Here is a 41,519-nt window from a genome sequence, read left to right as displayed (position 1 = left end):
TGCCGATCGTTAAATCCACGGCGCTGACCGATAAACCGGATTCGGCGACCGATAAAATCGCGGCATTGACCGATAAACCGGGCACGCAGACCGATAAACTCCCGGCATTGACCGAAAGCCCGGTGCCGATCGTTAAATCCACGGCGCTGACCGATAAACCGGATTCGGCGACCGATAAAATCGCGGCATTGACCGATAAAACAGGCACGCAGACCGATAAACTCCCGACATTGACCGAAGGCCCGGCCGCCGATCGTTAAATCCACGGCGCTGACCGATAAACCGGATTCGGCGACCGATAAAATCGCGGCATTGACCGATAAATCGGACACGCAGACCGATAAACTCCCGACATTGACCGAAAGCCTGGGCGCCGTCGTTAAACCCACTCCGTCGACCGATAAAATTCCGGCCGCGGGCTGATCCATCCATCAGGCACGCAGGCACAATTTTTCTGTTCTGATGATCTGCACTTATTGATTACGGTCCGTTTACTGTCGATTCTTTGGCCGTTACTGTTGATTTTCCGCACGTTGCTGTCGCTATTCTGCTTTTATACCGCATTTCCCGGCGATTTCCACCACAATTTACCGAAATACGCAGGCAGCCGGCCGAAAAAGATCAGCTGTTTTCGCCATGCAACGTCTGTCCATGCATGATACCGATCTTTTTCAGAGAAACAAAATCGCCATTCGTATGAACATTCAGAGAAACAGACCGGCGTCCGTGCCAAGTGATCGCTTTTCAGAAGAAGAAGAGTTCACGTCACTTTCACGCCGGCTAGGAGCCGGCTGAACCTAAAGGCTACCAATCGGCACGTTTTCTTTACATATGCAGCCGGCTGAACATTCTATTCCGATAATTGCGGAACGTTTGCGATGTGCGGACGGATCTCTTTTCCATCAGCTGATTGAATTTCAGTCTCTTGATCCGCAGCTCGCCGCTGAGGCGCCGCCGTTCCGGTTCGTCACCGCAGCAGCGGATTAGTTCGTTCAACGTAACAATCTCTTTTCTCAACTGCAGTTCCTCAGGCAGATAACCGGCATTTTTCAACATTTTATAGCCGACACGCAAATCTTCCGGAACCGCCGATAAATCTTCGTACTTAAGCGGCCGGCCCTGCCCCTCCAGGTTGTCGAAAGCTCCCGACTTCAGCCCTTCCTGAATCTTCTCTTCCGCCAGAATATCAATAATACTCAAGTGAACAACACCTCTTTTACACCTGTCTCGTGTCGCCGTCGGTCCGCTTCTCCGCGTAAAGCTGCTTCAGGGGCTTCTTCGCCGGACCGTCAATCAGTTCCCCGGTTGCCTTGAAGCGCGATCCGTGGCATGGGCAGTCCCATGTCCGCTCACCTTGGTTCCAGTTTACCTCACACCCCATGTGCGGGCAAGTCGTATCAACGACCGTCAGCCGGCCGTTCTTATCTTTATAGGCACCGGCACGTTTCCCGTTTAAAGAGATGACGGCGCCTTCGTCAGCGTCCAGATCTTCAATCGACGTCGATGCTTTGGCCAGCTTTCCGCTGATCAGGTGGCCGGCTACTTGGCTATTTTCAATGAAAAAGCGCTTGATCATCGGATCGGCGGCAAAGCGCGACGGGCTGAAAACTGCGCCGTATGGATTGGTGCGCTCCAGAAGCTGATCTGCAAGCAGCCTCGCGGCAAGTATTCCCGTCGTCATCCCCCATTTTCTGAAACCTGCCGCTACATAAATATGAGGCTTTCCAGCCGACAGTCTTCCGATATACGGTACCTTGTCAAGAGTCGTGTAGTCCTGAGCCGACCAGCGGCAAACGATTGAGTCCGTCCCGAAAACCTGTTCGGCAAACGCGGCCAGATTCTGAAAGTGAGCGGCCGTGTTCTCACCGCGGCCGGTTCGGTGATTCTCGCCGCCGACGAGCACGAGCGAACGCCCGTCCAGAGTCAGGCTCCTGATCGAACGTTTCGGCTCTTCTGCGCTGAGGTACATGCCTTCAGGTGACTGATCTGTCTCGACAGCCATCAGATAAGAACGCTCAGGATACATTCTCGAAAAGTAGAAGGCCTTATCATAAAAGGGAAAATGGGAACAGATTAATACTTCCCGGCAATGAATCCGCGGCCCTTTTTCGGTATGGACGACACAGGACGGCTCTTCCTCAATATTCACCGCCAGTGTCTGTTCATAGATCGGGACATCCATTTTAACGAGTTCCGAGATCAAAAAATGAAGAAACATCAGCGGATGGAACTGCGCCTGCTCCGGCATGGTCAGGGCTCTTTTAACTTGGAGCGGCAGCCCGATCGAATCGGAAAGGCTTCCCGGAATGCCCAGTTTCCGATAGGCTTCAGCCTCTTTTTCAATCTCTTCAGCTTTCCGGGCGGACGTTGCATAAACGAGGGCCGGCCGTTTTTGAAAGCCGCAGCGAACATCCTGTTCCCGGACGATCCGGCCGATCCAATCGAGCGCCTCCCGGTTAGCCTGATAATAAAGTTTCGCTTTTTCCACGCCAAAATGCCCGATCAGTTCATTGTAAATCAAACCATGCTGAGCCGTCACCTTCGCCGTCGTATATCCGGTTGTTCCGCTGCAGAGCTGCGCTGCTTCGATCAGGGCGACTTTCATCCCCTCTTTCGCCAGTAAATAGGCCGCTGTAATTCCGGAAATTCCGCCGCCGACGATCGCCGTCTCGGTCTGAATGTCCTCTTCCAGAGGCTTGAATGTGGGAAAATGTACCGAGTCCCGCCATACCGAACGAGTTTCTTCAGAAAAAGAAACCTTTTTTTGATCCATGATGTTCAGTCCTTCGCTATGATTGATTTTTTTTCATTTTCTCCAATTCAGCGAAGGGTATGCGGGACTCGCAGGCAGCCGGAAATAACTGCTATGATGAACGGAAATGATCTTCTGCCCGATTTGCTGTTTTTAAAATATCTGCTGATAATGACATTTATTGTTTCAGCGCCTGAATCGTCGAAGAGACAATATACTTTTCAATGCCCGCTCCCGGCATCCATTCTTTAATAAATGATTTAGATTCGTCTTTCGGTTTAATCTCGATCTGCGAAAACCCGCTTTGTTCCAGCATGGACTGCAGATCTTTGATTGAAGAGGCACCGGAAATACATCCTGAATAAGAAACATCCAGATCGTTTTTAATATCCGGCGGTAATTCCGCAGTCAGGACAATGTCGGAGACGGCCAGGCGGCCGCCCTTCTTCAGTACGCGGAAAGCTTCACGGAACACCTGCTGCTTGTCCGGAGACAGGTTAATCACGCAATTGGAAAGAATGACATCAATGGAGCGGTCTGCAACCGACAGATATTCAATTTCCCCGAGCCGGAATTCCACATGGGGAAAATCGCCTGCGGAAACGTTCCGACGTGCCTTGCTGATCATTTCCGGGGTCATATCGACGCCGATCACACGGCCCTTTGCGCCGACCTGACGTGCCGCCAGAAAGCAATCGAACCCGGCACCGCTCCCAAGATCGAGTACATGTTCCCCCGGCTTCAGCGAAGCAATCGCCTGCGGGTTTCCGCAGCCCAATCCTAAATTGGCGCCCGCCGGAACCGAAGACAGTTCAGCAGCCGAATAGCCAGTTTTTCCGACACGCCGTCATGATCGGCCGGAGTGCTGCCGCAGCCGGCGCCCTGTGAACAGCAGCCAGCTGCAGCCGAGATATCCTGGAGAGCGATCTGTCTGTATCGGTTTCGGACGTTTTGTCTGATTTGATCATTTGAAACAGTGTTCATACATGCAAACCCCTTTACCAAAATTTTTAATTTGACTTGCGACAGGCTGATAAACCGCGCAATGCCGAATTTTGAAAAACTGCCTGTGCCCTTTTTCGTATTGCCCTTTTATGGCAACCTGATTTCGATCTTTCCGACAGGTCGCCGTTTTCCGAAATCTGCCGGGGAGGTACCCGAATGATCGCCGTCAAGCAGGCGGGCGGATCCTCCTTCAAGCGAAAGTAGACCCACATTCTCTGGATGACGCCGGTCCAACTCATTTTTTCAGGTGCGGTTAATGGCCGACTGTGATAAATCGAAAAATTCGCAGATACATATCTCTCCCGACTGAACAGGCGAGTATCGTAAGCCGTCTCCTGTCGCCAATAACCTCCAATGGTGAAGAAATTTCTTCAATCCCGGTCTCCTTATTCATATATTCATCATTGTTTATATAACAATATAATTATATTAAGACAATGTTATATATAACGCAAACAAAAATGCCATTTTAATTTGAACCATTGTTTTGAAAAGGGAGCGCCCCTCCATGTATTAAAAAAGGGAACAGGAGGGACCGCTCATTTTCTCCCGTTTCCAATGCAGCCGCCGAGCGTTTTTATTTTTGCCTGATCGGCTGTTTCAGTCTGAAGCAATACAAAAAAGGCATCGTAATTGATGCCTTTTTTGTAATATGAGCATAATTTTTTCTTCAGCCTTTGACACCCCGGCGCTCCATAACTGAATCGGCTCACCGGTCGTTTGGGAAAATGATTCCGTTTTGCTTGCGGACGGTTTCCATCACGCGAAGCACTTCACGGCTCAGGTTTTTCAAATGCAGATAATCCGATGTGCGTCCGTTTTCGATGATATCGGCAAAACGGTTGATTTCATAAAATTTGTCGTTGTCCGACGGATTTGAAGCGACGGTTTCCGTTTCTTTCGTATGCGCATCCTGCCATTCCAGCCGGGAAATGTCGGACGAACTGTTGATGCTGAATGTCCCTTTTTCGCCGTGAATCTGCGAAGGCACACCCGAGTGGGCGATCTTTGAGCAAAGAATCGTGCAGACAAACCCCTCATACCGCAAAACGAGTGTGCCGCTGCCGTCGATGCCGCTTGACAGCTTGACCGGGTAATAAGCCGCGTCTTCCGGAGCGCCAAATAGCGCAACAGCAACATACAGCGGATAAACGCCCAGATCCTCCAGCGCGCCGCCGGCAAATTGAGGAGAGAAAACATTTGTGATTTTTCCCTCGAGAAACTGATCGTATCGGGAAGAATACTGGATCAGCTGCAGGACCGCAGAACGGATTTTGCCCGCTCTCGGCAGCTCCTCCTTCAGCCGGGCAAACACCGGTGTCTGAATGTTGCGGATTGCTTCAAACAGGAAAACATGATTTTTTTCCGCCAATTCAAATGCCTCGGCAAACTCTTTCCCAGTCGCAAAGATCGGTTTTTCACAGATCACGTGCTTGCCTGCGCCGAGCAGCACTTTCACCTGTTCAAAATGCAGACTGTTCGGCGAAGCCACATAAACGACATCGATATCGCTGCTTTCCGCCAGTTTTTCAATTGATGTAAACCATTTTTTCCCATGATGTGTTTCAGTAAATGTCTGTGCTTTTTCCTCTGTCCGCGAATAGGCGCCCTCAAAGGTCAGCCTTCCGCTTTTCTCAACGGCATTGAGAAATGAATCGGTAATTTTGCTCGTTCCGATCGTTGCCAGTTTCATCATGATCGCCTCCAACATAGTGCAAACCTTGTCCTTTTTATTATAGCCGTTATTTGTGATGCCGGCAGTTTTTTCGCTGCATGCCGTTCTCATAAAAAATTCCGATTGATGATTCTTGACCGTTCTTTTTATATTATATAGGGAAGTACAAAATTTTATCGGATAAGCAGCCGCTGTCCGCCACGAGGCCGTCCCGACCTCCGCAGGCTGTGCCAAAGGTTTGGCAATCCGGGCTTTCCATGATATCCTTTATTAGCTTGAAGCAGCTTCTCGGCAACCGCATCCGTCTTTACAAATAATTTACAGATGTATAAATTTACACACAAATCTCCTTTATCCGCAGATTACTGTATAGAATATAAGGAATGGACTTGAGTGTATCATGCCATTTTCGGGGGAATTTACAAGATGAACGGGATTAAAATCATCAGAAATCAGCCTCTTATGATCGGCTTTATATTGCTATATATTCTTCCGCCTCTGGGAATAGCCTGGCTCGCCGCTCTCGGCGCCGTGGAGTGGACGGATAGGGTCAGAAAAAGGCGCCCTCTGCCGAAGGATGCCATCAGCATTTTGTTTATGCTGATAGCATTGGCTTCCGTCGGCGCCGCTCTCAGCACTCTCCGGATTTTCTATCTGCTGTCGACACTGATGATCCTGGGCTACATGGGCGTCTATCTTTATTACTTGCATCATCACGAATTTCTGCAGATAAGGCAGTATGTCTGGATTACGATTTTCGGCGGGGTTTATCTTTACCTATCTGATAAATTTTTCCACCTTTTCTCCGACCATTCGCTGGTTGGACAGGGAGTCGCCCTGATGACCGGACATCTGCTGTTAGGTTTCACCAGAGAAAACCGGCTTTACGGATCGGCTTATAATCCTAATTATGCGTGTTATTTGCTCATTCTCGCGCTGGCGTTCCTTCTCGTTGAACTGCTACGTGCCATCGGGCGGAACAATTACAGGACGGGGGCACTCTGCCTGGTTCTGCTCCCAATACTCGGCCTGGCAGTTTATGACACGGGATCGCGGGCCGGCTTTATCATTATGCTGCTGCTGCTGCTGCTTTTTCTGGCCAAGCTGGATAAGCGCCTGTTTTTTGCCGCATCAGGGGGCATCGTCCTACTGTCTCCGCTCATTTTCAGGTTTATGCCCCGTTCGGAGAACACGAGCTCGTCACTCGGCGATCGCCTGACTATCTGGAAGAACAGTCTTCATATTTTTTTTGAACAGCCGCTTTTCGGCACAACACCCCTGGGATTTCCCATTCAATATTTCAATCTGACGGGACGCATGGTATCGCACGCGCACGATCTTTTTCTCTCCATTTTTGACTCTTCAGGCGTGTTTGTCGGCCTGTTCTTTACTGCCATTATGTTATTCAGCGGATACCTGTTGTTTCAATGTCTGAGAAGCGATAAAAAAAATCGATATGCGGTCAATCTGTTTCTCTTTTCACTTCCGACGATTATCGCTTACGGAATTATGGATTTTACACTTTCATCGCCGCAGGTTATGCTTATTGTGCTGGCACTGGTCGCCGGCTGGATCCGCTACACGTCGCAGATGCGTGCGTTCACAAATTTTCGCAGCGCCGATCGAAAGGTGGCCTCTATACATTATTCCGGAGTGCAGATCGATCAACAGCAGCAGAAAAGAGAAGCCGATCTGATTCATTCACTGACCGACCGCCCATAAGAAACGGTTGCGCTTCCCCGGTTTCAGAGCCGGTTTTCACATAAAAGTTATAAATAACGATGATCGCTCTTATCAACCGGGTATTTTCAAGCTATAATAGATGTAATTGACCTTATTGGGGGATCGACCGATGCTTAACAAAATTACATTTATCGGCGCAGGTGAATTGGCGGAATCCCTGTTAAAGGGCTTTCTGAACAAGAATCTTATCCGTGCCGATCGTGTCTGGATCAATAACCATTCCAGCATAGATCGTCTTAACTATCTCGAACGCGTGTATCACGTGCACGTGACTCAGGACAAGCCTGCTGCACTGGAGCAGGCCGAAGTGGTTATTCTTGCATTCCGCCCGGGCGATACAAAGGAAGCTCTGATCTCAATGAAGGATTTCCTTCAGACGGATCAGCTGGTCCTTTCGCTGATGGTCGGGGTTCCTTCTGCTTATATCGTTTTCGTTGCCGGAAAGAATCTGCCGATCGTCCGTGTCATGCCGAATACATCCGCTTCGATAGGGCTCTCGGCTACCGGTATGGCTGCCGGTGAATTCGTTTCCCGCGAACAGATGGATCTTGCGGTAAAATTGTTTGAAACGGTCGGTACGGCAACCGTCGTCAGAGAATCGGATATTGATGTAATCGCGGGCTTATCGGGAAGCGGACCCGCTTATCTTTATTATCTTGCCGAAGCGATGAAAGAGGCCGGTATCCGTGAGGGAATTTCCGCCGAAGCCTCCGCTCAGCTCGTTCTGCAGACTTTGAACGGTGCCGTTGCCCTGCTGAACCGTTCCGGAAAAACGGCGGGCGATCTGCTCAAGGCCGTGGCTACACCGGGGGGAACGACGCAGGCAGGTATCGACACTCTGAATAGATATCAGACCCGGGAAGCGATCATCGAATGCGTGCATCAGGCCATTGCCCGTGCCAGCGAGATGAGCAGGCCTTTTTCCAAGTAACAGCTGTCGGAAGATGTGACAGCAGAGACATTTTTATTATTTTTCCTGATTGAAAAGAAATTGTGTTAGATTTTATGACATGAATGTTGAATGCTTGCATCGGGGCGTCTATGATAAATGAGTAAGCTTTAACACACCTTCTGTTGCAGTTAACCCTTAAGTTAAGATGTCCGATCTTAATTTAGGAAACCATCATTTACTCGTTTGCGATGGAATGCCGGCAAGCATTTCCACCGCATATTTTTTTTGCTTTTTCGGCGCCTTTTGAACGATTTCAATGATGACGATCAGGCTGACTGACGGCCGGCTGTTTTCAGGCCGCTGTGTTTTCACTATAATGATTATAGAAAAACATCGGTAAATGATCCGTTTAAAGATCTGACGGCCGGGCCGCTGTTTGCCTTCAGGACAGCTGACGGATAAGTGTCACTTAATGTAATGGAGAGGTGTCCCGTTCTATGAGAACAAAAATTTTCACGATAACGGTTGCAAGCCTGCTTTGCCTCGGCCTGACCGTTCCGCCACTTCCGGCACCTTTCAGCCGGATAGCTAGAGCACAGACGGCTTCGTCCCCCTTTTTCACATCCTTCGAAAAGGGTGATCCTGTGCCCTCCTGGACAAATACGGCGGAAACGGAAAAAAACGGAAAGGTCCTCTCTTCAGGCATCGTTGCTTCGGTCAACGGAAAAACCGTGAAAACAATGCGTACCTCTGTCGGAAACGGACCTGCCGGTCTTTACGCCTCTTCTGACAACGGCGGATGGACAGGCACCCATACACTCACTTATTCCGGTAAAGTCGTCGGGAAAAAAGGCAGTCTGGCTATTAATAAATTGTACATGCTCAATATTCCGGTTAAGGCAGATACGCAACTTTCCTATTTTATCGCGCCTGTCGCGCCCAAAAACAATCCCGCTTCCGCGGCATCCAGTTATGTTTCCATTGATCTGGCCTTTTCCGACGGCACTTATCTCCACCAGATCAGTCGGGCTGCGGACCAGGACGGCGTCAGAATGACACCGTCGGCCCAGGGGCAGTCCGGAACGCTGATCGCTAATCAATGGAATCAAAAAATTGCCGACATTGGAAAAGTGGCCGCAGGAAAAACGATTACCCGTGTATTGATCGCCTACTCCGCCCCAAAATCAGGCATCTCTTTTCAGGGAGCCGTCGACGATATCCGGATCGGAAGTGCACCTAAAAATACCGCTTCTTCGTCCCCGGCGGACGAGGTAAATATTCTAAGAGGGACGGCCTCAAACTCTGATTTTTCCAGAGGAAATACGGTCCCGGCCGTTGCCGTGCCGAACAGCTTCGCCTTTTGGTCTCCCGCTACCGACAGCAGTTCTTCAGACCGGCCCTATCCGTACAGCGAGAATAACGACCTGCAGAATCTCCCTGAGATTCAGTCCTTTTCGCTCAGCCATTCTCCCAATCTCCAAAGCGGCGACAGACAGTCTCTCCAGGTCATGCCCTCTGATTTTTCGGGAACGCCGAGTGCGAGCAGGCTGAACCGCGGACTCGCGTTCCAGCGTTCTCAGGAGACGGCAAAGCCTTATGATTATAGCGTCACTTTCCTGAACGGTATCAAGGCGGAGATAGCACCCGCCAGCCACTCCGCCGTTTTGCGTTTTACTTTCAAAGGAAAGACGGGAAATCTGATTTTCGATAATCTCGATAATCAGGGCGGACTGACGCTCAGTGCCGACCGGAAATCGATAGAAGGCTATTCCGATGTCAAGGACAGTACAACCGGAAATACGGACCGCCTCTTCTTCTACGCGTCCTTCGACCAACCGGTGATTGATTCCAATCAGTTGTCCGGGCAGGGACGGGATCATGTTACGGCTTTCTATAAATTTAATACGTCGGGCAATAAAACGGTCACCATGCGCACGGGGTATTCACTGATCAGTGTCGACCAGGCAAAAACGAATCTGAATCTGGAGATCGGCAGCATGTCGTTCGACCAGGTCAGGCAAAACGCGAAGAACGCCTGGAACAGTCTGCTTGGAAAAGTTTCCGTTCAGGGCGCGGACAGCGAACAAAAGACGACCTTATACTCCAGCCTGTACCGCCTTTTCCTCTATCCGAACGCGGGCTTCGAAAATACGGGGACGAACCAGGATCCCGACTATCGCTATGCGGATCTGTCTGCGAGCCTCGCAGGCAAAAATACGGCAAATAAAACCGGAGCCCCGATCAAGGAGGGCCAAATCTATGTGAACAGCAATTTTGCATACAGTGCCCAGACCGTCTGGCCGGCTTACGTACTGCTTGATCCGCAGCTGGCCGGCCGGCTGATCAACGGATTTCTGCAGTATGAGAACAACGGCGGCACAATTTCCCAATCGTCCTCCGCTTCCTTTGCCGATAGTGCTTTCAGTGACGCATACGTCAAAGGCGTTCCGGGTGTCAATCCGGATCAACTCTACCGGACCCTGCTGACGGAAGCCGCTGCCGGCGTGTCAGGCATTCAGAACCGTCCGCAGCAAAGCAGCGCGCCCTTTACCGGATACACGAACACGGATCAGAAGCAAAGCATCAATTGGACATTATCCGACAGCATCAACGATTTCGCACTCGGCAGTCTGGCTTCCTATCTATCGCAGCAGTCCGCAGGCGGGTCCTATGCGGACGATAGCGCTTATTACCTGAGCCGGGCGCAGAACTACCTGAACCTCTTCGACCGCAGTACCGGTTCCTTTAACGGAAAGACTGCGGACGGACAGTGGCAAAAAAGCGGGAACGCATCCGATCCGCAATCCTGGAGCAATGATCAGGCCGTTCCGAATATCCTGAATCTTGATTTTGACGTGCCTCAGGACGGTCAGGGGCTGGCCAATCTCTACGGCGGCCGGAGCGGGCTATTGAATCAGCTTGACAAATATTTTTCGGCCGTCCCCGGCTCTGCGGCCGTCCCCGGCTCTGCTTCAGCCGAAAAATATTCTGCGGCCCGGGAAGCCGCTGCCGGCCACAGCGGCATGTTTACCCTGGACAGCCCTTCATCGCCTTCCATTCCCTATATGTATACATTTGCGGGAGCGCCGTGGAAAACTCAGGAGACGGTCCGAAATATCATGAACCATTTCTATTCGGGCGCGAGCATCGGCCAGGGTTATCTCGGAGACGACACCGGCGCCATGCTGTCCGGTTTCTATTTCTTCAGTGCGGCGGGTTTTTACCCGCTTGAGAAGGGTACTCCGGATTATGTGCTTGGCGCGCCCTATTTCAAACAAATGACGATTCACCTCGACAATGGACATGATCTTGTCATCAGCGCGCCTAATGTCAGCAACACGAATCGCTATGTCCAGAGTGTCACATTCAACGGCCGGCCTTTATCTGCGACTTCCATCTCCCATCAGCTGCTTGCTGGCGGAGGCACGCTGTCCTTTCGCATGGGGCCGAAGCCTTCGAATTGGGGGAGCGCCGAAAGCGAACTGCCGAAATCCTTGACGCCGCTGTCGACCGACGGATCATCTATCTATCCGATGCCCTTGACCGATCTGACCGGAAAATCGGCATCCGACAGCCGGGCTGAAACAACCTCAAGCGACAACAGTTCTCTTGACCCGCTGCTTGATAATCAGTCCGACACGGCGGTTGTCTTCTCAGGCAGTCAGCCATCGGTTATGACCCGCTTCAAGGAGGAGGACCCTAAGGTGAAGATGTACACGCTGACTTCTTCCGCGAGCAGTCTGGCAACAAGCGATCCGAAGAGCTGGATCATGTTCGGTTCCGACGACGGAAGCAATTGGACGATGCTTGACAGCCGCACCAATGAAACATTCGGCTCACGTTCAATGACCCGCTCCTTTTCAATAAAAAACGCGAAGGCCTATCGATTTTATAAGCTGGAGATTACAGAAAAGAGCAGTCAATTACCGCTTGCCATCAGTGAATATCAGCTGCTCGGCTATTCGGACATCGGCAGCAGCTTTGACACGATGCGCCGGCAGCTGATTTCCGAATTTGAAGCAAAAAATCTGTCGGAACCGGATACCGCTGCGCTGTCCTATACGCTGAATCAGGCGCAGACTGCTTACAGGCAAGATAAAATTTCGACTGCCGTCTACTGCCTCCAAGACTATGTCCGGCAGCTCAATGCGCTCGGCGGGGCGAGAGCACAGGATGCACGACATACACTCTCGGCAGATGCACATGCCGTCATCAATCTCTTATCCGATTGAATTTAAAATTCCGGGGATTTACCGCAGAATGACTGAAAATCAGTATCGTTGAAGATTTTTCCGCTTAACGAATCTCTTTATTGATATAATGATACAGATCACCCCGGTTCAGGAAATCCCTATCAGGGATCTTTCTGAAAGCTTGGCACAAAAATGCAAAAAAGGCTTTGACTGCAGTCAGGGTACAGAATGACGATCATGGCGGCGGACAAACGGGGACACATTCGGCTCCCGGTTACCTCATACACGGTATCGGAACAATTCTATCGGATCCGTTCATTCATACTACAGGAAAGTACAGGTGAGTTCTATGCTGGAGAATATTACAATACGTGATGCCTCTGAAGGAGATTTACCGGCTATCGTGGCCATTTATAACTCGACGATCGCGGGGAGGATGGTCACCGCCGATACAACGGAAATCAGTGTCGACGACAGAAAGCCGTGGCTTGAAACACATCTTGCAGACAAAAACCGCCCTCTTTGGGTCGCGGAATTTAACGGAAAAGTCTGCGGATGGCTGAGTCTCGAAACCTTCTACGGCCGCCCGGCATATCAGGCGACGGCGGAAATCAGCGTTTATCTTGATTCGGAATGCCGCGGCAAAGGAATCGGTTCATTCCTGATGCATCAAGTCATCGGCCAGTGTAAAAATTGGGGGGTCAGGACGCTGCTCGCTTTTATCTTTGAACAGAATACGCCAAGTCTCCGTTTATTCCGGCATTTTGAATTTGAGAAATGGGGCCGCCTTCCGAAAGTGGCCGAGCTGGACGGTATGGAAAGAGACCTGTTGATTCTGGGCAGAAGGGTGGCCGAATAACCCGTTCGAAAAGCCATGCCGGAGTCGCCTTAAACGGCATCCATAACGAATTTGTTGAAATAACCGCTCCGTTATCCGGCACGGGAAGTAGGGCTCAAATGAAAAAAGGCATACGGACAGGTTTGACGACAAGGGTCAAAAAGGGCGCACTCAAAACCGGCTTTTCGGTTTTGAGCCGCCCTTTTCAATTTACGGATCTTTTCCTGGTCCGTATTTCACCGGTCCTGCACTTCTCCGCTTTCGCCGATGATTTTGACTTCAGTCTCAAGGTCTACATTGAATTTTGCTTTTACCGTTTTCTGCACATGGCGTATCAGGTTGATATAGTCCGTCGCTGTCCCGTGATCGACATTGACCATGAACCCTGCATGCTTTCTCGAAACTTCCACGCCGCCGATCCGTGTCCCCTGAAGGCCGCAATCCTGTATCAGCTTCCCGGCAAAATATCCGGGCGGACGTTTGAATACGCTGCCGCAGGAAGGAAATTCAAGCGGCTGCTTCATCCGGCGGAGGCGGGTCAGACGATCCATTTCCGCTTTAATTTCAGGCATGTGCCTCGGGGTGAGTGCAAAGGTTCCTTCCAGAGCAATATAGCCGTTCCTTGAAATGGCGCTGTTGCGATAGCCGAGCCGCAGATCGCTGTGATTCAGCTGAAGCAGCTGCCCTGAGCTGTCGACCGCCACGGCATGATCGAGCACGTCGGCCGTTTCTCCTCCGTATGCACCGGCGTTCATATAAAGAGCGCCTCCGACCGACCCAGGTATGCCACAGGCGAATTCCATCCCGGTCAGGCCGTGCTTCAGCGCAAAGCGTGAAACATCGATGATCGCCGCACCGCTTTGAGCGATAATATGATGCCCGTCGAGATGGATCGCGTCCAATCGGGTCAGATTAATCACTACCCCCCGTATGCCGCCGTCACGAACAATGACATTCGATCCGTTTCCGAGAACAGTCATGGGGATTCCTTCAGCGGCCGTGTATCTGACTATTCTCTGAACTTCTGCGTAGCTTTCCGGAAGAACAAGGACATCGGCTTCCCCGCCCGTCTTCGTAAACGTATATGCACTGAGCATATCATCATGTTTCACACGGCCTCCATCCTGAACGATTCGCATAAGATCCTGATATACCTTCATTTTATTCATTTCAAATCCTCTGTCATCAATCCGACACTTCTTTCAATCACGTACTTAATCTTTTCACTCAAAGCGGTATCCGCATTTATTATTAATGCCATGACAGCGTCTTTCTGTCAACTTGGCGAAGCCCTTAAAACCACCGGATTCCATAAAAAAAGATCGGCATCTTTTATAACGGGCCGATCTTTTTTAGAAATTCAATTTTAAATCAGTCAAAGCTGTCATTGATTAGGCGGACAAAGATTATCCGGCCGTGCATTTTTTTCCGGTCTTACAGATGTTTCTTCATTTCCATTCTCGATCTGTGTTTCTGTATGTACATGAGCCCATCGGCTTTTGCAACCAGTTCCTCGATCGTAGTTCCGTCGTTCGGATAAAAACTTGCTCCGATACTCAGAGACAGGCCGATTGTATGTCCGTCCTGAATAATTTTCTTTTTTTTAAGTGCGTCGATCCGCCCGGCAATCTGCCGATAATCTTCAAAACTCTGAAGATCGGGGAGAAGAATCAGGAATTCGTCGCCTCCGTATCGGCAGACGATATCGCTCTTTCTCGTCGATTCCGTCAGGAAAGCCGCGACCCGCATCATGATTTTATCGCCCATGTGGTGGCCGTACGTATCATTGATGAGCTTGAATTCATTGACATCCACAAACATCAGACCCAGCATGCTTTTCGTTCTCTTTGCCAGGTTCAGGTACTTGTCGGCAAATTTTTCAAAAAGGGCACGGTTTGCCACCCCGGTCAATGTATCATAATAGGCCAGTTTTTCAATGACCTTCTCTTTTTGTTTCAGCTCACTGTTCAGCCGTGAGAGCTGCCTGACAAAATCCCGCAGCTGGCTGATCCGGTGAAACTGATTCGTTACATCAATGAATTCAAGTAAAAGGGCAGTCTGTTCTCCGTCGATGACCCGATTCATTTTCATATTCACCTTATGCGTGTCACTGATCATCCGTCGATGCATCGCGGCCGAGAAGAACGCCGGACTGCCGCCCCCGAGGACCCTGTCCACAGCCTGATGAAAGAAGGGTTTATCCAGATTGGGAAGCACGTTATCCACATTCAACCCGAGGGCATCCTCCTGTTTCCTGCCGGTCAGTTCCTCCATGAACGGGTTCCAATAGGCAATGGTCCGATCTGTGGTCATGATCACGATGCCCTCGTTTATACAGCTCAATATGCTCGGCAAAAAAGAATCCATTTCAATCATCTTCCGTTAAACAGTCTATCAATGGTTTGTACGATGTCCTCCAGAGATTTTAATGTCATATTGATCACAATGGCACCCTCGATCTCCGTACCTTCAATATTAAAAGTTATGTACAGCATTAAAACGAGATGATAATCGCATCCGCCGACAAAAAGTTCCGCACTCGCTCCATTAAGGACTTTTACTTCGGGCAGCGAGTACCGCACAGGAATATTAACCGTATTGCTCAGCTCGCCAATGATCGCATTCAGAACAATATTTCCGATTTCTTTTATCGTGTCAAAATCTATATCCGTAAATTCCATATCCCCGGCTTCTTCGTACTCCTCATGAAGGCACAGGCTGATGAAACAATGCATTTTATCGGCAGGAAAAATCAGACTGATTTTTCCTTCAAGCTGGTCGTCGAAAGTAATGGAAGAAACCATGACCGCTCCTTCGGCGACATTGTGAAGAAACCGGTCCAGCTCACTTTTCCCCTGCTCAATATCGAGGATCTTGACATCAGGAACATTCAAGACAATTTTCTTGTCAATAATATCGGACAGCGTTGCCGCTGCATGCCCGACGCCGACATTGAACAATTCTTTCAGAATGTCTTCCTTGCTCACTTGATCGCTCACCGGGCATCATTCCTTATGATGTCGCATATCTTTTTCGCCTTCTCTTCATCCAAAGGTTTGTTGATAAAAGACAGGACACCCATTTTTTCAACAACATCCCGTACGCGTTTCTGTACGTCCGCCGAGATGACGAAAATCCTGGCATCAATATCCAGCTGTTTGATTTTTTCAATTAAATCTCCACCGCGAAGTTTCGGCATCAGCAAATCGACAATGGTATAATCCGGGGATCCCTCTCTGAATTTTTCCAAACCTTCTTCGCCGTTGCCGGCAAATTCAAACTCCGCATCATCGAGAAATTGTTTAATTAAAGATGACGTTATTCTTTGTGAAAATCTGGAATCATCAACAATCAATATTTTTGTCATCCCTCATCCTCTCCCCTTCCGCAACTGCCGGCACATTCCATAAAACTTGATATCCACCGCAACGATTTACAAGGCTATGTACTGACGTCCGGCTGCAATCGCTTCCGGACAGATTTCCTGTGGTGCGTTTATCGTTTTCTGTTATTTTACCAGGTGAAAGAAACATGTGTTGTCATCACCGTAAAGCGGGACTTTTTGCTCACAAAAAATGCATGAAAAAGCGAAAATTTCTATTCTATTATACGAGAAATGTTAGAAGAAAGACAGGTTTATTTCCATTTTCGCTACTGACTGCCGGAAGAAAGCACAAACAGCCGATTTATCCGTAAAAGCATCAATTTACGCGAATAAAATACTTATTTATGACGATATACTCGCAATTTCTGCCAATAGGAGCACCCGGTCCATCCGGAAAGCCCTCAAGTCCGGCACACAGATCCATTTTCAATCTGCTTAAGCCAATAGTCACAGCAGATTGGTAAAAGATACTTTCGTCGCGGTAATTATTTCCTTTGCTTTTTTCCCATAAAGAAAAGGTATCACGTTTTCAAGCCCGTGATACCTTCATGTTTTATGTTTGTCTGTAATACAAAAAAGCGGCAGCACAAAACACCGCCTTTTCATTCTTTTATTTTCAATGACGACCTCTTTGGTTCATCCGGATATGAGTTTTCAAACACGATAAATTGAAGGATGTTGGGGAGATATTCCTCGAGTCAGGGGTGATTTTTCGCATTTAAAGCGCTAATCTTTGAGTTCAAGGCGGATAGGAACAGGCTTCACCTGCCGGCTGGCGAGGATACGGTCAAGTGAAGCATCATTGAGACGACAGGGAGATCGGTCTTTAGCGGCTCCGGATTAAATCTCGCCTCTGAAATGTCTGGGCTGAGACGTCCAGGCGCCGCTTTTGCACATGATGAGGACTCCCTGCCTTTTCGCTGCTTCTCTGATCAGCACCAGTTCCTGACACATCGCACGAGACAAGAGCCCTTTTTCGATATTTGTTTTTATAAAAAAATATAAGGCCGTGAGATATTTGACTGAAAAACTGTCATAAGACGACAACGTCATGAACTTTCACCTCTATTTATGAAGTTTTTTCCTTTTACAGCATCGGCACAGGATTTCCGGACGGCATGTTTTTAAAATGCTCAAGCAGCGTTCACCGAATCCGCCCTCTAAAATTCCCCTCTTTGTTAAATATCAATATACTAGAATTTTACTTAGATTAAATCCGTATTTACCGCAAAAAAGGCAAAAAATTATTCATTTTTGGAGCGGGCACCGGAATCGGAACATCCTTCCGCTGCATTCTTTAATTTAAAATTAAGATTCATCACATAGTATGAAGATTGTAAACGGATTACAAATGTCAGAAACACTGGGAATTTAAGGAGGCCTTCTCTCTTCTTGAAGAAAAAGCATTTATATGAAATTGACTTTATGCGGACGTTTATCATGTTTGGAGTCATTTCGGTACATACCGTTTCGACATATAACGGCTATTTGTCAGATGGACGTATGGGATCCGTGCTGTTCTCCGCCTTTCACGCATCCATTGAGGTCACGCGGATGGCCTTCATGTTCATTACCGGATTCGTTCTGTTCTTTGTGTACTACAGACGTGATTTTCATGTTCTTAATTTCTGGAAGAAACGTTTCACATTGGTTGGTATTCCGTATTTATTTTGGAATCTCTTTTACCTTTTTTTCATTAAAGATGTTTATTCGCCCGGACTCTTTTCTTCTTTCAAAACGTTTATGACTCTCCTCTGGGAATCGCTGAGCCGCGGTAATTTATTTTATATCTATTATGTATTAGTGACGCTTCAATTTTACTTGGTCTTCCCGATTATGCTTTTCGTTCTCCGTAAATTTGAGAAACGTCATCCTCAGATTTTTGTTTGGAGCGCCCTCCTGCAGCTGCTTATCATGTCGCTGATTACTTTTGCAGTCCCGAAGCTGGACACAGCCGATTGGCCTTATCTTCTCGTTCACAGCGGATCACTGATGCTGCCCTATGTATGCTATTTTGCTGCGGGGGGCGTTGCGGCCTGCCACTATCAGGCGATCGGTGAATTTATAGACAGGCATATCCGATTAATGGTCATTTTGTTCGCGGCCGGTTTTTTCATCATGTCCGGCCACTATATCCTGGTGCGCACGTTTCTTCAATACAGCTATTCAATGGCAATTTCCGTTCAGCAGCCCATTTATCTTCCTTATGCGATGCTGTATATCGGGCTGGTCATGTTTCTGGGACGCATATGGGACAGGCATCGAAAGAAAAGGGGCGAGGGATTGTTTAATCGCTTCATCCAAATCGCTTCGAAGGCGTCATTCGGCACATTTCTTATTCAACCAATCCCGATTTATGTCGTCAGTCAGCTTATTGTGCCCCGTCTGACAGGGCATCCGTGGCTGTTTTACCTGTCGTTGCCGATGGCTGTTTTGTTCGTTTATTTTTCGTCCATGCTGCTCGCCGTCTGTTTCCTAAAAACCCCGGTTCTTTCCTATTGCATCGGGGTGCGTTCAAAATTATTCCAACGGTTTAAAAAGCTCAAAAAGATAGAAGCCACGGAAAATCCGCAATCTTAACTTTCAGGGAGTTGATTTTTTGTCCGAACTAATCGATCACTTAAAACAGGTTCTTCAGTCACTGGACCGGCCTCTGATCCAGGAAAACGAATGCTGGAACTCGACGGAGGATCTGCAATCCGACATAGAGCATGTCAGACTGATTCTGCAGCAGGCCGGCATCCGAAAGGGCGATAGGGTGCTGCTGGGACTGCCGAATTCTTATCGCTTTATAGCGATTTATTTTGCAATCCTGTCGGCCGGAGCAGTTGCTGTCCCGATCAATCCGCGGATGCCTGTTTCCGAATTGCAGACATTTCTGAGACGCTGCTGTCCGGCCGGCGGATTCCTGACTGAGAAACAGTCGGCCGGATTGATTGAACCGTACACATCTCAGAAGGTTTTAACTGCACGACTGATATTAAAAGAATCAAAACTGAACTATTTGAAATGGAAACATAGAGATCGGACTGAACAGAGACTTTTGACTGAAAGCCCGGAACCGCTGGAAAATGATCCGGCCGTTCTTCTTTATACTTCAGGAACAACGGGACGTCCAAAAGCCGTGGGATTATCGCACGGCCAGATCTATGCAGCAGCCCAAAATATCATTTGGGCGCACCGACTGACCAGCAAGGATATTGTTTATAGTTTTCTGCCGCTTTTTCACATTAACGCACAGGTTGTCGGACTGATTTCCCCTTGCCTTTCAGGCGGAAAACTGATTATCGCTCCTAAATTCAGCGCCTCCAGATTCTGGAACGTTGTCAACGGGCAGCATGTCACGTGGGTATCGGCAGTTCCGGCGGTCCTTTCGATACTGCTGCACACCGGCGCACCCGATCACATCTCCTCCGGTTTAAGATTCGTGCGCTCGGCATCGGCACCATTGCCGCTGCTCCACGCTCAACAGTTTGAAAAGAAATTCGGCGTGCCGGTGATCGAGTCCTACGGGATGACTGAAGCCGCCAGTCAGATCTGTGTCAACCCCCTTCCTCCTGAAAAAAGGGTACTCGGTTCGGTCGGCCTGCCGGTCGGACTCTCTTTGCAAATTGTCGACGAACAAGATCACGTCCTGCCGTCCCGGGAAACGGGAGAAATCGTGATCCGCGGGAAAAATGTTATCACGCATTACGTCGAGGCGGATAATCAGGACGACTTTCGAAATGGCTGGTTCCATACGGGCGATATCGGTTATGTAAATGAAGAAGGTTATGTTTTTATCATCGGCCGGAAAAAAGAATTAATCAATCGCGGCGGTGAGAAGATCAGCCCTTACGAAGTGGAAGAAGCTATCCGGCAGCTGCCTGAAGTGAAGCAAGTGGCGGTGATCGGCCTGCAGGACCCGCTGTACGGAGAAAAAGTGGTCGCTTATGCAGTCCCCGGTCCGGGACGTGCGACGGAGCATCTCGCTGAGAAGATACTCGATCATTGCCGGCAGACATTGTCCGATTACAAATGCCCGGCCGGCGTTGAAATCGTCGATCGGATTCCGACCGGTCCGACAGGAAAGATCCAGAGAAGCCTGCTTAAGAAACAAATAATCGCAGGCAGAGAAATCATTCAAGAAAAAAGTCTCTAAAATTCAGCTACCTTAACTACGGAGATGATTATTGATGATAAAGCACGCAAAATTCAAACGCATGTTTGTTCTTCTTCTGTCGGTTGCTTTGCTGCTGGCCGGATGCAGCTCGGCTCAGCAGAAGACAAATCAGGGGGTCATCCGGATCGGTTACCAGAAAGGCGACGAGTTTAACATTGCCAAAATTAACGGATCATTGGCAAAAGCTCTGAAACAAAAAGGATATACAGTTCAATGGACCGAGTTTCAGGACGGGACGTCGCTGCTGGAAGCTCTTAATGCCGGAAGCATTGACTATGGAAGAACAGGAAACACCCCACCGGTTGTTGAACAGGCTTCGGGGGCAAATATCGTTTATGTCGGAGCAGGGGCGTCAAAATATGAGGGAAGCGGCATCTTAGTCAAAAAGAATTCTTCAATAAAATCTTTAAGCGATTTAAAGGGCAAAAAGATTGCCTTTTCAAAGGGATCCAGTTCACAGTATTTGCTGGTTAAAGGCCTCGAAAAAGTTGGGCTGTCGATGAAAGACGTCACTCCGGTGTATATGCAGCCGGCTGATGCAAGTGTCGCTTTTGGAAAAGGAAATGTCGATGCCTGGGTTGTGTGGGATCCGTTCACGGCTTCAGCACAGACCAATGAAAACGCAAAACTGCTGGTAGACGGACAGGGACTCACGACGGACCGTGATTTCTTTATCGCTAAGCGCAGTTTTGCAAAAAGCCATCAGGCAGTGACGGCGCTCATTCTGAATGAAGTGGAACAGTCCATGGTGTGGGCAAACAAACACCACGATGCACTGATTTCAAAACTGGCAAGCACTTTGAAAATGGATCGTGCTTCAATCACTCTCGCTGTCAACAGACGCGTTTACGGTGTGGGCAAAATAACGAATCAGATTCTTGACGAGCAGCAGTCGATTGCCGACCAATTTTACCAGTTAAAACTGATTCCGAAAAAAATAGATGTGCATCAGGCGATTCTGAAATAAAGGGGGTGACAAATATGGAGTTCATTGAGAAAAAATGGATCAGGCGTCTCCTGCCCGGCGTCCTGCCGGTATTTGTACTCCTTTTATGGGAATTTCTGAGCATCGGAGGGATCATCTCGCCGACGACATTACCCGCACCGACGGATGTGGTGAAAACAGGCATCGTAATGATCGGAACAGGCGAACTGACCGGCAGTCTTCTAATCAGTCTGTACCGCGCCGTTGCCGGATTTCTAATCGGCGGCTCCATCGGTTTCCTGTTGGGCGTTCTGAACGGATTTTTCAAGCTGTCCGATCTTTTTCTCGATACATCCGTCCAGATGTTAAGAAACATTCCTCACCTGGCACTGATTCCGCTTGTGATTCTTTGGTTCGGCATCGGTGAGACTTCCAAGGTGTTTCTCGTTGCGCTGGGTGCGTTATTTCCCATTTATATCAACACGTACCATGGCATTCGATCTGTGGACAAAGATCTGATCGAAATGGGAAAAAGTTACGGATTAAGCGGCGCCTCCCTTTTCTTTAACGTGGTCTTCCCGGGCGCCCTGTCCTCCATCCTCGTGGGGGTACGCTATGCGCTCGGTGTTATGTGGACGACATTGATTGTTGCCGAAACGATTGCCTCGAATTCAGGCATCGGCTATCTTTCGATGAATGCCAGAGAATTTATGCAGCTGGACGTCATCGTTTTGTGCATTCTGATCTATGCTCTTTTAGGCAAGGCATCCGATCTTATTGCCAAATTTTTTGAAAATAGATGGCTGCGCTGGAACCGGTCCTAAAAGTCCTGATTGCTCCAATCGTATAGAAAAAAGTATGATGCAGGAAAATTGAGGAGAGCAAACATGAAAAAAAGCGAAAACTTTTTACAATTAAATCATATCGCAAAATCATATCAGGATCTGAAAGTTCTGGAAGACGTGACACTCCGGGTAAAAAGGGGGGAATTCATTGCTATTATCGGGAAAAGCGGATGTGGGAAAACCACCCTTCTCAGACTGATCGCCGGTCTGGAAACTGCCACAGGAGGATCGATCATTCAGGACGATGTCCCTCTACAGGGGATCAATCGATCCGCTCGCGTCATGTTTCAAAACGGCCGGCTGCTCCCATGGAAAAAGGTCATTGATAATGTCGGCGTCGGATTAAAAGGAGAATGGAAGGACGCAGCCCGGAAAATGTTGCGTCACGTCGGCCTTGAAGAATGGTCGGACCAATATCCGGCCAAACTGTCGGGAGGGCAGAAGCAGCGAGTGGCCCTCGTCAGGGCCCTGGTTCATCAGCCGGATCTTTTGCTTCTCGATGAACCGCTGAGTGCTCTGGATGCACTGACCAGACTGGATATGCAGGACCTTGTCGAATCCATATGGGAAGCGCAGCGCCTGACGGCGATACTCGTCACTCATGACGTTGAGGAAGCGGTCAGACTGGCGGACCGTGTAATTTTACTGGAAAAAGGCCGAATCAGTCTTGATATTCCTATTGATCTGATCCGTCCGCGGAAAAGATTCAATCCGAAATTTGGCAGATACGTCGAAGAAATACTCGCAAAAATTATCCATCCGAACCAGCTCGCGGATTCCAGTATCCATCTAACCCAATAGTTTCTCTGATTCAGGCAATCCGTCTTAAGGCTTAATCAAAATAGCTGCCAAAACGGCATCCTGGGTTCTTCTCATTGCAGAGCCCGGATGCCTTTGATTTTAAAATCGTCAAAAAATATTATTTTTTTTGGTAGAAAAAAAGGAAAAACAGCAAATGATGTTGAATTTTGAAATGTACTTAATATTACAAATTGGAGGTAATGTTGTATGAATCAGAAGCTTTGGGACATGATTCAACTGTTTTCGGGAAAGGAAGTCATCGGAGCGAACGAAATGGCCCTTGCGAGACAAAGTCTGGATGCCGATGTATTTCAAGTCTTTAAGGAACAGGTTGAGAAGGGAATCATTACGAAGACTCTTACTTGGATATGAGTATGTAAAATGGATATCAAAAAAGAAATACGACGGTTTCTTCTCGATTATTTGAAAAACAGTGAATGGGACAGTGAAACATGCAATCTGATTTCTTCCCTTTTGCACGGTGAAGGGAAGATTTTTCATGAGCCGGCGCTTTTTACCTGGGGTGAATTCTCTTTCTATATCTCCTCCGTTTTTTGCGAGGACGCCGCGGTTCATGACGAACAGGCCGCCTGTGCGGCTACCGTTGAGCTGCTGATCCTTGCCACAGATATCATTGATGAACTGGCGGATGGCGACATGGAAAGTCCGGTGCTGTCCAAGCTGACGCCGCAGCGAACGCTGACTTTATCAAGCATGCTTTTAATGGAGTCCCTTTACTTGATCTTAAAATACTCGGCAGCGGATCGGCTCGGAAAGTTAAGCTGTGTGATCCGGAATCTGAGGACGGCTTCCATCGGCCAATGGAGAGATCTGTCTTTCAGAATCACCGAAAACGTACCTTCGGAACGCGATTATTTTTCCTTGATTGAACAAAAATCGGTCTCCTTATTACGGCTTGTTTTCGAAGTGAATGCGATTGAGAACGTGCCGGCCTGGGAGAACATCGCGAGGTACATCGGATTCTCCGGCCAGTTAAGAAACGATGCCGCCGATATTCTGCGCGATGCGAAAAGCGATTTGACCAACCGCAAGGCGACGCTGCCGCTAATCAAGGCCGTCGAATTCAGCAAGCAAAAGGATAATGGATGGCTATTCGATCAGCTGAAGCTTCTCGGCACCTCCCGGGACGGCAGCCGGCTGCGGCAGGATATCAGAGACTATATAAAAAAAACAGGCGCCATTGATTATTGTCTGATCCTTTCGAAGGTCTATCTGAACAGGGCCGTTCAATTGATTAAGAATTGTGGCGAAACACAGCGCGATAAGACACGGATCCAGCAATTAATAGACTACCTGGAGGGGTGACCGTGAATGATGAAAAAAACGGTCCCGATTCTTCTTTTATTTATCTTCGTCATCGTCAATCTCTACTGTCTGGGCCGCGTGTTAACCGATTACACGCTGCTCCGTCTCTTATCACAAGTTTCTTCAATTGGCTACTACTATTCGCTGCTGTTTCTCGGACTTGTGTTTGTCGGCACTGGCCTCGTCTGCTTCTTAATCAAACCGGATTCAGTCGTTACCCGCCATTTTTTTTACCTTATGTACACTTCAGGACTTGCTATTTCTGTTTCAATTGCTTCGAGCATCGATGTATCGCCCGCTAAAGAAATTGAAGTGATCGCCTCGAGCTTTGCGCCTTATTTTCTGATACGCTTCTTTGAATTTTTTCCATCGTCTACGAAGCCGCGGTTCTTTCAATATATCCGGAAGGTCGCCTGGCTGCTGGCAACGATGATCAATATCGTATTTTTTGACACTTATCCCGACCGTTTAAGTAGGAGTCCCGAGCTGCTCCAATTCATCCGAACCGTCGTCATTGCCAATGTCTGTATTTCTTTGATCGCCTGCATCTGCCTGACCTATCTGCATCTGAAGAAAAACTCTTCCAAAATAAAAAATCAGCTGTCTATTTTGATTGCCAGTCTGATCATATCTTTTTTACCGCTTATCTTTTTAAGCCTGATTCCAGAAATTCTCCATCTTGCAAGCGTTCCTTTTTTCTTCAGCCTGCTGAGCATCGTCCTGTTTCCGATAACCCTGGCTTACCTGTTAACCAAGCAGGAAATCATCGACATAAAGATGAGCCTGAAACCGATTGTTTTCGAAATACTGGCTGTGCTGTTTTCTTTGATTTCCGTTAATGGTATATTCTTCCTGATCTATCCCCGGACTCCCGGATCCTTTTATCGGTTAAACGGATTAATGCTGGCCGTTCTTGCGGTCTATAATCTCATCAAGAAAATCATCAAGCCGTTGGTCAAAAAGGAATGGACCAGCAAAGAGCACGATATCGAGAGAGAAAAAAAGATCATCCTGCAGCAGATTCTGAACGGCCAGCATCTGACTTCCTGCGGGCGGCTGATTATCCGCCTGATTCATCAGACGGTTGATATCAACGGCGCCTGCCTGATCTGGAAGAACAATCAAACACCGCGGATCATTTATAAAAGCGGGATCTTTGCGGACGGCTCTCTCGCCGATGAATGCATGCAGTATCTGGATCATAAAAGAAATGAGCATCGCTCCGAAACGATGAACTGCCATGTTTTTCCTCTGGACGGCGATCAGGGCAATAAGGGATGGATGATCATTGGACAAAAGACTAATGCGACGCGGCTGGATCGAAACGAGCGCCTGCTGCTTGAGAAAATACAGTCCGATGCGATAGAATTGCTGACGAGTACGGAAGCCCTTTCCGGATTAGACAGGGAATTAAGAGAGACGCAAAACCGTTCTCTGTCGCAGGAACAGTTTAATCGTGCGCTGCTGATCAACAGCGAAGAAGAAAAACGGAAACTATCGATTTATTTGCATGATGAAGTGCTTCAGAATGTGATCCTGATGGCCAATAAGGTCGAAGCCATGCATGATGAGCAGATGATCGAAGATAAGGCGTACTTTGAAATGAAAGAAATTTTTATGAACGGCATTTACGAGATCAGGGAGATGTCCCGTGAACTGCATCCGTTCATGGTTGAAGATCTGGGATTGGAGCAGAGCTTGCAGGCATTGAAGCGCAAACTGCAGAATAACTATAATGTCGTCATTCAGACAGCATATGATCTCAGCCTAAAGGTTATATCGAAACGACTGGCCGTCCAGGTTTATCGGATGATTAAAGAACTCTTATATAATGCGATCAAGCATTCATCCTCCCCTTTTGTTTCTCTGTCGCTGAAGAGTCTGGATCACACTTTAATTGTAAACGTTAAAGATAAGGGGAAGGGATTTAAATTACCGGCGGGCCTGTCCAGCCTGACCCAGGAGAACCACATTGGGTTAATCACTGTGCAAAAAAGGGTGGATCAGCTGGGCGGCCGGTTTGACATTGCATCAGAGGAGGGCAAGGGGACTTCAGTTACCATTACTCTTCCGCTGGAACGGAGTGATGAATTTGAGTATCAACGTACTGCTGGTCGATGACCACGTATTAATGCTGATGGGACTGAAAGAAATTCTGGAGAAGGAACCCGACCTGCACGTCGTCGCTACGCTGTCCGATCCGTCGGCTCTTGAAAACGCAATCAGGCTGCGGAATCCCGACGTGATCGTGCTCGATGTCCGGATGAAAACAGAAAACGGGATTGAACTGGCCAAAATTGTCAGGAAAGAATTTCCCGCTTTAAAAATCGTCATCCTGTCGGGCTACAATTACGATGAATATATTGACGCCGCCAAACAGGCGGGAGCAGATGCCTATGTCACTAAAGAGAAATCAAATACGGAACTGATCACCGCAATCAGACAGGCCTGCCGCGGACAGCGGACTTTCCCTTATCAGCATCGGGAGCAGGCAGGGGAGGCACTGACCGCCAAGGAACGGGAAATCCTGGGGCAGATTGCCGCCGACAAGACCAACGCCGAAATCAGCGAAGAACTGTCGATCAGCAAGCGGACGGTCGAATATCACATTGCTTCTATTATGCGTAAGCTGGACGCCGATTCCAGGGTGGGCGCCGTCGTCAACGGGATTAAGAAAGGGCTGCTCAATGTCTGACTTTTGGAAAGAACCCGGTCCAGAATCTGTGAACAATCGCTATCATCCCCGGGGATCTCCAAAAATATTTCCCCCAAGAATCCGTTTATCCGAGCGCAGTTAGAACGAAACAGGCTTTTCACCCTATCCATTTGTCCCTTCCTCAAACGCCGCAGCCTACATAGAATGCAGTATCAAGTCCGGGGGAGGTGTTGAGGCATATGGGTTACGGTTATGGCTGCGGCTGTTATCCGAGCTATAGCGGCGGCTACGGGTACGGAAACAATTTTGCCTTAATTGTCGTTCTGTTTATTCTGCTGATCATTGTCGGTGCTGCCTTCGTTTACTAATCTGCTTCCTGAGCTCCTTGATTATCGGCAGCCGTTCATTTCATTCCTTATGGGCACCCCGACGCACAGGTGCCCTTTTCATTTTCCCGGAACAATATCCTTCTTCAGGTTATAACAGTCTGCAGCGTCCTATCGGAAAATCAGCGGCGGGTCTGTTGTTCCCCGTCATAGGTAGTGATCGCCCCGTACAGATCCGGTCGCCGGTCCCGGAACAGGCCCCAGTCGAGGCGCTGAGCCTGGAGCCGATCAAGATCGAACTCGGCGACCAGCACCGCCTCTGTTTCCCTGTCGGCCTCAGCAATTTTATTCCCGCGGGGTCCGGCGATGAACGAAGATCCGTAAAACGTAATTTGCGAGTCTCCGTCTTTCTCAGTTCCGATTCGGTTCGATGCAATCACCGGAATCAGGTTCGCCGCCGCATGCCCAAGCATGCAGGCCTGCCAGTGTTCTTTTGAATCAACGGATGAATCATAGGGTTCGGAACCGATTGCCGTCGGATAAAAAAGCAGCTCGGCGCCCAGCAGCGCCATGCAGCGGGCCGCCTCCGGAAACCATTGGTCCCAGCAGACGCCGGCGCCGATCGTCCCATAGCGGGTTTTCCACACTTTGAATCCCGTGTCTCCCGGATTGAAATAAAACTTTTCTTCATAGCCCGGTCCGTCCGGGATGTGGCTTTTCCGATACGTTCCGAGAACCGATCCGTCCGCATCGATCACAGCCAGCGAATTATAAAGGGCATTGTTTTTCTTTTCATAGAAACTGATCGGCAGCACCACCTGCAATTCACCGGCCACTTTTCTGAAGCGGTTCACAGCGCGGTTCCGGTTCAGTTCCTCTGCCAGTGCATAATAATCCGCTTTTTCCTTCTGGCAGAAGTACGGCGTTTCAAACAATTCCTGCAGTAGAATAATCTGTGCGCCTTTTTTCGCAGCTTTTCTGACCAGTGCCTCCGCTTTCGCCAGATTTTCTTCGATTGCCCATGAACAGCTCATCTGCGTTGCTGCCACTTTGACCTTTCTCAAGAATTTTTCGCCTCTCTTTTGTCACGGCAGGGGCATCTGCTGGGTTGCACAGTGCACGTTGCCGCCTTCTTTGATGATCGCCGTGCCGTCTACTTTCCGTATTACACGGTCGGGAAACTGATCTTTCAGAACTTTTTCCGCCATCCGGTCCGTTTCTTCGGCATCACCGCCGAAAACCGGCAGGATGATCCCATGGTTCACGAAGTAAAAATTCAGATAGCTCAATGTCAGCCGTGCCCCTTTATACTCTCTTTTTGGAGGCTGACGAACAGCAACAACTTCAAGCTTTCTTCCCTTTGCATCCGTAGCACGGCCCAATATGTCGAGATTCTCCCGGACGATTCCGTAATTTTCGTCCTGCGGATCGTCGCAAACCTGCATCAATATCCTGCCCGGCGCGGCGAAACAGGCAACATTATCAACGTGTCCGTCGGTCTCGTCGCCGCTCAGTCCCCGTTTCAGCCAGATCACCTTCCTGATATTGAGAAACTGCCCGAGTGCCGCCTCAATTTCGCTGCGGGTCCGGTCCGGATTCCGGTTAGGGTGGAGCAGACACTCTTCCGTCGTCAGCAGCGTTCCTTCCCCGTCCACATGAATCGATCCTCCTTCAAGCACCAGCGGCGCATCAAAACGCCGGACACGGAAATGATCCAGTACAGCCGGAGCGACCCGGTCATCCAGCTCCCATGATGCGTACTTTTCTCCCCATGCATTGAACACCCAGTTGACACCGGCCCGCTGCCCCTTCCCGTTAATGAGAAAAGTCGGTCCGTTGTCGCGAATCCATGAGTCATTATGATCAATCGCCAATATTTCAGCCTTCAATCCGTTCAAAAAAACTTTTACCCGATTCCATTCCGCCGGATTGACGATCACCGTCACCGGTTCGAATTCGGAAATTGCCTGAATAAACGCCGCGTAGCCCCGGCAGACAGATTCGTAATTTTCCGGAAAACACATGGATTCCCGAACCGGCCACGAGATGAATGTGCGTTCATGAGTCTCCCATTCAGCCGGCATTCTGAAGTGCAGATCGATCGGATTCATTGAATACCTCACTAGGACATTTTTTAATCATTCTCTTATGTTATCATAAAATCAGCGGCGCAACAGTGGAAACAATCAAAACGAGCGCCGCTCTTTATTTACAAGAAAATCCTTTATTGAGAACGAATGATGCCATGCAGCAGCACCGGATTGTAAGTAAAATCGACAGAAATAAAATAAAGCTATGCAATGGAGAAAGATCTGGATAGAAAAATTTTTCAGCCGTGTTGATTCAGCCGGGTCCAATTTTAAATTCAATTTTGGTGCGGCTTCGGCCTGATTTGGTGCGATATTCTGGCGTTTCGGTGCGAGTTCCGATCGATTCGGTGCGACTTTCCCCAGATTCGGTGCGACTTTGGCCTGTTTCGGTGCGACTCCCCAAATTCGGTGCGACCTCCTGACAATTCGGTGCGATTTTCCCTCGATTCGGTGCGACTTTGGCCTGTTTCGGTGCGACTCCCCAAATTCGGTGCGACCTCCTGGCAATTCGGTACGGCTTTCCCTCGATTCGGTGCGAACAGCTATCTGAGTGAACAACCTCTTTGAATGGCCGCTTATTTTAATAAAAAACTGCTGATCCATGCCATGCCAAGTGTACGCCTTAATTTGTGAACATCAGCTGTAATGAACAGGCCGATTTGACTAGATGAGTATATGCGGTCATGATGTTTGCCGCCGTTCATAAGTCCCTTTCCTGGCCCTTTCGATATGTCCAACCTCATCCGGATTTTCAATTTATGTCTTCTGAAAAAATTTATGTTGTCCTTAAAATAAAAAGAAAGCAGCCCACGCGATGTGATCTGCCTCCCAAAAAGTGAAAATGATCCGATAGATTTCACTTGTGCCGTTCCCTGTATTCGATTCGACCATGGCTCCGTTAAATAATAAATAATGCCAGGCAGAGACCGTATCGTTGTAAACCGCGATCGATTCGCGCGGATCGCAGTTGTGCCTGAAGCATCTGTATCATCAGCCAATCAATCCGATTCCGGGCGCATGCCCTTATTCGGATTCTTTAGAGCCGGCAATTTCCTGTTTGGCTCCGTCCAGATTTTTCTCCTTGATTTCATACCCCGCCTCTACCGCGGTATTGCGGATAGCCTGGATCCAGTTTTCCGATTCCTTTGCCAGATTTCCTTCCGAATACAGCTGCCAGACGCGATTGCATGCGGGCGGATAACCCAATTCGGCGGACAGCAGCAGCAGACGCAGACCGTCTTCCGTGTCCTGCTTTACGGATTCGCCTCCGAATTCGCCTTTCGTCCGTATTTCTGAGAGGGTATACATTGCTTCCGGATTGCGCAGAGAGACTGCCTCCTCAATCAGGGTGATGCCCCGCTTTGTGTTTTTCTTTACCTGACCGCCTTCTCCAAAGGCCATACCTACGTGATAGAGCGCCGGGCTGTACTTTTGAGCAGCACTGCGGAACAGGTATTCGATCGCGCTCTGCATGGTTATATCGAGATCGGAATTTTTCTTATCGCCGGCCAGCAGCCATATCTCGTACTGAGCCCGCGGCAAAGTCCGGGCGGCTTTCAGAAGCCATCTGTAAGCACGCTCCTTATTGACCTGCCCGTTTTTGAGCGTTTTATATCCGGAGAAGTAGTATTGATAAAGGGCAAACTGAGCGTCCGGATAGCCGGCCGCAGCCGCTTTATTTAATAATTTTTTCGCAGCCCCCGTATCCTGCCGGAAATAAAGGCCGTCAAGCAGAACATTGGCCATCTTGTACATGGCGGGAACAAATCCGGCGTCTGCGGCCTCCTTCAGATAACCGGCCGCTTCTCTGTGCTCCATCATCATTTCATTGTCGTTCTCATATTTCTCCATAATGAGCATCCGTGCTTTCGGATTGCCGGCATCCGCAAATTTTCTGAGCAAGGCAAAAGCCTTTTTAGTATCCTTCTGAAGCAGAATATCTTTATAGCGTCCTTCATAATAACTTTGGAACTGTTTCATCTGTGCGTCCCAGTTATTCTTCTCGGCCGCTTCTCCAAGATAATAAAGCCCCTTCTCATTGTCTTTCTTCAGACATTCTCCGTCTATGTAAAGATCCCCCAGACGCGCCTCAGCAGCCGCGTACCCTTGTTCTGCAGCCGCACTCAGCCATTTAAGCGCATCGGCCTGCTCCATGAGAAATTCATTTCCATTTTCATAGAAATCCCACAATCTGTAAGCCGCCTCAATGCTGCCGTCTTCAGCAGCCGCATGCAGCATCGTATACGCCTTCTTCTTATCCCCGGATACAGGCTGACCGAGGCAAACGCCATCGTAATAGACCTGAAAAAGAAGATATTCGGCAAGAGACAGCTTTTTCTCCGCTGCGGATTCAAGAACAGTCAGATAATCCTCGGCATTTTCTTTGGAAATAAATACATAATTTTTTTCAAAGGCATCCGCCAGCACACTTACCGCCTGTTCGTAACCGCCGGCGGCAGCCGTTTTCAAGTATGAAAATGCTTGTTCCTTGCTGAAGGCAGCTCCCTGAGGCGAAAGGCTGAATGAAAAAATCATCCACATCGCCTCAAGATTGCCTTCCTCAGCAAGCTGTTCACTTGTCCTGAGAGCCGCCTCATCTGTAATTTTTTCCGGCAGGTCTTTTGAATCCGCGGATTTTCCTTCTCCGGCTGCTGCAGAAGCGTCCTGATCCTTCTGCTCGACCCGTTCCTGCCATTTCTTGGCTTCGCCTTCATCATAGACGGAAAGAGTTTTATCGCTGTACAATTCATACAATTTCTTTTCTGCTTCCGGCAAACCGCCGACAGCCAGCTCCTTCAACAAATCGATTCCGGCACTCAGCACTTCGTCATCTTCGGAAAATATCTCCAGCCAGTAAGACGTTTTTTCCCACTGTTCTTCCAGAGAAATTCCGCTTCTGATATACGCTTCTAGCGCACCGGGTGTCAGCAGCGTCAGCAATTCTTCTTTCGTCACGAACAGCGACAGTGTTTCATGGCTGAGAACCTCACCCGTAACGGAATTTTCCAGGCTGATCCTTGCCGAAACCAAATCGCCGTAGTGAAAGAGCGGCAAAACGGCATAAGGAATGGAGACCTGCATCCGGTCATGGCGCACCGAAAAAGAATAATCAAATTCTCCGTCTACGTTCTTATACGTACTGCTCTCCGGACCGGACTGAACGGCCAGAGGGGCACCGTTCGGTTCCTGATACAATTGAATGTTGATATTGCGATGGCGTCTCAGCTTGCGGATCAGATTCTCAGGCGCTACCTGCAGATCGAATGTGACTCCCGATTCAATGTCCGTATTCCCCAAATCGACTTTCAGCATACTGTTTGTTGAATTTTCCATAATGGCTCCTCTTCGTGATCATAGCATTAAGGTAACAGGCAATCTCTCTCTACTTCCCAACCTTGCATGGTAAAACCTTTTCCCCCGTCAAGGGCTGAGATTGCAGCAAAAAACTAGGCACAGCCATCTTTGCGGAACGCTTTCGGGCAGTCCGGACATTTCCGTCATTAATTGATCATTTGTGGTGCGCACAATCATCAATCATCACACGTCAGTTTCCGCTAAAATGACGCAGGCCTTTCTCCTTTTTATATTAGTTGAACGCAAAAAGTGAATCAAGCTGTTTTTCGCAAATTTCAGTATATAGGCATTCATTACCATTTCAGCTTTTTTTATCCTGAATAGGTATTTCGTCGCAAAAGTGCGCTGCGGCCGTTTTCTATTTCAGGTAATCCCTGATCACTCTCCAGGTTTCGACCTTTTCTTCAAACGATTTCGTGTAGCGCCCGGGTACGGGACTTGACGAAGGGAGCTGAATATAATCGACATCCTGAATCGAAGTAAAACCGATATATTTTTTAAATACCGAACGGGACTTGCCGCCGTTAAATGCGATAAGCCTGATGCCCGGATGCATTTTTAATAAACCGGCTATATCGTTGGGCTCTTCTGCCTTTATCGCTGAATCCAGGCTTCCCTTTCGCATGCACTGTCTGATCGAATCCCAGAGAGCGATCCGATGCTTTTTCAGAAATGCCAGTTTATCCACGTAATTATTTTTTTGCGCCGCTCCAAAAAGCACGAAGAGTATCGCCCAGAAGTGATTTCTCTGATTAGCATAGTATTGTTGCTTCATTAATGAAATCCGGCCCGGAATCGATCCGAGAATCAGTACCCGCGAATCCGGATCGATGACTGGCGCCAGCGAAAAGATCGTTTGCTCTGTCGTTTGCACAGGACGCTCCATTTTCCGCAATCAGCTTCCTTTTTTTATTTAAATCTGTCGATAAAATGCCGGCCTTTGCTGACATGCCTGTCTGAATCAATGCCCATGCCGTACCGACACCTTATCCTCTGCAGTTTCCGCGGTTTCGTGACGGACCGCGAGCCGGAAGCGGCGGCTCGATCAACGATCCATTCGCCGCAATCAAATGATATCTATATTCTATATGCATCGGCCGGTCCCGGCAAACGATCTGAGCCCGGGAAAAAGACAGATTCTTTTCCAAGTTATAAAAAAAGCCGGCGATCATGGCGCCGGGTCTTCACAAACATATATATTTTCTGAAAAAATGCCGAAATCCGGCTGCCGGATTAAACGCTGAGGTCCCGCTTTCGGTAAAAGAAATAGGTCAATGCGGAAAAGACGGCCACAAGCAAAAGCGACGGAATGATGATGCCGATGCCGAGACCGCTGCCCGCCGCCAGATCTTTATAGCTGAAATATTTAAAGGGCGACAGCAGGTTGAGAAAGTTCAGCCTGTCGGTCAGATCGGTTATTTTCGAAACCACGAATGATACCAGCAGTACGGCGGCGGAAAGCGAACCTGATGCCTTCGGATTCCTGATGAATGCCGCCAGCGCTGCGCCGAGTGACAGAAAAATCAGCTGGACGATAAACATGCTGACCATGAAGCGGACAATTTCGCCGGAAATGTCCGCCCCCTTATTATAAGCGGCGACCATGAAAACGGATGAGACCAATGTAACGATATTCAATACGAATATGTTGACCAGGGCGGCAAACAGTTTGGCGGTGACGATACTTGTTCGTGACAGCGGCTTGACAATCAAAAACTCGGTCGTCTTGTCACGCTCTTCTTTGGCGATGATGCCGGCACCGAGCAGAACGGCGTGGATGGCGACCGTGAGCTCAATATAAAGGAACAGCATCGCAAAGTATCCGCTCATTTTCGTCACATCAAATGAACCGATCCCGATCAGCGCCTTAAGTGAATACGGCATACTATTGAAGAGTGCATTATTCTGTCCGTTTGAAGAATAGGCGGTATATTTGCTCATGCCGCTTAAAACACCTAAGACCATGCAGATGCTCCATATAATCAAGGCTTTTCTGTTCGCCTTCAGTTCTCTCAAAAAAATATTCATCATCAGACCTCCTCTTATGCCCCGCGAACCGTTCAGCTCACGGCGTGAACATCTTTCTTCACGTAAATGAAATAGCTGATAGCTATCGCCGCAGCAACGATAGCCGCACCGGTAATCAGATAAGACGGCTCATAGCCGGCGTGCTTGATAATGTAGGTCATATCAAAATATTTAAAAGGAGAAATAAAACGGGCCGCCGTATTATCCTTGCCGACAGCTATAATCGCGCCGATCATATAAAGTCCGAAAACGACGCCGAGCGAAAGCGGAAGTACAGATTTCAGTTTGGCAAAAAAAACCGAGACAGCGACTCCGATTGCCAGGAATATAAGCTGAATGAAAAACAGGGTCAGATTGATCAGGAAAAAGACCTGGCCGCTGTAATCCGCCGTTTTCACAATCGACGCCATCAGAGACACGGCAAGATAGTAGACGAGATCGGTCGCCGCAATCATCGTCAGTGCAGCCAGCAGTTTGGCGTTGACGATGGCCGCGCGCGAGACGGGTTTAACCAGAAGAAAGTCTGCCGTCCGTTCCCGCACTTCTTTTGAGAGGACGGAAGCGCCTAGATTCATCGCTTGAATGGCCCCGCACAGTGTGACAAATGAAAAAATCATCGAATAAAAGCCGAGAAGCGAGGTAATGTTGTCAATCGAGATCCCGAGCGCCGCCCGCACCGGCTCGGGATAGCCGCCCAGCAGCCTTTTAAATCCCGCTGCATCGCTCACAATGCCGCGGTATACTGAAAAATAGAGTGCGGCCAGCGCGATCATGGCGCATGTCCAGATCAGCGTTGATCTTCTCATTGATTTCAGCTCATGCAGATACATATTCATACCGTTCCGCCCTCCTTTTCATAATAATGAAGGAAGATCTCCTCCAGATCGGGCTCTTCGATCGACAGGTCGGTAATGTCGGTCTGCGAAAGCTTTCTGACGATTGTGTTGACATCGCCCTTGAATAAAAAATTCACTGCATGATCTTTAAATTCCAGTTTGCTGACGCCCGGGATCTCAAAAAACGATCGGTCAACGGCCTCAGGCGTTTCAATCCGGATCTTTTTGTAGTTGTTCTTCCTCAGATTGCTCATTTTTTCAAGCCGGATAATCCTGCCCTCTTTAATGAGCGCAACGCGATTGCACAGGCGCTGCACCTCTCCGAGAATATGCGAGGAAAAGAATATCGTCGCGCCTTTTTTATTTTCGTCCCTGATCAGTTCAAAGAATTTCTGCTGCATCAGCGGATCGAGCCCGCTTGTCGGTTCATCGAGTATAATCAGTTTGGGATCGTGAAGCAATCCCTGTACAATACCGACCTTCTTTCTGTTGCCGAACGAAAGGTCGTCGATCTTTTTTTTCAAATCAAGATCCATGATTTCGGCAAGCTCGCGGATCCTTTTTTCACAATCCTTCTTATAAAAGCTTGCTGAATAGTTGAGCAGATCGATAACCCGCATATGATCGTAGTAAAACACTTCGGACGGCAGATAACCGACGTCCTTTTTCACTTCGGGATGCTCGATACAGCTCTTTCCGAAAATCGCCGCACTGCCGCTTGTCGGATGAATCAGCCCGAGCAGCGTCCGGATCGATGTCGATTTACCCGCTCCGTTCGGCCCGATAAATCCGAAAATGTCCCCTTCCTCAACTTTAAAGTTAACATCAATAATCCCTCTCGACTTGCCGTAGTTCTTGGTCAGGTTTTTGAACTCGATAGCGCTCATGTTCCTTCCTCCCGGACAATCATTTATAGAAAGCATTTTTCAGAATAGCGATATACGTATCGTACTCAGTTATGAACTTCTGAATATCAAGGTCACGTTTATAATCCGGATCCCGCTTCATCTGTTCGAGTACACGGTTGCCAAAGCCCTGGCCGACCCACATGATGATTTCCGTCACATGGCGTACATCCAGTCCTTCTTTCAATTTTGAGACGTCAATATTGGCAAACAGCCTGCTGTAGCCCTCCCGAGCAATAGCTTTGAACTTATCCTCAAGCTCCGGCTTGATCTCAAAGCTGTCGTCTACCATCGAAGTAAGGATAAAATTGTACAAATCCGGATGTTTCTGAATCAGCTCGATTTTAAGCAGTGCGGCCTGTCTAAGCTTTTTGATCAGATCGGTCTCACTGAAATCGATTTTGCTGTAAAAATCATTCAAGAAAAGATTCATCGAATAATCATAAAGGAACAGAAACAGCTTTTTCTTACTGCCGAAATAATGGAAGAGCAGTCCCTTGGAGATGTTCGCTCTTTTCACGATCTCGTTTGTCGAGGCGTTCTTATACCCCCTTTCCGAGAACTCCGCCAGCGCAGCATTAATAATGCGCGTCTGTTTCTCAGGCTCCAGGCTCAGAAATTTTTGAATCAACCGATCACCTTCTCATTGCCAGGTTATTGACCATCTTGGTCAACTAAAGTATATAGTTATTGACCGGATCAGTCAATATTGCAAATACTTGACATTTTTCTGCTGCTGCACGTTGGCCGGCCGATTCGGGCTGAGCGAGCTATCGGCCGATTCGGGCCTTCTTCCGGCCGAATTCAGTGCTCTTCCGGCCGAATTCAGTGCTCTTCCGGCCGAATTCAGTGCTCTTCCGGCCGAATTCAGTGCTCTTCCGGCCGATTCGGGCGCCCTTCCGGCCGGCCCGCCTCCATTTACCGAATCGGGGAAACGTGCAGAAATCAAGATTAAAGGAAGAAATCCTGCTCATACTAACGTCTGGAGGTGTGCCGAATTCATGATGAATCTATGGATGTCCGTTCTTTTCCTCTTGTTCTCTGCTCAAACCGCCCAGCCTCAAGACGGCTTAACCATCACCAGACAGGGAAAAACCGTTGCTTTTGTCAATCGTACTGATTTTGCATCGTCCATTCCCGGCACGCCGATCATTGACAGCCGAAAGTTCAACCAATTTATCAGTAAAATTGATCAGCAAGTCCGCCAGAATCCTGTGAACCAAAACACTTAGCGAGCAAGGAGATATTATCCAGGGAAAGACCGGTCACAAATTATACAGACAGACGTTTGAAGATCAGTTTAATGCTTATTTTTACGGGTACGGGCCTTCTACAATAGAAACGCCCCTGCTGGATACTTATCCGAAAGTAGACGGCGAACTGCTGGCTAACATCCGGGTAAAAAAAATCGGCCGGTATGCGACCTATTTTAATGCAGGTAATGAAAATCGAACGCACAATATTTCACTCGCGGCAAAAGCCATTGACAATCACGTTATTTTCCCGGGTGAAACCTTTTCATTCAATAAAGTGGTCGGAAAAAGAACTGCCGGCAAAGGATACATGAGCGCTCCGATCATTGTCAAAGGCGAGTTTTCCGAAGATATCGGGGGAGGCATCTGCCAGGTCTCATCAACCTTGTTTAATGCCGCCGACAACGCGGGTCTCAGCATTGTGGAACGATATTCCCACAGCAGGAGTGTGCCTTATGTCCCCCCCGGACGTGATGCAACAGTCAGCTGGTACGGGCCGGATCTGCGTTTTCAAAATAAATATAATCAGCCGATCCTGATCCGCGCAAAACAATACGGGGGGAGTATAGCCGTCGCCCTCTACTCTTCCGACGTGATTAATACCGAGCCGCGAAAAATTCCCGATGCTTCATCCCATCTTCCCGAAGAAATCAAAAAAGAACCGGCCGTCCAGTCTTCCGGTCCGTTCAGCCATGAAAAATCACTGTATCCTTAGACACGACTTTTTTTACTGACGCCTCTCAAAACATCCCGATGAAAATCGGTTTTAAAGCAGAAGCCTGCCGTCAAGCACTGGAACGGCTGCCAGAAGCCTTTTTTAGATTAATGAAAAAGCATCTGCACAAGGCCGGCCAAAGTCAGGGCAATCAATAAAGCGACCATGGACCAGCCCCAGATTCTGCCGAATGTTCCGGTTTTGTACTCCCCCATGAGCGTTTGATCATTCGTCATTAAGACCATGAATATGAGCAGGGGCAGCATCAGAATACCGCCGATAACCTGTGCGACGATCGAAAAATAATTCAAAGGCAAATGAGGAACTAAAATGGCGAAGGCGGCAAAAACAAGACTGCCGATATAAACCGCGTAAAATTTCGGCGCTTCCGAGATTTTGTCATTAAGACTTTTAGACCAGCCGAATAATTCCGCAATACTCCAGGAAGATGAGAGGGAAACCGTTATTGAGGCAAGAAAACCGGCGTTAAAAAGCCCTATGCCGAACAGAACAGCCGGCCAGCGCCCTATACGATCATCGAACGCTCTGATCAGATCTGCCGGACCGGCAGCGCCGATATTCTGAATGTGGCCGAAGAGCGCTGCACCCGCAATAATAGCACCGGCCGCAACGACAGCCTGAAGAACCGTCCCTAAAGCGGAATCCAGCCTTCCAAGATGCAGTTCCTCCGATGTGACCCCTTTATCAATCGTTCCGCTCCCCTGGAAAAAAATCATCCAGGGAGCAACTGCGTTTCCGACGGTTGCGATCAGATACCAGACTACTGCGGCATGCAGCGATGCCGGGATATCCCAGGCAGCAAAGGCGTGGCCTATGGCAGCCGGGTCCGGATGCGTCATAACCGCAACCACTAAGAAAACAACATTAAGCGCGGCCACGAACAGAACCACTCGTTCTTTCGTCCAATATCCGGTAAAAAGTACAAAAACGACGACAAGCAGCAAACACAGGGCGGAGCCCAGCCACAGAGGCAGACCTAATAATACCAGTCCTGCAGTCATTCCGATAAATTCCGTAATCAATATCAGCAGATTTTCAAAGGCGAGGGTTGAAATGAGATAGTAGCCCCAGAACCGGCCGTAATGCTGCAGAACCAGTCTTGAGAATCCCACTCGCGTGACAGCTCCGAGACGCATGCTCATCTCTTGAATCGTAAAGGTCAGGGGAGCGAGGCAGAGTACAAGAGGGACAAACAGCCCGACTCCGAAGACTGCTCCGGTAACCGTGTAGGAAATCACTCCGCCTGCATCGTTATCTGCCATGGCGGAAATTAAACCCGGGCCCATAAGCGCCCAGAGCAGCCATAGAGATCGTCTCCATCCCTTCTTGCGGCCGGAAACCATTTCATGAAATTTAGGCCGGCCGGCATCCGGTAAGGCGGCCGCCGCTTTGACTTTATTCATTAATTTCACATCCCCAGGACTTTATAAGCTTTTGAACAGTCTATTCCGGGGTGTTGAAGAATGTGAATAATCGTCAATAGATGTTGAGAAAAAAGAAACAGTTTTCAACATCTTCTCAGCCATAAAACCGTTCGCTAAAGACCGGCATCCGCGGGCCGGTCGGCTGAAGAAAGACGGTCCAGCACAATTTTCACAGCGATTGCATCGTCCAAATAACCGATTGGAAACGCATAATCGGGTATGATGTCTGCCGATAAAATAAAGTATAAGAGGACACTTCCAAGTATGGCATGCTCATCCAAAGAAGTATTTTCATCACAAAATTTATCAAACATCTGTTTCAGTTGTTCTATAAAGGGACCGGCGCCATTGACCTGCTCCACTTTCGAGCGAAAACCATCATGAATGATCCGATTTCCTTCAGCCGTCAGCGCATATTTTTCATATTTTTCCAGCTCCCGGCGAACGCGGTCGGCCGTAAATTGTTGATCAAACAGGTCGGACGATTCAAGGATATCCTGAATGGAATCAAGCGAATGATACATATCGCTGGAATGCCGAACCGCTTTCGGAACATTGCCGACACTGGCGTTCACCAGTTCTTCCAACGGAACGTGCAGATGCCGGGAAAACTGTTTTAAGTGGCTCAGCTTTGCCTGCTGTTTCCCATTGATAATTCGGGAAATCGTCGCCGGATCGATTCCCGACAGTCTGCTTAACTTGCGCATCGACAGCCCGCGTTTCTCAAGCAAGGATTTTAGAAGCAGGCCGATATTTGCACCTGACATGGAACATCCATCCTCCCTTACTCTCATTGTTAATAGATTAACCTATGCAGGAAATCCGATTTTGTTTCTCTCTCGGGAACAGACACGTTTATCCATATCATTTTTTTTATATAAAATGTATACATGAAAATGATTCAGGTATGTCTCATATTATTGCTGTTATAGAGCTAAATTGAGATTGAGTTAAAGATCCTAACGCGTTGCCTATGAAATGATCTACATATAAAATATGGGCGCTAGTCAATCGGAAAGTGATATTTTCTATAATTTCCCATTTTACCATATGCCGGAACGCGGAGAGAGGAATCGGGGAACCATTTGTTTCCTTCTTCGTTAGTGGAAGATTGCCATCCTTCTTAATCAGGATACATTTATTTTTAATTCTTTTGTTCCTCTTTCAAAAAAAATACCGCGCGGCTGAACAGTCGCGCGCAAGGTGTCTCTGATTTATCTCTGATTTCTAATATAAGCCATTGGAAAGAACAATTATCAAACACTAGCCGATCGGATTAATGATCGGAAAACTTCCGCGACATGTTCCGGCGTGAAGCCGTACTCCGCCGTCACGCGGCTGCCCGGCGCCGACGCGCCGAAGCGGCCGA

The 41,519-nt window shown here is 48.5% G+C and carries 32 protein-coding genes and 3 pseudogenes; 15 read left to right on the top strand and 20 right to left on the bottom strand.

The features are described from left to right. The 5 genes and pseudogenes from Q6A92_RS13785 to Q6A92_RS13765 all read right to left on the bottom strand — a co-directional run. A partial coding sequence (locus Q6A92_RS13785; RefSeq protein ID WP_332238444.1) for a hypothetical protein occupies positions 1 to 428 on the bottom strand: 428 nt, incomplete at its 3' end. A 397-nt stretch (positions 429 to 825) separates the two neighbouring features. Beyond that, complete coding sequence (locus tag Q6A92_RS13780; protein ID WP_274401679.1) at positions 826 to 1,200, bottom strand: DnaJ family domain-containing protein; 375 nt, start codon at positions 1,198 to 1,200, stop codon at positions 826 to 828. 16 nt (positions 1,201 to 1,216) lie between these two features. Beyond that, a complete protein-coding gene (locus tag Q6A92_RS13775) occupies positions 1,217 to 2,773 on the bottom strand; it encodes an FAD-dependent oxidoreductase (RefSeq protein ID WP_332238443.1) in 1,557 nt (518 codons plus the stop codon). Positions 2,774 to 2,930: 157 nt separating this feature from the next. Further along, positions 2,931 to 3,736, bottom strand: a pseudogene (locus tag Q6A92_RS13770) (arsenite methyltransferase). Between the two features lie 730 nt (positions 3,737 to 4,466). Next, entirely contained in the window at positions 4,467 to 5,450 is a 984-nt protein-coding gene (locus Q6A92_RS13765) for a Gfo/Idh/MocA family protein (protein ID WP_274401677.1), read from the bottom strand. Between the two features lie 408 nt (positions 5,451 to 5,858). Between Q6A92_RS13765 and Q6A92_RS13760 the strand changes: the two genes are divergently transcribed. From Q6A92_RS13760 to Q6A92_RS13745, 4 genes are all read left to right on the top strand, one after another. Further along, positions 5,859 to 7,154, top strand: a complete 1,296-nt coding sequence (locus Q6A92_RS13760; RefSeq protein ID WP_332238442.1) for an O-antigen ligase family protein — start codon at positions 5,859 to 5,861, stop codon at positions 7,152 to 7,154. Between the two features lie 130 nt (positions 7,155 to 7,284). Next, entirely contained in the window at positions 7,285 to 8,106 is an 822-nt protein-coding gene (gene proC, locus Q6A92_RS13755; protein WP_332238441.1) for a pyrroline-5-carboxylate reductase, read from the top strand. A 458-nt stretch (positions 8,107 to 8,564) separates the two neighbouring features. Next, positions 8,565 to 12,299, top strand: a complete 3,735-nt coding sequence (locus tag Q6A92_RS13750) for a GH92 family glycosyl hydrolase (RefSeq protein ID WP_332238440.1) — start codon at positions 8,565 to 8,567, stop codon at positions 12,297 to 12,299. Positions 12,300 to 12,609: 310 nt separating this feature from the next. Continuing rightward, positions 12,610 to 13,119, top strand: a complete 510-nt coding sequence (locus tag Q6A92_RS13745; RefSeq protein WP_274401673.1) for a GNAT family N-acetyltransferase — start codon at positions 12,610 to 12,612, stop codon at positions 13,117 to 13,119. 215 nt (positions 13,120 to 13,334) lie between these two features. Here the strand turns inward: Q6A92_RS13745 and murB are convergent, their stop codons facing one another. The 4 genes from murB to Q6A92_RS13725 all read right to left on the bottom strand — a co-directional run bounded on the left by murB (position 13,335) and on the right by Q6A92_RS13725 (position 16,465). Then, on the bottom strand, positions 13,335 to 14,267 hold the full coding sequence (gene murB / locus Q6A92_RS13740; RefSeq protein WP_332238439.1) for a UDP-N-acetylmuramate dehydrogenase: 933 nt from the start codon (positions 14,265 to 14,267) through the stop codon (positions 13,335 to 13,337). Between the two features lie 265 nt (positions 14,268 to 14,532). Continuing rightward, positions 14,533 to 15,465 carry a sensor domain-containing diguanylate cyclase gene (locus tag Q6A92_RS13735; protein ID WP_274401671.1) on the bottom strand — a complete coding sequence of 311 codons (933 nt, stop codon included), beginning with the start codon at positions 15,463 to 15,465 and terminating at the stop codon, positions 14,533 to 14,535. A gap of 5 nt (positions 15,466 to 15,470) precedes the next feature. Further along, positions 15,471 to 16,097 (bottom strand): chemotaxis protein CheC, encoded by a 627-nt coding sequence (locus Q6A92_RS13730; RefSeq protein ID WP_274401670.1) that lies wholly within the window; start codon positions 16,095 to 16,097, stop codon positions 15,471 to 15,473. Then, the gene (locus Q6A92_RS13725; protein WP_274401669.1) at positions 16,094 to 16,465 is read right to left on the bottom strand and encodes a response regulator; all 372 of its coding nucleotides are present in this window, start codon (positions 16,463 to 16,465) and stop codon (positions 16,094 to 16,096) included. The genes Q6A92_RS13730 and Q6A92_RS13725 overlap by 4 nt, the downstream gene beginning before the upstream one ends. 1,410 nt (positions 16,466 to 17,875) lie before the next feature. Between Q6A92_RS13725 and Q6A92_RS13720 the strand changes: the two genes are divergently transcribed. The 10 genes and pseudogenes from Q6A92_RS13720 to Q6A92_RS20330 all read left to right on the top strand — a co-directional run. Then, positions 17,876 to 19,063, top strand: coding sequence for an acyltransferase (locus Q6A92_RS13720; RefSeq protein WP_274401668.1), 1,188 nt, complete (start codon positions 17,876 to 17,878; stop codon positions 19,061 to 19,063). 19 nt (positions 19,064 to 19,082) lie between these two features. Continuing rightward, positions 19,083 to 20,624: an AMP-binding protein gene (locus tag Q6A92_RS13715; RefSeq protein WP_274401667.1), complete on the top strand. Its 1,542-nt coding sequence runs from the start codon at positions 19,083 to 19,085 to the stop codon at positions 20,622 to 20,624. A 34-nt stretch (positions 20,625 to 20,658) separates the two neighbouring features. Further along, the gene (locus Q6A92_RS13710; RefSeq protein ID WP_274401666.1) at positions 20,659 to 21,612 is read left to right on the top strand and encodes a sulfonate ABC transporter substrate-binding protein; all 954 of its coding nucleotides are present in this window, start codon (positions 20,659 to 20,661) and stop codon (positions 21,610 to 21,612) included. Between the two features lie 14 nt (positions 21,613 to 21,626). Beyond that, complete coding sequence (locus Q6A92_RS13705) at positions 21,627 to 22,394, top strand: ABC transporter permease subunit (RefSeq protein ID WP_274401665.1); 768 nt, start codon at positions 21,627 to 21,629, stop codon at positions 22,392 to 22,394. Positions 22,395 to 22,457: 63 nt separating this feature from the next. Further along, positions 22,458 to 23,216 carry an ABC transporter ATP-binding protein gene (locus Q6A92_RS13700; protein WP_274401664.1) on the top strand — a complete coding sequence of 253 codons (759 nt, stop codon included), beginning with the start codon at positions 22,458 to 22,460 and terminating at the stop codon, positions 23,214 to 23,216. 207 nt (positions 23,217 to 23,423) lie between these two features. Beyond that, positions 23,424 to 23,588: a hypothetical protein gene (locus tag Q6A92_RS13695; protein ID WP_274401663.1), complete on the top strand. Its 165-nt coding sequence runs from the start codon at positions 23,424 to 23,426 to the stop codon at positions 23,586 to 23,588. A gap of 9 nt (positions 23,589 to 23,597) precedes the next feature. After that, positions 23,598 to 24,542, top strand: a complete 945-nt coding sequence (locus Q6A92_RS13690; protein ID WP_274401662.1) for a polyprenyl synthetase family protein — start codon at positions 23,598 to 23,600, stop codon at positions 24,540 to 24,542. 6 nt (positions 24,543 to 24,548) lie between these two features. Beyond that, positions 24,549 to 26,663: a sensor histidine kinase gene (locus Q6A92_RS13685; protein ID WP_332238438.1), complete on the top strand. Its 2,115-nt coding sequence runs from the start codon at positions 24,549 to 24,551 to the stop codon at positions 26,661 to 26,663. Further along, a complete protein-coding gene (locus tag Q6A92_RS13680; RefSeq protein WP_332238437.1) occupies positions 26,635 to 27,237 on the top strand; it encodes a response regulator transcription factor in 603 nt (200 codons plus the stop codon). The genes Q6A92_RS13685 and Q6A92_RS13680 overlap by 29 nt, the downstream gene beginning before the upstream one ends. Before the next feature lie 251 nt (positions 27,238 to 27,488). Then, positions 27,489 to 27,566, top strand: a pseudogene (locus tag Q6A92_RS20330) (YjcZ family sporulation protein); the annotation flags it as partial. 140 nt (positions 27,567 to 27,706) lie between these two features. Here Q6A92_RS20330 and aguB read toward each other — a convergent pair. The 9 genes from aguB to Q6A92_RS13630 form a co-directional block, all read right to left on the bottom strand. After that, positions 27,707 to 28,588 carry an N-carbamoylputrescine amidase gene (gene aguB, locus Q6A92_RS13670; protein WP_332238436.1) on the bottom strand — a complete coding sequence of 294 codons (882 nt, stop codon included), beginning with the start codon at positions 28,586 to 28,588 and terminating at the stop codon, positions 27,707 to 27,709. Positions 28,589 to 28,609: 21 nt separating this feature from the next. After that, positions 28,610 to 29,635, bottom strand: coding sequence for an agmatine deiminase family protein (locus Q6A92_RS13665; protein WP_332238435.1), 1,026 nt, complete (start codon positions 29,633 to 29,635; stop codon positions 28,610 to 28,612). A 75-nt stretch (positions 29,636 to 29,710) separates the two neighbouring features. After that, positions 29,711 to 30,217 carry a hypothetical protein gene (locus Q6A92_RS13660; protein WP_332238434.1) on the bottom strand — a complete coding sequence of 169 codons (507 nt, stop codon included), beginning with the start codon at positions 30,215 to 30,217 and terminating at the stop codon, positions 29,711 to 29,713. A gap of 420 nt (positions 30,218 to 30,637) precedes the next feature. Further along, positions 30,638 to 32,947, bottom strand: a complete 2,310-nt coding sequence (locus tag Q6A92_RS13655; RefSeq protein WP_332238433.1) for a tetratricopeptide repeat protein — start codon at positions 32,945 to 32,947, stop codon at positions 30,638 to 30,640. A 379-nt stretch (positions 32,948 to 33,326) separates the two neighbouring features. Then, on the bottom strand, positions 33,327 to 33,854 hold the full coding sequence (locus tag Q6A92_RS13650) for a DNA-deoxyinosine glycosylase (protein ID WP_332238432.1): 528 nt from the start codon (positions 33,852 to 33,854) through the stop codon (positions 33,327 to 33,329). 347 nt (positions 33,855 to 34,201) lie between these two features. After that, positions 34,202 to 34,996, bottom strand: coding sequence for an ABC transporter permease subunit (locus Q6A92_RS13645; RefSeq protein ID WP_332238431.1), 795 nt, complete (start codon positions 34,994 to 34,996; stop codon positions 34,202 to 34,204). A gap of 32 nt (positions 34,997 to 35,028) precedes the next feature. Further along, positions 35,029 to 35,832, bottom strand: coding sequence for an ABC transporter permease (locus Q6A92_RS13640; protein ID WP_332238430.1), 804 nt, complete (start codon positions 35,830 to 35,832; stop codon positions 35,029 to 35,031). Next, on the bottom strand, positions 35,829 to 36,719 hold the full coding sequence (locus tag Q6A92_RS13635; RefSeq protein ID WP_332238429.1) for an ABC transporter ATP-binding protein: 891 nt from the start codon (positions 36,717 to 36,719) through the stop codon (positions 35,829 to 35,831). Before Q6A92_RS13635 ends, Q6A92_RS13640 begins: the two co-directional genes overlap by 4 nt. Before the next feature lie 19 nt (positions 36,720 to 36,738). Continuing rightward, positions 36,739 to 37,368 (bottom strand): TetR/AcrR family transcriptional regulator, encoded by a 630-nt coding sequence (locus tag Q6A92_RS13630; protein WP_332238428.1) that lies wholly within the window; start codon positions 37,366 to 37,368, stop codon positions 36,739 to 36,741. A 370-nt stretch (positions 37,369 to 37,738) separates the two neighbouring features. Between Q6A92_RS13630 and Q6A92_RS13625 the strand changes: the two are divergent. Further along, a pseudogene (locus tag Q6A92_RS13625) lies at positions 37,739 to 38,705 on the top strand (VanW family protein). 107 nt (positions 38,706 to 38,812) lie between these two features. Here the strand turns inward: Q6A92_RS13625 and Q6A92_RS13620 are convergent. After that, on the bottom strand, positions 38,813 to 40,129 hold the full coding sequence (locus tag Q6A92_RS13620; RefSeq protein WP_332238427.1) for an NRAMP family divalent metal transporter: 1,317 nt from the start codon (positions 40,127 to 40,129) through the stop codon (positions 38,813 to 38,815). Between the two features lie 134 nt (positions 40,130 to 40,263). Continuing rightward, positions 40,264 to 40,917 carry a helix-turn-helix domain-containing protein gene (locus Q6A92_RS13615; protein ID WP_332238426.1) on the bottom strand — a complete coding sequence of 218 codons (654 nt, stop codon included), beginning with the start codon at positions 40,915 to 40,917 and terminating at the stop codon, positions 40,264 to 40,266. Positions 40,918 to 41,519 lie beyond the last annotated feature (602 nt).

The organism is Sporolactobacillus sp. KGMB 08714, from assembly GCF_036598985.1.
Lineage (GTDB): Bacteria > Bacillota > Bacilli > Bacillales > Sporolactobacillaceae > Sporolactobacillus.
This window is presented reverse-complemented; position numbering and strand designations above follow the sequence as displayed.

What these genes read in the sequence shown, in the direction of transcription:
- Q6A92_RS13775 (WP_332238443.1), bottom strand. Translation starts at nt 2,773, where the DNA reads ATGGATCAAAAAAAGGTTTCTTTTTCTGAAGAAACTCGTTCGGTATGG.
- Q6A92_RS13765 (WP_274401677.1), bottom strand. Translation starts at nt 5,450, where the DNA reads ATGAAACTGGCAACGATCGGAACGAGCAAAATTACCGATTCATTTCTC.
- Q6A92_RS13760 (WP_332238442.1), top strand. Translation starts at nt 5,859, where the DNA reads ATGAACGGGATTAAAATCATCAGAAATCAGCCTCTTATGATCGGCTTT.
- proC (WP_332238441.1), top strand. Translation starts at nt 7,285, where the DNA reads ATGCTTAACAAAATTACATTTATCGGCGCAGGTGAATTGGCGGAATCC.
- Q6A92_RS13750 (WP_332238440.1), top strand. Translation starts at nt 8,565, where the DNA reads ATGAGAACAAAAATTTTCACGATAACGGTTGCAAGCCTGCTTTGCCTC.
- Q6A92_RS13745 (WP_274401673.1), top strand. Translation starts at nt 12,610, where the DNA reads ATGCTGGAGAATATTACAATACGTGATGCCTCTGAAGGAGATTTACCG.
- murB (WP_332238439.1), bottom strand. Translation starts at nt 14,267, where the DNA reads ATGAATAAAATGAAGGTATATCAGGATCTTATGCGAATCGTTCAGGAT.
- Q6A92_RS13735 (WP_274401671.1), bottom strand. Translation starts at nt 15,465, where the DNA reads ATGGATTCTTTTTTGCCGAGCATATTGAGCTGTATAAACGAGGGCATC.
- Q6A92_RS13725 (WP_274401669.1), bottom strand. Translation starts at nt 16,465, where the DNA reads ATGACAAAAATATTGATTGTTGATGATTCCAGATTTTCACAAAGAATA.
- Q6A92_RS13710 (WP_274401666.1), top strand. Translation starts at nt 20,659, where the DNA reads ATGATAAAGCACGCAAAATTCAAACGCATGTTTGTTCTTCTTCTGTCG.
- Q6A92_RS13705 (WP_274401665.1), top strand. Translation starts at nt 21,627, where the DNA reads ATGGAGTTCATTGAGAAAAAATGGATCAGGCGTCTCCTGCCCGGCGTC.
- Q6A92_RS13700 (WP_274401664.1), top strand. Translation starts at nt 22,458, where the DNA reads ATGAAAAAAAGCGAAAACTTTTTACAATTAAATCATATCGCAAAATCA.
- Q6A92_RS13695 (WP_274401663.1), top strand. Translation starts at nt 23,424, where the DNA reads ATGAATCAGAAGCTTTGGGACATGATTCAACTGTTTTCGGGAAAGGAA.
- Q6A92_RS13690 (WP_274401662.1), top strand. Translation starts at nt 23,598, where the DNA reads ATGGATATCAAAAAAGAAATACGACGGTTTCTTCTCGATTATTTGAAA.
- Q6A92_RS13685 (WP_332238438.1), top strand. Translation starts at nt 24,549, where the DNA reads ATGATGAAAAAAACGGTCCCGATTCTTCTTTTATTTATCTTCGTCATC.
- Q6A92_RS13665 (WP_332238435.1), bottom strand. Translation starts at nt 29,635, where the DNA reads ATGAATCCGATCGATCTGCACTTCAGAATGCCGGCTGAATGGGAGACT.
- Q6A92_RS13660 (WP_332238434.1), bottom strand. Translation starts at nt 30,217, where the DNA reads ATGGATCAGCAGTTTTTTATTAAAATAAGCGGCCATTCAAAGAGGTTG.
- Q6A92_RS13655 (WP_332238433.1), bottom strand. Translation starts at nt 32,947, where the DNA reads ATGGAAAATTCAACAAACAGTATGCTGAAAGTCGATTTGGGGAATACG.
- Q6A92_RS13650 (WP_332238432.1), bottom strand. Translation starts at nt 33,854, where the DNA reads ATGGAGCGTCCTGTGCAAACGACAGAGCAAACGATCTTTTCGCTGGCG.
- Q6A92_RS13645 (WP_332238431.1), bottom strand. Translation starts at nt 34,996, where the DNA reads ATGAATATTTTTTTGAGAGAACTGAAGGCGAACAGAAAAGCCTTGATT.
- Q6A92_RS13640 (WP_332238430.1), bottom strand. Translation starts at nt 35,832, where the DNA reads ATGAATATGTATCTGCATGAGCTGAAATCAATGAGAAGATCAACGCTG.
- Q6A92_RS13635 (WP_332238429.1), bottom strand. Translation starts at nt 36,719, where the DNA reads ATGAGCGCTATCGAGTTCAAAAACCTGACCAAGAACTACGGCAAGTCG.
- Q6A92_RS13620 (WP_332238427.1), bottom strand. Translation starts at nt 40,129, where the DNA reads ATGAATAAAGTCAAAGCGGCGGCCGCCTTACCGGATGCCGGCCGGCCT.
- Q6A92_RS13615 (WP_332238426.1), bottom strand. Translation starts at nt 40,917, where the DNA reads ATGTCAGGTGCAAATATCGGCCTGCTTCTAAAATCCTTGCTTGAGAAA.